The organism is Streptomyces sp. NPDC005070 (genome assembly GCF_053600395.1).
The window spans coordinates 1-49,872 of sequence record NZ_JBSFZS010000060.1 but is presented as its reverse complement, the minus strand read 5'-3'; the positions used below and the strand labels follow the sequence as shown (position 1 = coordinate 49,872).

Annotated in this window: 43 protein-coding genes; 27 read left to right on the top strand and 16 right to left on the bottom strand. The window is 71.6% G+C overall.

All coding sequences use genetic code 11. The features are described from left to right. Positions 1-110: 110 nt before the first annotated feature. Positions 111-1,220, bottom strand: coding sequence for a DUF5937 family protein (locus ACWEBX_RS21380; protein ID WP_451886412.1), 1,110 nt, complete (start codon positions 1,218-1,220; stop codon positions 111-113). 178 nt (positions 1,221-1,398) lie between these two features. Between ACWEBX_RS21380 and ACWEBX_RS21375 the strand changes: the two genes are divergently transcribed. Beyond that, on the top strand, positions 1,399-1,617 hold the full coding sequence (locus ACWEBX_RS21375) for a hypothetical protein (RefSeq protein ID WP_451886411.1): 219 nt from the start codon (positions 1,399-1,401) through the stop codon (positions 1,615-1,617). 108 nt (positions 1,618-1,725) lie between these two features. Here the strand turns inward: ACWEBX_RS21375 and ACWEBX_RS21370 are convergent, their stop codons facing one another. Next, a complete protein-coding gene (locus ACWEBX_RS21370; RefSeq protein ID WP_451886410.1) occupies positions 1,726-2,961 on the bottom strand; it encodes a threonine aldolase family protein in 1,236 nt (411 codons plus the stop codon). Positions 2,962-3,180: 219 nt separating this feature from the next. Between ACWEBX_RS21370 and ACWEBX_RS21365 the strand changes: the two genes are divergently transcribed. The 10 genes from ACWEBX_RS21365 (at position 3,181) to ACWEBX_RS21320 (ending at position 11,783) form a co-directional block, all read left to right on the top strand. After that, positions 3,181-4,119 (top strand): Rossmann-like and DUF2520 domain-containing protein, encoded by a 939-nt coding sequence (locus ACWEBX_RS21365; RefSeq protein WP_451886409.1) that lies wholly within the window; start codon positions 3,181-3,183, stop codon positions 4,117-4,119. Next, positions 4,116-5,108 (top strand): pantoate--beta-alanine ligase, encoded by a 993-nt coding sequence (gene panC, locus ACWEBX_RS21360; protein WP_451886408.1) that lies wholly within the window; start codon positions 4,116-4,118, stop codon positions 5,106-5,108. Before ACWEBX_RS21365 ends, panC begins: the two co-directional genes overlap by 4 nt. Next, complete coding sequence (locus ACWEBX_RS21355) at positions 5,105-6,874, top strand: L-aspartate oxidase (protein ID WP_451886407.1); 1,770 nt, start codon at positions 5,105-5,107, stop codon at positions 6,872-6,874. Before panC ends, ACWEBX_RS21355 begins: the two co-directional genes overlap by 4 nt. 5 nt (positions 6,875-6,879) lie before the next feature. Next, complete coding sequence (nadC, locus tag ACWEBX_RS21350; protein ID WP_451886406.1) at positions 6,880-7,857, top strand: carboxylating nicotinate-nucleotide diphosphorylase; 978 nt, start codon at positions 6,880-6,882, stop codon at positions 7,855-7,857. Between the two features lie 8 nt (positions 7,858-7,865). Further along, a complete protein-coding gene (locus tag ACWEBX_RS21345) occupies positions 7,866-8,663 on the top strand; it encodes a type III pantothenate kinase (protein WP_451886405.1) in 798 nt (265 codons plus the stop codon). A 278-nt stretch (positions 8,664-8,941) separates the two neighbouring features. Next, positions 8,942-9,538 carry a hypothetical protein gene (locus tag ACWEBX_RS21340; protein WP_451886415.1) on the top strand — a complete coding sequence of 199 codons (597 nt, stop codon included), beginning with the start codon at positions 8,942-8,944 and terminating at the stop codon, positions 9,536-9,538. Positions 9,539-9,838: 300 nt separating this feature from the next. Further along, positions 9,839-10,024 (top strand): hypothetical protein, encoded by a 186-nt coding sequence (locus ACWEBX_RS21335; protein WP_328554209.1) that lies wholly within the window; start codon positions 9,839-9,841, stop codon positions 10,022-10,024. Between the two features lie 160 nt (positions 10,025-10,184). After that, the gene (locus ACWEBX_RS21330; protein ID WP_451886404.1) at positions 10,185-10,637 is read left to right on the top strand and encodes a BlaI/MecI/CopY family transcriptional regulator; all 453 of its coding nucleotides are present in this window, start codon (positions 10,185-10,187) and stop codon (positions 10,635-10,637) included. A gap of 9 nt (positions 10,638-10,646) precedes the next feature. Beyond that, the gene (locus ACWEBX_RS21325; protein ID WP_451886403.1) at positions 10,647-11,216 is read left to right on the top strand and encodes an amino-acid N-acetyltransferase; all 570 of its coding nucleotides are present in this window, start codon (positions 10,647-10,649) and stop codon (positions 11,214-11,216) included. A gap of 228 nt (positions 11,217-11,444) precedes the next feature. Beyond that, the gene (locus tag ACWEBX_RS21320; protein WP_451886402.1) at positions 11,445-11,783 is read left to right on the top strand and encodes a histone-like nucleoid-structuring protein Lsr2; all 339 of its coding nucleotides are present in this window, start codon (positions 11,445-11,447) and stop codon (positions 11,781-11,783) included. Here the strand turns inward: ACWEBX_RS21320 and ACWEBX_RS21315 are convergent. Further along, positions 11,762-12,355 (bottom strand): SCO3374 family protein, encoded by a 594-nt coding sequence (locus ACWEBX_RS21315; RefSeq protein ID WP_451886401.1) that lies wholly within the window; start codon positions 12,353-12,355, stop codon positions 11,762-11,764. The two genes, ACWEBX_RS21320 and ACWEBX_RS21315, sit on opposite strands and share 22 nt — an antisense overlap. Positions 12,356-12,785: 430 nt before the next feature. Between ACWEBX_RS21315 and ACWEBX_RS21310 the strand changes: the two genes are divergently transcribed. Then, the gene (locus ACWEBX_RS21310; RefSeq protein ID WP_451886400.1) at positions 12,786-15,314 is read left to right on the top strand and encodes an ATP-dependent Clp protease ATP-binding subunit; all 2,529 of its coding nucleotides are present in this window, start codon (positions 12,786-12,788) and stop codon (positions 15,312-15,314) included. Between the two features lie 99 nt (positions 15,315-15,413). Here the strand turns inward: ACWEBX_RS21310 and ACWEBX_RS21305 are convergent, their stop codons facing one another. Continuing rightward, positions 15,414-18,545, bottom strand: a complete 3,132-nt coding sequence (locus tag ACWEBX_RS21305) for an NACHT domain-containing protein (RefSeq protein WP_451886399.1) — start codon at positions 18,543-18,545, stop codon at positions 15,414-15,416. 558 nt (positions 18,546-19,103) lie between these two features. Here ACWEBX_RS21305 and ACWEBX_RS21300 point away from each other — a divergent pair. After that, positions 19,104-19,790, top strand: a complete 687-nt coding sequence (locus ACWEBX_RS21300; RefSeq protein ID WP_451886398.1) for a M23 family metallopeptidase — start codon at positions 19,104-19,106, stop codon at positions 19,788-19,790. A 28-nt stretch (positions 19,791-19,818) separates the two neighbouring features. On the opposite strand, the gene ACWEBX_RS21295 is transcribed toward ACWEBX_RS21300, so the two are convergent. Further along, the gene (locus ACWEBX_RS21295) at positions 19,819-20,412 is read right to left on the bottom strand and encodes a TetR/AcrR family transcriptional regulator (RefSeq protein WP_451886397.1); all 594 of its coding nucleotides are present in this window, start codon (positions 20,410-20,412) and stop codon (positions 19,819-19,821) included. A gap of 172 nt (positions 20,413-20,584) precedes the next feature. Here ACWEBX_RS21295 and ACWEBX_RS21290 point away from each other — a divergent pair, with 172 nt between their 5' ends. Further along, positions 20,585-22,198, top strand: a complete 1,614-nt coding sequence (locus ACWEBX_RS21290; RefSeq protein WP_451886396.1) for an MDR family MFS transporter — start codon at positions 20,585-20,587, stop codon at positions 22,196-22,198. Between the two features lie 138 nt (positions 22,199-22,336). On the opposite strand, the gene cseC is transcribed toward ACWEBX_RS21290, so the two are convergent. The 5 genes from cseC to ACWEBX_RS21265 all read right to left on the bottom strand — a co-directional run bounded on the left by cseC (position 22,337) and on the right by ACWEBX_RS21265 (position 26,938). After that, on the bottom strand, positions 22,337-23,863 hold the full coding sequence (gene cseC, locus ACWEBX_RS21285; protein WP_451886395.1) for a two-component system sensor histidine kinase CseC: 1,527 nt from the start codon (positions 23,861-23,863) through the stop codon (positions 22,337-22,339). A 7-nt stretch (positions 23,864-23,870) separates the two neighbouring features. Beyond that, the gene (gene cseB, locus ACWEBX_RS21280) at positions 23,871-24,578 is read right to left on the bottom strand and encodes a two-component system response regulator CseB (RefSeq protein WP_361684732.1); all 708 of its coding nucleotides are present in this window, start codon (positions 24,576-24,578) and stop codon (positions 23,871-23,873) included. A 17-nt stretch (positions 24,579-24,595) separates the two neighbouring features. Then, the gene (locus ACWEBX_RS21275) at positions 24,596-25,246 is read right to left on the bottom strand and encodes a hypothetical protein (RefSeq protein ID WP_451886394.1); all 651 of its coding nucleotides are present in this window, start codon (positions 25,244-25,246) and stop codon (positions 24,596-24,598) included. Continuing rightward, positions 25,234-25,773, bottom strand: coding sequence for a SigE family RNA polymerase sigma factor (locus tag ACWEBX_RS21270; protein ID WP_355766061.1), 540 nt, complete (start codon positions 25,771-25,773; stop codon positions 25,234-25,236). Before ACWEBX_RS21270 ends, ACWEBX_RS21275 begins: the two co-directional genes overlap by 13 nt. A 247-nt stretch (positions 25,774-26,020) precedes the next feature. Then, positions 26,021-26,938, bottom strand: a complete 918-nt coding sequence (locus ACWEBX_RS21265) for an A/G-specific adenine glycosylase (protein WP_451886393.1) — start codon at positions 26,936-26,938, stop codon at positions 26,021-26,023. A gap of 192 nt (positions 26,939-27,130) precedes the next feature. Between ACWEBX_RS21265 and ACWEBX_RS21260 the strand changes: the two genes are divergently transcribed. Next, positions 27,131-27,967, top strand: coding sequence for a hypothetical protein (locus ACWEBX_RS21260; RefSeq protein ID WP_451886392.1), 837 nt, complete (start codon positions 27,131-27,133; stop codon positions 27,965-27,967). Between the two features lie 177 nt (positions 27,968-28,144). Here ACWEBX_RS21260 and disA read toward each other — a convergent pair whose 3' ends face one another. Both disA and radA read right to left on the bottom strand, forming a co-directional pair. Further along, positions 28,145-29,269, bottom strand: coding sequence for a DNA integrity scanning diadenylate cyclase DisA (disA, locus tag ACWEBX_RS21255; RefSeq protein WP_355766069.1), 1,125 nt, complete (start codon positions 29,267-29,269; stop codon positions 28,145-28,147). Between the two features lie 68 nt (positions 29,270-29,337). Next, the gene (gene radA / locus ACWEBX_RS21250) at positions 29,338-30,747 is read right to left on the bottom strand and encodes a DNA repair protein RadA (RefSeq protein WP_451886391.1); all 1,410 of its coding nucleotides are present in this window, start codon (positions 30,745-30,747) and stop codon (positions 29,338-29,340) included. A 386-nt stretch (positions 30,748-31,133) separates the two neighbouring features. Between radA and ACWEBX_RS21245 the strand changes: the two genes are divergently transcribed. Further along, on the top strand, positions 31,134-32,933 hold the full coding sequence (locus ACWEBX_RS21245) for a BACON domain-containing protein (RefSeq protein WP_451886390.1): 1,800 nt from the start codon (positions 31,134-31,136) through the stop codon (positions 32,931-32,933). A 33-nt stretch (positions 32,934-32,966) separates the two neighbouring features. Here ACWEBX_RS21245 and ACWEBX_RS21240 read toward each other — a convergent pair whose 3' ends face one another. Further along, positions 32,967-33,806 (bottom strand): hypothetical protein, encoded by an 840-nt coding sequence (locus ACWEBX_RS21240; protein WP_451886389.1) that lies wholly within the window; start codon positions 33,804-33,806, stop codon positions 32,967-32,969. Between the two features lie 125 nt (positions 33,807-33,931). Between ACWEBX_RS21240 and ACWEBX_RS21235 the strand changes: the two genes are divergently transcribed. The 4 genes from ACWEBX_RS21235 (at position 33,932) to ilvD (ending at position 38,972) form a co-directional block, all read left to right on the top strand. Next, positions 33,932-34,864, top strand: a complete 933-nt coding sequence (locus ACWEBX_RS21235; protein ID WP_451886388.1) for a Ppx/GppA phosphatase family protein — start codon at positions 33,932-33,934, stop codon at positions 34,862-34,864. Positions 34,865-35,499: 635 nt separating this feature from the next. Continuing rightward, the gene (locus ACWEBX_RS21230) at positions 35,500-36,324 is read left to right on the top strand and encodes a sugar phosphate isomerase/epimerase family protein (protein ID WP_451886387.1); all 825 of its coding nucleotides are present in this window, start codon (positions 35,500-35,502) and stop codon (positions 36,322-36,324) included. Next, positions 36,321-36,938 (top strand): TetR/AcrR family transcriptional regulator, encoded by a 618-nt coding sequence (locus ACWEBX_RS21225; protein WP_451886386.1) that lies wholly within the window; start codon positions 36,321-36,323, stop codon positions 36,936-36,938. The genes ACWEBX_RS21230 and ACWEBX_RS21225 overlap by 4 nt, the downstream gene beginning before the upstream one ends. A 180-nt stretch (positions 36,939-37,118) precedes the next feature. Then, complete coding sequence (gene ilvD, locus ACWEBX_RS21220) at positions 37,119-38,972, top strand: dihydroxy-acid dehydratase (RefSeq protein WP_451886385.1); 1,854 nt, start codon at positions 37,119-37,121, stop codon at positions 38,970-38,972. A 69-nt stretch (positions 38,973-39,041) separates the two neighbouring features. On the opposite strand, the gene ACWEBX_RS21215 is transcribed toward ilvD, so the two are convergent. Continuing rightward, complete coding sequence (locus ACWEBX_RS21215; RefSeq protein ID WP_451886384.1) at positions 39,042-41,207, bottom strand: protein kinase domain-containing protein; 2,166 nt, start codon at positions 41,205-41,207, stop codon at positions 39,042-39,044. 135 nt (positions 41,208-41,342) lie between these two features. Between ACWEBX_RS21215 and ACWEBX_RS21210 the strand changes: the two genes are divergently transcribed. From ACWEBX_RS21210 to ACWEBX_RS21195, 4 genes are all read left to right on the top strand, one after another. Then, entirely contained in the window at positions 41,343-41,669 is a 327-nt protein-coding gene (locus ACWEBX_RS21210; RefSeq protein WP_451886383.1) for a peptidase, read from the top strand. A 30-nt stretch (positions 41,670-41,699) separates the two neighbouring features. Next, positions 41,700-42,035 (top strand): SH3 domain-containing protein, encoded by a 336-nt coding sequence (locus ACWEBX_RS21205; RefSeq protein WP_451886382.1) that lies wholly within the window; start codon positions 41,700-41,702, stop codon positions 42,033-42,035. An 87-nt stretch (positions 42,036-42,122) separates the two neighbouring features. Beyond that, entirely contained in the window at positions 42,123-42,647 is a 525-nt protein-coding gene (locus ACWEBX_RS21200; RefSeq protein ID WP_451886414.1) for an EamA/RhaT family transporter, read from the top strand. 321 nt (positions 42,648-42,968) lie between these two features. Then, positions 42,969-43,793 carry a class I SAM-dependent methyltransferase gene (locus ACWEBX_RS21195; RefSeq protein ID WP_451886381.1) on the top strand — a complete coding sequence of 275 codons (825 nt, stop codon included), beginning with the start codon at positions 42,969-42,971 and terminating at the stop codon, positions 43,791-43,793. On the opposite strand, the gene ACWEBX_RS21190 is transcribed toward ACWEBX_RS21195, so the two are convergent. Next, positions 43,757-45,178 carry a SulP family inorganic anion transporter gene (locus ACWEBX_RS21190; RefSeq protein WP_451886413.1) on the bottom strand — a complete coding sequence of 474 codons (1,422 nt, stop codon included), beginning with the start codon at positions 45,176-45,178 and terminating at the stop codon, positions 43,757-43,759. The two genes, ACWEBX_RS21195 and ACWEBX_RS21190, sit on opposite strands and share 37 nt — an antisense overlap. 375 nt (positions 45,179-45,553) lie before the next feature. Here ACWEBX_RS21190 and ACWEBX_RS21185 point away from each other — a divergent pair, with 375 nt between their 5' ends. The 3 genes from ACWEBX_RS21185 (at position 45,554) to proC (ending at position 48,214) form a co-directional block, all read left to right on the top strand. Next, positions 45,554-46,405: an ABC transporter ATP-binding protein gene (locus ACWEBX_RS21185; RefSeq protein ID WP_451886380.1), complete on the top strand. Its 852-nt coding sequence runs from the start codon at positions 45,554-45,556 to the stop codon at positions 46,403-46,405. Next, positions 46,402-47,235, top strand: a complete 834-nt coding sequence (locus ACWEBX_RS21180) for an ABC transporter permease (RefSeq protein ID WP_451886379.1) — start codon at positions 46,402-46,404, stop codon at positions 47,233-47,235. Before ACWEBX_RS21185 ends, ACWEBX_RS21180 begins: the two co-directional genes overlap by 4 nt. Positions 47,236-47,404: 169 nt before the next feature. Continuing rightward, complete coding sequence (proC, locus tag ACWEBX_RS21175) at positions 47,405-48,214, top strand: pyrroline-5-carboxylate reductase (RefSeq protein WP_355766105.1); 810 nt, start codon at positions 47,405-47,407, stop codon at positions 48,212-48,214. A 27-nt stretch (positions 48,215-48,241) separates the two neighbouring features. On the opposite strand, the gene trpS is transcribed toward proC, so the two are convergent. Beyond that, positions 48,242-49,246, bottom strand: coding sequence for a tryptophan--tRNA ligase (trpS, locus tag ACWEBX_RS21170; protein ID WP_451886378.1), 1,005 nt, complete (start codon positions 49,244-49,246; stop codon positions 48,242-48,244). Positions 49,247-49,872: the final 626 nt, after the last annotated feature.

The following is a 49,872-nucleotide window of genomic DNA, read 5'->3' as shown; positions in this document are numbered from 1 at the left end:
CGTGCCGGTACATCGATGCCCGTCGCCACCGACGCTCACCTCTCCGTCCAACGGCGACGGGCTGATGCACCGGCACGGCCCCGACCCACCACCGGACCGGAACCGGGCCCTCAGCGCAGGATCCCCTCCAGGAAATCGCTGCCCAGCCGGGCCACCACGCCGACGTCGAGCTGGTGCAGCACATAGCGTCCGCGCCGCCGCGTGGTGATCAGCCCCGCCTTCTTGAGCACGCTCAGGTGCCGGGATATCTCCGGCGCGGTCATGCCGTGCACCTGGGCGAGCTCGCCGGTGGTGTACGCGCTGCGGGCCAGATGGCGGCAGATACGCATCCGGACCGGGTGCGACAGGGCGGCCATCCGCAGGGTGAGCTGCTCGACGGAGGGCGGGGCGGCGAGCTCGGGGGAGCTGACCGGGTAGTGCAGCACCGGCTGCCACTGATAGCGGTGCAGCACCATCAGGTGCGGGCGGCCGAGGCTGGTGGGCACGAGCAGCAGACCGCCGTCCGCCGTGACCGTCGTGTTCCCCTCGGTCAGCTTGTCGACGGTGATCATCCGCGCCGCCTCGTCCAGGGACAGGGCGGAGGCGACGGAGGCCAGTGCCTCGGACAGTCCCTTGTGCCGCAGCAGATCCGTCTTGTGACGGGCCTCCGCGGCCAGCGGGTGGCGCAGCCGGGCCCAGGTCTCCGCGAAGAAGGCCTCGTCGCAGTCCTCCAGGAACTGCCGCAGCCAGGCCCGCACGCCCGGCGGGTCCACCAGCAGCCGCTCGGTGAACCGGGTCTGCTGCGGCCCCCGCGAGGCGGCCAGATCCACGGCGCGGCGCCGCACCTCGGGGTCGGAGAGGGCGTGCGGCCCCTCGGTGCCGTACGCCAGCGCGCAGGTGAACTCCAGGGCCGCGTCCACGAACTGCTCGTCGGTGAGCTTGTCCAGCAGGTCGAGGTCCTCGGCCAGCGTCCCGCCCGGCACCGAGGCCCCGCCCGGGATGCCCGCGCACGGCAGGAACAGGTCCGAGAACGTCGTACGCCACAGGAAGTCCGCCTCGCACATCCGGTCCGCGAGATGGGCGTCGAGTCCGGCGGTCACTCCCGTCGTCCAGCCCTGCAGCCCGGGGTGGTGCCCCGGTTCCGCCAGCGCGTGCAGCGCCATCCCCAGCTCGGCCAGCGGCGACGGCACGACGGCGACCCGCTCCGGCCGCAGGCCGCCGATGTCGATGTGCACGCTCATGCCCCCATGGTGCACCCCGCCACCGACAGCGGCCGTCGTCACTCGACAGCGGCCGCCGTCGATTGACGACGGCCGTCAATCGGAGCGACAGCCGCTGTGATCAGGCGCAGCCTGGGACGACCGGGGCGGTTCTCGCGGGTCCTTCGGATCCCATCCCTCTCCCGAGAGGCGGTCGGCCATGAGCATCACCCAGCAGTACATCCTGGACAGCTACCGGTCCTCGCAGCACGGGGAGGCCGCTCCTCCGGCACCCGGCAGCCACGACTGGGAGACCGCGCGGGAGGTGCGCGACTACCGGCGGTTCCGGGCCGTCATGGCCGGACATCCGGCCCGTGGCCGCCTGCGCGGAGCCCTGGGCCGGTGGCTGCACGGCGGGCACGGCCGGCCGCTCCGCTGAGACCCGCCCCGCCCGGCCACCCCGGAGCCGCGCCGTGACCGCTGGCGCTTCCGTCCTACGAGGGGCCGCGCGGGCCCCGTCCCACGAGGGGGCGTGCACGCCCCCGGACTATGTGGCGTCCCGGTCCGGCAGTCTCTCCACGAACGTACGGACCGCCGCCTTCACATCGTCCGCCGTCCACTCCAGAGCCGGTTCGGCCACGGTGACCTCGGTGTACGCGAGTCCCGGGCCGCCCCGGTTCCAGCCCTGGGCGAACAGGCCCGTGCTCGTCTCCTCGACCTGCCGCAGCGCCGCGTCCCCGAGGACGTCGGGGTCGTACGGCAGCCAGACCTGGAACTGGTGGGTGTGCGGCTCCTCCGGGTGGACACGGACCCAGGGGACCCCCGCCTCCGTGAAGCCCTCGCGCAGGGCGCCGGCCACCACGCGCGCGTGGGCGACGTACTCCGGCAGCCTGGGCAGCTCCCGCTCCAGGCCGATCAGCGCCGACAGGACGGTCGGGAACTGATGGATGATCATGCCGCCGTACCGGTGCCGCCAGGTCTTCGCCTCGTCCACGAGGGTCTTCGGCCCCGCGACGGCGGCACCGCCGAACCCGCCGAGCGACTTGTAGAAGGAGACGTACACGCTGTCCGCGAGGCCGGCGATCTCCTCCAGGGGGCGGCCGAAGTGCGGGGCGCACTCCCACAGCCGAGCCCCGTCGATGTGCACCACCGCGTCCCGCTCCCGGGCCGCCTCGACGACCTCGGTGAGCTCCTCCCAGGTGGGCAGGACGAAACCGGCGTCCCGGAGCGGCAGCTCCAGCAGCAGCGCGCCGAACGGCTCGGGGAAGTCCCGCACCTCCTCGGCGGTCGGCAGCCGGGGCTCGTTCGTCAGACGCACCGGACGCAGGCCGCTGACCTGGCTGAACGCCTGCCGTTCATGGACTTCGGGGTGACTGAGCCCGTGCAGGGCCACGGTCGCGTCGCCGGTCCGGCCCGCCCAGCAGCGCAGGACGACCTGCTGGGCCATGGTCCCGGTCGGGAAGAAGACCGCCGCCTCCGTGCCCAGCAGTTCGGCGACCCGCTCCTCCAGGGTCTCGACGAGGCCGCCGCCGTACATGTCGACCCGTTCGTCGAGGTCGCACACGTCACCGGCGCCCTCGTTCAGCCAGGCCAGGCGCTCGCGGAGCGACGACTGGTAGCCGGGCTGCCACAGCACCCGCCCGGCCGCCTTCCAGGCCACCCTGCGCCGCTCGAACCGCTCCTCGGGAGACAGCCCCGCCGTCCCCTCCCCGCCCTGTCCCGCGGGCTCCGCCTCGCCCCGCTCCGCGGGGTCCGTACCGCTTCGTGCCGCCGTATCGCTCATCCCAGGATCATGTCCCGGGCGGGCCCGGCCGGTCACCTCGAATTCCGCACGCCGGTGACCTGTGGAAATCCCGTTCACCCGGCCATGGGCCCCACCGGCGTCGCGGCGTGCGGAAACCCACAGCCTGTGGACGGCCGGACTCCCCCCGGACCAATCGCGTTAACATGACGAGAAATCGTCCGGTACCCCGAGCGGACTGGAACGGAAGGCCGCCGTCGCGTGAGTACGTATCCCCAGCCAGAGCCCAAGGACCGCCCCGCGCGGCTGACCGTCGGTGTCGTCGGCGCCGGCCGTGTCGGACCCGCGCTCGCCGCCGCGCTCCAGCTCGCCGGACACCGCCCGGTGGCCGTCTCCGGCGTCTCCGACGCCTCCAGGCGGCGTGCCGCGCAGCTCCTGCCCGACGTCCCGCTGGTGTCCCCGGCCGAGGTCCTGGAGCGCGCCGACCTCGTCCTGCTGACCGTTCCCGACGACGCGCTCCCCGGGCTCGTCGAAGGACTCGCCGACACGGGCGCCGTCCGCCCGGGACAGCTCCTGGTGCACACCTCCGGACGGTACGGCGCGCGCGTGCTCGACCCGGCTCTCAGGGCGGGCGCCCTGCCGCTCGCCCTGCATCCCGCGATGACGTTCACGGGCACCGCGGTGGACGTCCAGCGGCTCGCCGGATGCTCCTTCGGCGTCACCGCCCCCGACCAGCTCCGGCTGGCCGCCGAAGCCCTCGTGATCGAGATGGGCGGCGAGCCCGAGTGGATCGCCGAGGAGTCCCGGCCGCTCTACCACGCGGCCCTCGCGCTCGGCGCCAACCACCTGGTGACCCTCGTCGCCGAGTCGATGGAACTGCTGCGCACCGCCGGTGTCGAGGCCCCGGACCGCATGCTCGGCCCCCTCCTCGGCGCCGCCCTGGACAACGCGCTCAGGTCGGGCGACGCGGCCCTGACCGGACCCGTCGCGCGCGGGGACGCGGGCACGGTCGCGGCGCACGTCGCCGAACTGCGCCGGCACGCCCCCGGGACCGTGGCCGGCTATCTCGCGATGGCCCGCGCGACCGCCGATCGCGCGCTCGCCCACGGACTGCTCAAGCCGGAACTCGCCGAGGACCTCCTGGGAGTACTCGCCGCCGGGACGGACGCGACCCAGGGGACCGAGGGAGACACCCGATGACCACCGCCCTGCTGCGCACCGCCGGCGAACTGTCCGCGCGGACCCGGACCGGCCGCAGAGCCGTCGTGATGACCATGGGCGCCCTCCACGAGGGCCACGCCACCCTGATCCGCGCCGCCCGCGAGATCGCCGGAGAGGCGGGCGAGGTGGTCGTCACCGTGTTCGTGAACCCCCTCCAGTTCGGCCGGGGCGAGGACCTCGACCGCTACCCGCGCACCCTCGACGCCGACCTGAAGATCGCCGAACAGGCGGGCGCGGACGTCGTGTTCGCCCCTTCCGCCGACGAGGTCTACCCCGGCGGCGAACCCCAGGTCCGGATCTCCGCGGGACCGATGGGCGAACGCCTGGAGGGCTCCGTGCGGCCCGGCCACTTCGACGGCATGCTCACCGTCGTCGCCAAACTGCTGCACCTGACCCGGCCGGACGTGGCCCTGTTCGGCCAGAAGGACGCCCAGCAGCTCGCCCTGATCCGGCGCATGGCACGCGACCTGAACTTCGGTGTGGAGATCACCGCCGTCCCCACTGTGCGCGAGGAGGACGGGCTCGCCCTCTCCAGCCGCAACCGCTACCTCTCGGCCGAGGAGCGGCGCACCGCGCTCGCCCTCTCGCAGGCCCTGTTCGCCGGCCGTGACCGGCACGCCGCCCAGGAGGCGCTGCGCGCGCGGGCCCTGGAGGTGCCCGCCACGCGCGAGCGCGCCGAGGCCCTCAGCGCCCTGGGCGAGTCCCGGGCCGCGGCCGACGCGCACGCCGTCGCCAAGGCCGTCCCCGGCTGGCCCGGCGGCGTCCGCTCGGCCGCCCGGCTGGTCCTCGACGAGGCGGCCCGCCTGCGGCCGCCGCTGGTCCTGGACTATCTCGCTCTCGTCGACCCGGACGACTTCACGGAGATCCCGGACGACTTCACCGGCGAGGCGGTCCTCGCCGTCGCCGCCCGGGTCGGGACGACCCGACTGATCGACAACATTCCCCTCACCTTCGGAGCCGCCTCGTGACCGGCAAAGGCACAGGTTCAGAGACCGCCACTGGCACCGGCATACGCCTGCACGCGCCCGCCCCGGGCTGGGCCCTGACCGCGGACGTCGTGGTCGTCGGCTCCGGCGTGGCCGGGCTCACCGCCGCGCTGCGCTGCGAGGCCGCGGGGCTGCGGACCGTCGTGGTCACCAAGGCCCGCCTGGACGACGGCTCCACCCGCTGGGCGCAGGGCGGCATCGCCGCCGCTCTCGGCGAGGGCGACACCCCCGAGCAGCACCTCGACGACACCCTGGTCGCGGGCGCGGGCCTGTGCGACGAGGAGGCCGTGCGCATCCTCGTCACCGAGGGCCCGGACGCCGTCCGACGGCTCATCGCGACGGGCGCCCACTTCGACGAGTCCTCCGAGGGCCGCCTCGAACTCACCCGCGAGGGCGGCCACCACCGCCGCCGCATCGCGCACGCGGGCGGTGACGCGACCGGCGCCGAGATCTCCCGGGCCCTCGTCGAGGCGGTCCGCGCGCGCGGTCTGCGCACGGTCGAGAACGCGCTCGTCCTCGACCTCCTGACGGACGCCGAGGGCCGCACCGCGGGTGTGACCCTGCACGTCATGGGAGAGGGCCAGCACGACGGCGTGGGAGCCGTCCACGCCCCCACCGTGGTCCTCGCGACCGGCGGCATGGGCCAGGTGTACTCCGCGACCACCAACCCGTCCGTCTCCACGGGCGACGGCGTGGCCCTCGCCCTGCGCGCGGGCGCCGAGGTCTCCGACCTCGAATTCGTCCAGTTCCACCCGACCGTGCTCTTCCTCGGAGCCGACGCGGAGGGCCAGCAGCCGCTGGTCTCCGAGGCGGTACGCGGCGAGGGCGCCCACCTCGTCGACGCCGACGGCGTGCGCTTCATGGTGGGACAGCACGAGCTGGCCGAACTGGCGCCCCGGGACATCGTCGCCAAGGGCATCACGCGCCGCATGCAGGAGCAGGACGCCGAGCACATGTACCTCGACGCCCGGCACTTCGGCGCCGCCATGTGGGAGAACCGCTTCCCCACGATCCTCGCCGCCTGCCGCGCCAACGGCATCGACCCGGTGACCGAGCCCGTCCCGGTCGCCCCGGCCGCCCACTACGCCTCGGGCGGCGTCCGCACCGACGCCCGGGGCCGCACCACGGTCCCCGGCCTGTACGCGTGCGGGGAGGTCGCCTGCACGGGCGTCCACGGCGCCAACCGGCTCGCCTCCAACTCCCTGCTGGAGGGCCTCGTCTACGCCGAGCGGATCGCCGCCGACATCGCGGCGAGCCACGCCGAGGACGGTCCGCACGCGCGCGTGGCCCAGCCGGTGCCGCACCCCGAGACGCCCGCGCACCCGCTGCTCGCCCCCGAGACCCGCTTCGCGATCCAGCGGATCATGACGGTCGGCGCCGGTGTGCTGCGCTCCGCCGAGTCCCTCGCGGACGCGGCCGCACAGCTCCAGCGGCTGCACACCGACGCGCGGGACGCCCTCGACGAGAACGGCAAGACCTCCGAGCCCGGCGTGGACACCTGGGAGGCCACCAACCTGCTGTGCGTGGCCCGCGTCCTGGTCGCCGCCGCCCTGCTGCGCGAGGAGACCCGCGGCTGCCATTGGCGGGAGGATCACGCCGACCGCGACGACGACCAGTGGCGCCGCCACATCGTCGTACGGCTGAATCCCGACCGGACCCTCGCCGTCCGCACCACCGATACCGCAGACTTCCCCCCGACATCCCGGCAGCCCCACCCGGCGCCCCCGTCCCGTCCCCAGGAGCAGTGACCGAAGTGAGCACCCACGACCTTCCCCTCGCCGAGAGCGGCGGCTGCGGCGACGGCTGCGGCTGCGGCGCAGACATGGACGAGGCGTACATGGAGTGCGGCCTCGATCCCGCTCTCGCCCAGCTCCTGGCCGACGCCGGACTCGACCCCCTGGAGGTCGAGGACATCGCGAACGTGGCGATCCAGGAGGACCTCGACCACGGCGTGGACGTGACGACGGTCGCGACCATCCCCGAGGACGCCGTCTCCACCGCCGACTTCACGGCCCGGGACGCGGGAGTCGTCGCGGGCCTGCGCGTCGCCGAGGCCGTCCTGTCGGTGGTCTGCACCGACGAGTTCGAGGTCGAGCGGCACGTCGACGACGGCGACGGCGTCGAGGCCGGCCAGAAGCTGCTGAGCGTCACCACGCGCACCCGCGACCTGCTGACGGCCGAACGCAGCGCCCTCAACCTCCTGTGCCGTCTCTCCGGCATCGCGACCGCCACGCGCGCGTGGGCGGACGCCCTGGAGGGCACCGAGACGCGGGTGCGCGACACCCGCAAGACCACGCCGGGCCTGCGCTCCCTGGAGAAGTTCGCGGTGCGCTGCGGGGGTGGCGTCAACCACCGCATGTCGCTGTCCGACGCGGCGCTGGTCAAGGACAACCACGTGGTCGCCGCCGGTGGTGTGGCCGAGGCCTTCAAGGCCGTACGGGAGATGTTCCCGGAGGTCCCCGTCGAGGTCGAGGTCGACACCCTGCACCAGTTGCGTGACGTCGTCGACGCGGGCGCCGACCTGATCCTGCTGGACAACTTCACGCCGGTCGAGTGCGAGGAGGCGGTCGCCCTCGTCGCCGGCCGTGCCCTGCTGGAGGCGTCCGGCCGGCTCACCCTCGCCAACGCCGCGGCCTACGCGAAGACGGGCGTCGACTTCCTGGCGGTGGGCGCGCTCACGCACTCCTCCCCGATCCTCGACATCGGCCTCGACCTGCGAGCGGCGGAGTAACCCCGGCCATGCTGCTGACCATCGACGTAGGCAACACCCACACGGTCCTCGGCCTCTTCGACGGGGAGGAGATCGTCGAGCACTGGCGCATCTCCACCGACGCGCGCCGCACCGCCGACGAACTCGCCGTGCTGCTGCAGGGCCTCATGGGCATGCACCCGCTGCTCGGCGAGGAGCTCGGCGACGGCATCGACGGCATCGCGATCTGCGCGACCGTGCCGTCCGTGCTGCACGAGCTGCGCGAGGTGACACGGCGCTACTACGGCGATGTCCCCGCCGTGCTCGTCGAACCCGGCGTCAAGACGGGCGTGCCGATCCTCACGGACAACCCCAAGGAGGTCGGCGCCGACCGGATCATCAACGCCGTGGCCGCCGTCGAGCTGTACGGGGGACCGGCGATCGTCGTCGACTTCGGTACGGCGACCACCTTCGACGCGGTCAGCGCGCGGGGCGAGTACATCGGCGGCGTCATCGCCCCCGGCATCGAGATCTCCGTCGAGGCGCTCGGCGTCAAGGGCGCGCAGCTCCGCAAGATCGAGGTGGCCCGGCCGCGCGCGGTGATCGGCAAGAACACCGTCGAGGCGATGCAGTCCGGCATCATCTACGGGTTCGCGGGCCAGGTCGACGGGGTCGTGAACCGGATGGCGCGCGAGCTCGCCGACGACCCCGAGGACGTCACCGTCATCGCGACCGGCGGACTGGCTCCGTTGGTCCTCGGCGAGTCCTCGGTGATCGACGAGCACGAGCCGTGGCTGACGCTGATCGGGCTGCGTCTGGTGTACGAGCGGAACGTCTCGCGCATGTGACCTCCGCCCGCCCGAGGCGGGCAGCCGGTACCGAAGGGGCTCCGCGTTCGCGGGGCCCCTTCGGGCCTTCAGGGCCCTGCGAACGGGGAGCTTCTTCGGCTTCCCTTGCGGCGGGCCACGGCGGCGCCCGGCGTGCTTCCGGATTCCCGGACGGCTCCCCGGCCGGCACCCTGCGTCCGGCGACAGCGGGACGCGCCACATTTCTTCCGCTATGCGGATTTTGTCTGATTAGCACGTATCGTCGCCCCATGCCCACGCCCTACGGATCCCACGGCGGCATGGCGTTCGGTGCGGAGGAGCTGCGTGTGCTCCGCCGTGCCCTCGCCCTCGCCCTGCACCCCTGCCCCGTCTCGGCCGAGGACGTCCAGGACTGCCTCCGCCTCGCCGAGTCCCTCGACGAGGCGGCCCACGAGGGGGCCAGGCTCCGGGCCTTCCTGCTGGCCGACCTCGCCCGCTACCGGGCTGCCCTGCCGGGCACCGCCGCCGGCTATCTGGCCCTCCTGGAGGAGGTCCTCGCCTCCGGATACCGGCCGAACCCCGACGACCTCGCCGCACTCCGCGCGCTGCGCGGCAACCCCGTCGCGGCGGTTCTCCTGGAGCGCTGCCGGGGCCTCGCCGAGCAGGACGTGCGGGCCCGGCTCGCGGGCCGCGCGGTCGCCTCGGTCCCCGCGTCCCGCGCCCGTCTGCTGGCCCTCCCCGGCGGCCGAGCCGCCGAGGAGCCCGACCGGAGGCCCGAGCCGAGACCGCAGCCCCAGCCGCCGGTCCGCTCCCCCCGCCCGGACCGGCCGATCCCCACCCCGGGCGAGGTCTTCCCGCCCCGGCGCAAGCCGGGCCCCCCTCCGGCCGAACCGCCGCAGCAACTCGCGGCGGGCTAGGGCCTGTCTGACAATTCGCGTCTGCCCGGCGACGCCATGCACGCTCCCCAAGCTCTTCGAGCAGGGGGGACCCCCACTCGCCGCACCGGCCCCAGACCCGAGTGCATCCAGTACGCAGGCCTGGGGCCGGCACGCCGAGAGCACGCTCCCCCGAGCTCTCGGCTCCGCTCGAGCAGGGGGGACCCCCATGACGCCGCCGGGCCGCCCTTCGGGCGACGACGCGAATTGTCAGACAGGCCCTAGGAGTCGTCGCAGACCCCGGCCGATCCGAGAACGGCGCCCCCTGGCTAGTCTGGGGGCATGGACTACGTCTCCGCGCTCGTGCCCCCGGTAGTGATGGCCGTGTTCTTCATCGGGCTCATCGTGACGATCGTGAAGAGTCAGGGCGGGGCCAACAAGGCCAAGGAGGACGGGGTCGTCGACGCCGCCCTCGCGCGCGTGGAGGCCGCCCAGCAGGCCTCGGCCCCCAAGGACGCCGGGGCCTGAGCCCCGGGCGGCCCGGCGCGCCTCCCGCCCGGACCCCCTCGGCGCGGGCCCGCCGCACACCGGGCCACCGTGCCGTCACCGGCGTACGACTCGGATGCTTCCCAGGTCCTTCGAGTCGTACGCCCTTTTTGTTGGCCATCTCCCACTATTGTTCTGAACTGTGCCTCGCCCATTGGGAGAACTCGAAGACACGGTCATGACGCGGGTGTGGAAGTGGAACCGCCCGGTGACCGTTCGGGAAGTCCTGGAAGACCTTCAACAGGAACGGTCCATCGCGTACACCACGGTGATGACCGTTTTGGACAATCTCCATCAGAAGGGCTGGGTGCGCCGCGAGGCGGAAGGCCGGGCCTATCGATATGAGGCGGTCTCCACACGGGCCGCCTACTCGGCGGCCCTGATGAACGACGCCTGGTCGCAGAGCGACAACCCGGCAGCCGCTCTCGTCGCCTTCTTCGGGATGATGAGCGAGGAACAGCGCGTGGCCCTCAGCGATGCCGTACGCATCGTGCAAGGGCCCGAACCGCGAGCCCCCGAAGCCGCCGAAAGGCCACCGGCGCCCGAGCCCTCCGGGGAGAACCCCGCCGCCGACGGGGACGCCTCCGGGCGATAGCGTCCGCTCATGTCAGCAGAGCATCCCGCGGAGGTTCCGGCAGAGCTTCCGGCGGAGCATCCCGAAGTCAGCGCAAAAGCCGTCACCGTCCGGCGGGCCAGGACCAGCGATGTCGCGGCCGTACGCAGACTCCTCGACGCGAACGTGCGCCGCCGTATCCTGCTCGACAAACCCACCGTCACCCTTTACGAGGACATCCAGGAGTTCTGGGTCGCGGAACGCGACGACAACGCCGAGGTGGTCGGCTGCGGCGCCCTCCACGTGATGTGGGAAGACCTCGCGGAAGTCCGCACTCTCGCGGTGAACCCCACGGTCAAGGGCCTGGGCGTCGGTCATCAGTTGCTGGAGAAGTTGCTCCAGACCGCCCGCTGGCTCGGTGTTCGACGGGTTTTCTGTCTGACCTTCGAAGTCGGCTTCTTCGCGAAGCACGGCTTCGTGGAGATCGGTGAGACACCCGTCGACACCGATGTCTACGCCGAGCTCCTGCGTTCCTATGACGAGGGCGTCGCGGAGTTCCTCGGTCTCGAACGAGTGAAACCGAACACCTTGGGCAACAGCCGGATGCTTCTGCATCTGTGATCGCGACCGGCTATTCCGGCGGAGTGCGTTGCCCACGTTCCCTATGTCCGAAACGCGCATGTTTCCGTGCGGGCGGAGTCCCATGAGTCTCTGCCGGGGGTTTGTGTTTTTCCAGCAAAAGCGGTTTGCTTTCCGACGTACTGCAGTACTGCATATAACAAGGGACGGCGAAACGGCGGACGCCGCGAGGCCCTCCTTGCCCTGAAGTTATCGATGAAAGGAAATCCGGTGGCACAGAAGGTTCAGGTCCTTCTTGTCGACGACCTCGACGGTGGCGAGGCGGACGAGACCGTGACGTTCGCGCTGGACGGCAAGACGTACGAAATCGATCTCACGACCGCCAATGCGGACAAGCTCCGTGGCCTTCTCGACGCCTACGTCAAGGGTGGCCGTCGTACCGGAGGCCGTGCTTCGGGCGGACGCGGAAAGGCCCGTGTCGCTGCCGGCGGCGGCAGCCAGGACACCGCGCAGATCCGCGCCTGGGCGAAGGAGAACGGCCTGGAGGTCAACGACCGCGGCCGTGTTCCCGCGTCCATTCGCGAGGCCTACGAGAAGGCCAACGGCTGAGCGCACGCTCGCCGCAGCCTTACGCGGTGGCAGTGTGTCGCCATCGTCTGCACGAGCCGTACGAGATCGGGGGCGCCCCCAACGCCCCCGCAGACGGCCCCGTCGCCCAGCGCCGACAGCGTAGGCAACGCCGGTTCCACCGCGCGGCCGGGCTCCGGGGGCCGCAGCCAGCGGGCGGCCCCTCGTGGGCCACTCCCCGTTTCCGGACCGGCCGTGGGCGGGGGAGCCTCGACGCTTCCGCCCGCGCCGACCGCCGTGAGGTCGAGCGCGAGAGCGCCCCACTCCAGCCAGTCGAGCAGCCCCGGCAGCTCCTCCGCGCTCCCCGCGGCCACCAGCAGCCGCATCCGCTCCCCGTGCAGAGCCACCGGGGACGCGGGACCCAGATGCCGCAGCGCCGGGAATCCCGCCTCCGCCGGCACCTCCAGGACATCGAAGCGCAGCCCCGTGACCAGCCGTACCGGCGTCCCGGGCACTGCCGCCCAGCCCAGTTCGTTCTCGTACCACTGGCACACCGGATCGACGGGAGCACCCGGATCGGACGGCCGACGGGGGACAGGGACGGTGGGAACCATGCAAGAAGCAACAGCCGGAAGACCCCCGGAGTTACGCTGGGCATTTCCGTGAACACGCAGAGTTCCTGAAAATGGGGCGTGCGGGAGCGTTCTGCCGGGCATTGATGTTCGCCCGTAGCGGAGGGAACCGGTGCGCGCGGCATGGACTGTCCGTGCGCACGGGTAAGACATGCCTAGTGGGAGAGGCGACACGCAGGGCTCGGGCATCTCACGTTCGCCATCGGCGTACAGCGGGAGAGGGTATCTGCCTGGCCTGCGGGAACATCGTCTCGCACCATCAGGTTGGAGCAGATGTCGGCGTTCGGGGTCAGGAGGCCAAGGACGGTGTCGGCAGTTGGAATGAGCGGTCCCCGCTTGCGGGACTAAGCTGCGGAAGGACAGGGAGGGGAGCGTCCCCTTACTGCCTGACCGCTCTGAGGAGCGATTAACGATGTTCGAGAGGTTCACCGACCGCGCGCGGCGGGTTGTCGTCCTGGCTCAGGAAGAAGCCCGGATGCTCAACCACAACTACATCGGCACCGAGCACATCCTCCTGGGCCTGATCCACGAGGGTGAGGGTGTCGCCGCTAAGGCCCTGGAGAGCCTCGGGATTTCGCTCGAGGCGGTCCGCCAGCAGGTGGAGGAGATCATCGGGCAGGGGCAGCAGGCCCCGTCCGGGCACATCCCCTTCACCCCCCGTGCCAAGAAGGTCCTGGAGCTCTCGCTCCGCGAGGCCCTTCAGCTGGGCCACAACTACATCGGCACGGAGCACATCCTGCTCGGCCTGATCCGTGAGGGCGAGGGTGTCGCCGCCCAGGTCCTGGTCAAGCTGGGCGCAGACCTCAACCGGGTGCGGCAGCAGGTGATCCAGCTCCTGTCCGGTTACCAGGGCAAGGAGACCGCCGGCGCCAGTGGCGGTCCTGCCGAGGGCACTCCCTCCACGTCCCTGGTCCTCGACCAGTTCGGCCGGAACCTCACCCAGGCCGCTCGTGAGTCCAAGCTCGACCCGGTCATCGGGCGCGAGAAGGAGATCGAGCGGGTCATGCAGGTGCTGTCCCGCCGTACGAAGAACAACCCGGTGCTCATCGGCGAGCCCGGCGTCGGCAAGACCGCCGTCGTCGAGGGCCTCGCCCAGGCCATCGTCAAGGGCGAGGTGCCCGAGACCCTCAAGGACAAGCACCTCTACACCCTCGACCTCGGCGCGCTGGTCGCCGGCTCCCGCTACCGCGGTGACTTCGAGGAGCGCCTGAAGAAGGTCCTCAAGGAGATCCGCACCCGCGGCGACATCATCCTGTTCATCGACGAGCTGCACACGCTGGTCGGTGCGGGTGCCGCCGAGGGCGCCATCGACGCCGCTTCGATCCTGAAGCCCATGCTGGCCCGCGGTGAGCTCCAGACCATCGGCGCGACCACGCTGGACGAGTACCGCAAGCACCTCGAGAAGGACGCGGCCCTCGAGCGCCGCTTCCAGCCGATCCAGGTGGCGGAGCCTTCCCTCCCCCACACGATCGAGATCCTCAAGGGTCTGCGCGACCGGTACGAGGCCCACCACCGTGTGTCCATCACCGACGAGGCCCTGGTGCAGGCGGCGACGCTCGCCGACCGGTACATCTCGGACCGCTTCCTGCCCGACAAGGCGATCGACCTGATCGACGAGGCGGGCTCCCGGATGCGTATCCGCCGGATGACCGCGCCGCCGGACCTCCGCGAGTTCGACGAGAAGATCGCGGGTGTGCGCCGCGACAAGGAGTCGGCCATCGACTCCCAGGACTTCGAGAAGGCGGCTTCCCTCCGCGACAAGGAGAAGCAGCTCCTGGCGGCGAAGGCCAAGCGCGAGAAGGAGTGGAAGGCCGGCGACATGGACGTCGTGGCCGAGGTCGACGGCGAGCTCATCGCCGAGGTCCTGGCCACCGCCACCGGCATCCCGGTCTTCAAGCTGACCGAGGAGGAGTCCTCGCGTCTGCTGCGCATGGAGGACGAGCTCCACAAGCGGGTCATCGGCCAGAAGGACGCCATCAAGGCGCTCTCGCAGGCGATCCGCCGTACGCGAGCGGGTCTGAAGGACCCGAAGCGTCCCGGTGGTTCCTTCATCTTCGCCGGCCCCTCGGGTGTCGGTAAGACGGAGCTGTCGAAGACCCTCGCGGAGTTCCTCTTCGGCGACGAGGACGCGCTGATCTCCCTCGACATGTCGGAGTTCAGCGAGAAGCACACGGTCTCGCGTCTCTTCGGTTCGCCCCCCGGCTACGTGGGCTACGAAGAGGGTGGCCAGCTCACCGAGAAGGTCCGCCGCAAGCCGTTCTCCGTCGTCCTCTTCGACGAGGTCGAGAAGGCCCACCCGGACATCTTCAACTCGCTGCTGCAGATCCTGGAGGACGGTCGTCTGACCGACTCCCAGGGCCGGGTCGTGGACTTCAAGAACACGGTCATCATCATGACGACCAACCTCGGCACCCGGGACATCTCCAAGGGCTTCAACCTCGGCTTCGCGGCCGTGGGCGACGTCAAGACGAACTACGACCGGATGAAGGCCAAGGTCAACGAGGAGCTGAAGCAGCACTTCCGCCCCGAGTTCCTGAACCGTGTCGACGACACGGTGGTCTTCCACCAGCTCACCGAGGAAGACATCATCCAGATCGTCGACCTCATGATCGCCAAGGTCGACGAGCGTCTGAAGGACCGGGACATGGGCATCGAGCTCAGCCCGACCGCCAAGTCGCTCCTCGCGAAGAAGGGCTACGACCCCGTCCTGGGCGCCCGGCCGCTGCGCCGGACCATCCAGCGCGAGATCGAGGACATCCTCTCGGAGAAGATCCTCTTCGGCGAGCTCCGTCCCGGCCACATCGTGGTCGTCGACACGGAGGGCGAGGGCGACACCAAGGCCTTCACCTTCCGGGGTGAGGAGAAGTCGGCGCTCCCCGACGTCCCGCCGATCGAGCAGGCCGCCGGCGGTGCCGGTCCCAACCTGAGCAAGGAGGCGTGACCTCCGGGTCCGCCTGAAAAGGGGCTGCCCCGGGACTTCGGTCCCGGGGCAGCCCCTTTTCCCCGTCCGGGAGGAGTCCCGGAACGCGGCGGGGAGGAGTCACAGAACGTTATGGGTGATGGTTGTCGTGTGTTCGCCCGGCAACTGATCCGCGAGCCGTTCCGGCACCGTGCCGGTGTCCGAATTGAGGACGAAATCGACCGTCCGCAGATTCGGCAGCAGGGCTCTCAGCACGGAGAGGTCCTCGTTCCCCGCCGGTTTCCGCAGCTCCAGGTGCTCGACCGAGGGGAGCGGCGGCGCCGATGCGAAGGATTCCAGGGCGGTCCGGTGGATCCGCAGCTCCCTGAGGCCCGGCAGCGCCGTGGCCTCGGACCAGTCGTCCGGGCCGAGCTCCCCGGGCACCCGGCTCAGCCACAGGGTGTGCAGCGACCGCCAGTGGCTCAGCCCCCGCAGCCCGGTCTCCCGCAGGACGTCCAGTCCGAAGGAGAGGACCTCCAGTGGCGCGTCGGGGGGCAGCGCTCCGCTCAGGGACGGGCCCGCCAGCCGGTGCCCCACGTTCAGCTCACGCAGGGACGTCAGCGCGGTCAGACCGTCGGGCGGCGGGGTCCGTGCCTGGTGGGACAGCATCGACAGTGTCCGCAGGGGCAGCTCCCCGAGAGGCGCGAAGCTGTCGACCTCCGTGCACTGGTCGAGGCTGAGCTGTTCCAGCCGCGGCTGGGCGGTCAGGAAGTCCAGCTCCCGCAGACGGCTGTTGTACCGCAGTGCCAGATGGGTCACCCGGTCGGGCGGAAGGCAGGAGCGCAGCTCCGCCGAGCCGATGTCCCCGACGATCTGCAGCCTGGGCCGGCCGCCCAGTTCGCGCAGCACACCGAGCTGGGCGGCCGAGTGCGCGGTGAAGTACAGGCCCGCCGGGTCCAGTGCGGCGATGACCTCGGACCCGTAACGCTCGGTGTCGAACCGGTGCCATGCCCAGGTGAGCTGGGCCCGCACGGCAAGGGCCGGGTGGGAACGGAAGCGCGCTAGTACGGGCAGGGCCGCGTCGGTGCCGATCAGGGAGGCGGTGATGACCACGCCCCGGGCCTCGGCGTCGGTCAGCCCCTCCGGTCCGGGCAGCAGTTCCAGGACGAGGGGGCCGGCCTCGGCCAGGGCGCGGGCCTCCGTCGACGTCCTCGGCGGGATGAGCGTGGCCGCGTCGCCCTCCACGGCGGCCCGCACCTCGGGCGCGAGCTGCGTGGCGTGCTCCAGCGAGGCGAGGGCGAGCAGCCGTACACGGGTCGCCGCCGCGCCGTCGAGCCGTGCCGCGGCGCCGGTCATGGAGCCGAGCAGTTCGGCCCGTTCGCGGGGCCGGGCGTGGGCGACGGCCATCCGGACCACGTCGGCCCACTGGGACTCCCCGGCGTTGCGCACCAGGAGTCCGAAGTCCCCGTCCTCCACGGCGGCCTTGGCGCCCAGGTAGTCCTGGAAGGTGCGATGGACGAACTCCACGGTTCCCGGGGCGGGTTCACGCAGGAGGCCGCTGCGCACGACGAGGTGGCGCAGGATCCGCGCGGCGTCGCCCTGCCCGGCGGCGGCCGGGAGCGAGGGCAGGACGTCGGCGACGATGCGTTCGGCGCGCTCCCGGTCCATCTCCGACCGGTTGTTGCGGATGAGCCAGTAGGCGAGCCGTTGCAGAAGCTGGATCTGCGGGAGTTCGGTGAGGTGGACGCCGTCGTGACCGCCTCCGGTGACGAACATGTCGCGCTCCTCGTCACGGCGCGAGAGCAGCATAGAGAGCGCGGCGTCGTACAACTCCTGTCTGCCGTGCGGCAGATAGCCCCGCCGGTCACGGTGCAGCGCGCAGATCAGGCCGCACATCAGGGGGTTGGTGGCCAGGCGGCCGAGGTCCGGTTTGGTGCGTACGGCGTCGAGGAGGGAACGCTCGTAGCCGTCGAGGCGGTCCGTGTCGGTGGCGTCCAGGCGTGCCGCGGCGTGCCAGCGGCGGATGAAGGCGGCCACGTCGTCGCCGGTCATGGGGGAGAGGACGAGTTCGGTGAACCCGTCGGGGGTGAGCCAGTCCTCGCGTACGGCCGAGGGGCGGGAGGTGACGAGCCACTGGTTGCCGGGGTAGGCGTCGAGGAGCTCGCGCAGCCAGCGGCGGGTGTGTTCGCGGTCACGCTCGGGAATCTCGTCGAGTCCGTCGACGAGCAGCAGGCCGCGGCCGTGGCGGAGCACTCTGTCGCTCCAGCCGTCCGGCTGGGTCGCGTGGAAGGGGATCCGGACCGCGGACAGGAACGCGTCGGGGGCGGGCAGGCCGTCGGGACGGCGGACGAGGGTGCGCAGCGGGAGGACGAAGGGGACGCGGTCGCCCCGCTCCCCGCGCGCCGCGGTCACCGCCAGCCACTGCACGAGCGTGGTCTTGCCGGAGCCAGCCACGCCGCGCAGGAGGACGAGGTCCTGTTCCGCGAGGGCCTGTTCGGCCGGCAGCGAGGCGCCGGGGGCGGCGATGCTCACGCCCTCCGGGGCCGCGGTCTCCTCGTCCCCCAGGGGGCGCAGGGCCTGGAGGCTGAGGTAGGCGGCGTCCAGCGGCCAGCGTTCCGGGGAGTTGACGAGGTCGATGCCGTAGATGGTGAGGTGGCCGTGCCGGGTGGCGACATGGGCGAGATAGCGCTGCTCGAAGGCCTGGTCGGTGCCGCCCGTCGTGGGGGTGCGGGCGATCAGCTCGTCCACCTTGGCGATGAGCTCGCGCTGTCTGCGGCTCTGCTCCACGAGGGTGCGGGGGACAAACGTCGAGCGCTGGGTGAAGAAGTGCAGGATGTGGAGGCAGGCGGTGTCGAGGAGCCCCTCGTAGAACAGGGTCGCGTCGAAGGACAGGTCCCGTCCGGGGTCTCCGGCGGCCGCGCGCAGCCGCACGGCGAGCGCCCGGTGGCCGAGCTCCACCGCCTGGACGTCCGTCATGGTGAGGTCGCCCAGGGCGTGCAGCGTCCGGCCGAGGGCATGGACGACGGCCTGTTCCTCGTCGGCGGGGAAAGGGCGCTCCCCGCCCTGCAGGGCCCGTCCGACCAGGGCGGCCGAGAGGCCGGCCAGTTCCCTCTCTCCCACGACCCGTTTCTCGCCCTTGAAGGAGACGAGCGCCGAGAGCCGTACGGGCTTGTCCACGAGCCCCGCTCCCGGCCCCTCGGCCACGAAGAGCTTCCTGACCAGCGGCGCGGCCACGCTCGAGGCCAGGCGCGTGCCGACGGTTACTGGGTCCATGACGTTCCCCCGGAGAGCGTTGGGCCGGAAGGACAACCGTATGTTCCGGCAGCCGATCGGCGCAGCACCGCCGCAGGGTGCCCGTGAAGGGTCCGGCGACGCCCCAAGGCCCTTGAAAACAGGGGCAGGCGGCGTAGCCCGCGTCACATTCCGGGGGGCCTGGAGGCGGGGCCCCGGTGACATGACGCACAGGCGGTTTGTCCGGTACTAGGGCGAATAGTGGATATGCGAAAACGGACAAAAAGGACCTTTGGCCCGGGGTGGGGAGGACTGTCGGCAGGCCGCCCCGACGGGTGGGCCATGGGCACGTTTGGCAAGGGATGTGCAGGCCTGAAGTGGGGTTAAACCCTGTTTTACGGGCCAAAGGGACAAGATCCCTCGCCGGATGTCCGAGGTGTCAAGGTTCGGGAAGTTTTGGGATGAAGTACTACTTCGCACCGTAGATGGGGGGTTTGAGTGCGGGTGGGGGCGCGGGTTACCAATGAATGGCCCACACGGCACCAGGCAGTCCGCCGGAGTGGTTGTTCAGTCCCTTGTCCCCGTCTCCACGAGGTTTTCATGTCGAAGCGCGTCACGTCCCGCAAGTCCCTTACGTCCATGGCTCGCACTCGGGCGGCCGTTCTGACCGTCGGTCTGGGCGCCTCGGCCGTGCTGGGCGCAGGGGTCGCGACCGCCGCCGAAACGGGCGTCAGCAGCAGCGCCACCGTCACCGCGGCCAACGCCGTTCACACCCAGGCCGCCGCTCAGGCCAAGGCCGCCGTCGCGAAGAAGGCCGCCGTCACCAAGGCGGCCGTCGCGAAGAAGGCCGCGGCGAAGAAGAAGGCCGCCTCCTGGGTCGACCCGGTCGCGAAGTACTCCCTGTCCGCCAGCTTCAACCAGGCCGGCGGCATGTGGGCCCACAAGCACTCCGGCCAGGACTTCGCCGTGCCGCAGGGCACCAACGTCATGGCCGCCCACGGCGGCACCGTCGTCAAGGCGGGCGGCAACGGCGCCGGTGACGGTCCGGCGTACGGCAACGCCATCGTGATCAAGCACGCCAACGGCACGTACTCGCAGTACGCCCACCTGTCGCGCATCGACGTGCACATCGGTCAGGTCGTCTCCACCGGTCAGCACATAGCCCTGTCCGGCAACACCGGTAACTCCAGCGGCCCGCACCTGCACTTCGAGATCCGTACGACCCCCAACTACGGTTCGGCCGTCAACCCCGTGACGTTCCTCCACAACATGGGCGTCAAGGTCTGACCCGCCTGACGGGCGCCGAGCTCCGGCGCTAAGCGGCCCCGCCCCCGTGGGCCTGTGTCACCAGATCGATCGCGACCTCCAGGACAGCCTTGCGCTTGTCCTCGGGGTCGCCTTCGACTTCCTTGAGCACGAACATTCCGGCGTGCATCGTGAAGAGCGCGCTGATGCAGCGGACCTGGTCGGTCAGCGGCGCCTCGGGCTCCTTGATGATCTCCAGCATGCTGATCATGCGGTCCTTGAAGGTCTCGCCGATGCTCAGCTCGCGTACCGTCGCCTGGTTCTCCTGCATGAAGCGGAAGAGCGGTGACGCGCCGCCCAGGGCCTCGCTGTAGCGGCGCAGCACCTCCTGCTTGGTCTCCAGGCTGTGCGGCTGCTGCCTGCCCCATTCGATCAGCTCGTCGAGCGGCCGCGTCAGATCCTGGAAGAGGCTGATCAGGATCTCTTCCTTGGTCTTGAAGTGGTAGTAGAGTGCCGCTTTCGTGACGTCCAGGTGCTCGGCGATCTCGCGCAGCGAGGTCTTCTCGTAGCCGTGCTCGGAGAAGAGTTCGAGGGCTACGTCCTGGATGCGCTGCCGAGTGTCGCCTCGGCGCTGCCGCTTGATGCCGTCCATGGTGCCGCCCATCCTCGTCTTCCTCGCGCTCCTTGGAAACTTACCTGTCGACCGGCAGGTAAAACTAGCCCTACTTACTTGACGCCCGGCTAGTTAGAGGGCTATTTTCCCGGATGTGATGAGCTTGCCGGTCGGCAAGTAAGTAGCCGGTCCGACGGCAGAGGTACATAGGGGAGTGGGAACGATGGCGGACACGACGAAGGCGGCCGAACCAGCCGCCGAGCAGACCGGGAAACCGGCCGAGGGCGAGAAGCGGCAGCGCAGCGTGCGCGTGGTCCTGCTCGCGCTGATGCTCACGATGATGCTGGCGATGCTCGACAACATGATCGTCGGCACGGCCATGCCGACCATCGTGGGTGAGCTCGGCGGACTCGAACACCTTTCCTGGGTGGTGACGGCGTACACCCTCGCCACCGCGGCCTCCACCCCGATCTGGGGCAAGCTCGGCGACATGTACGGCCGCAAGGGCTCCTTCATGTCGTCGATCGTGATCTTCCTGATCGGCTCCGCGCTGAGCGGCATGGCCCAGAACATGGGTGAGCTGATCGGATTCCGGGCCATTCAGGGTCTCGGCGCCGGCGGTCTCATGGTCGGTGTCATGGCGATCATCGGTGACCTGATCCCGCCCCGTGAGCGCGGCAAGTACCAGGGCATGATGGCCGGCATCATGGCGCTGGCGATGATCGGCGGTCCGCTGATCGGCGGCACCATCACCGACAACTGGGGCTGGCGCTGGTCCTTCTACATCAACCTGCCGCTCGGCGCGGTCGCGCTCGCCGCGATCAGCATCGTCCTGCACCTGCCGAAGAAGCGGTCCGAGACGCGCATCGACTACCTCGGTGCCGCGCTGCTGACCATCGGCATCACCTCCATCGTCCTCGTCACCACCTGGGGCGGCACGGAGTACGCCTGGTCGTCCGCGCGGATCATGGAGCTCATCGGCCTCGGCGTCGCCGCGCTGGTCGGGTTCGTCTTCTGGCAGACCAAGGCCGCCGAGCCGATCGTGCCGCTGCACATCTTCCGCAGCCGCAACTTCACCCTCATGTCGATCATCGGGTTCGTCACCGGCTTCGCCATGTTCGGCGCCACGCTGTTCCTGCCGCTCTACCAGCAGGCGGTACAGGGCGCGTCCGCGACCAACTCCGGTCTGCTCCTGCTGCCCATGCTCGGCGCGATGCTCGTGACGTCGATGGTCGCCGGCCGGGTCACCACCGCCACCGGCCGCTACAAGATCTTCCCCGTCATCGGCGGTGTGCTGATGGTGATCGGCCTCTACCTGCTGTCGACGATGGACACGGACACCACCCGTTTCATGTCCGGCGTCGACATGGCCGTCCTCGGTCTGGGCATGGGCTGCCTGATGCAGGTCACCATGCTGGTGGCGCAGAACAGCGTGGAGATGAAGGACATGGGCGTCGCGTCCTCCTCCACCACCCTGTTCCGTACGCTCGGCTCGTCGTTCGGTGTCGCCATCATGGGCGCGCTGTTCAACAACCGCGTCAAGGACGTCATGGCCGAGAAGGCCGGCGCACTGGGCTCGAAGATCACCGAGCAGTCCCCGCAGCTCGACGCGGCGAGCCTGGCGAAGCTGCCGGCGGCGGCGCGCGAGGCCTACCAGCACGCGGTGTCGGCCGGTACGCATTCGGCCTTCCTGCTGGGCGCGTCGGTGGCCGTGATCGTGATGATCTCGTCGGTGTTCGTCAAGGAGGTCGCCCTCAAGGGGGCGGGCGCGCCCAAGCCCGGCGAGGGTGGCACGCCGGACGACGCACCCCAGGTCCAGCTCCCCGAGCCGGTCTGACCTGATCGCGGGGCCTGCCCTCCCGGCCCCTGGACTCCTCACACAGAAGGCCCCCGGCGTTGTCCGCCCCGGGGGCCTTCTCCCGTGCACGGAGCCGGTCGTCCGCCGAGGCGGCGACAGGCCTCGTGACCGCGGTGTCTACTTCCCGGACATCGGCAGCACCGGGTAGCTCCCGGTGCTCGTCGGCGCGTGCTCCGGCAGCCACAGCACCGCGACAGCGCCCTCGGCGGGCACGCCTTCCGGAGCCCCGGCGGGCCGGACGTTGCGGAAGGTCAGCCGTGCGCCGAGCACCCGGGCCTGACCCGCGGCGATGGTGAGGCCGAGCCCGTGGCCGTCGCCCGCGCGGTCGGTGCTGCCGGTCCGGAACCGGCTCGGCCCCTCGGCGAGAAGCTTCTCGGGGAAACCCGGGCCGTGGTCGCGGACGCGGATGACCCGGCCCTCGACCGTGACCTCGATCGGCGGCCTGCCGTGCCGGGCCGCGTTCGCCAGCAGGTTGAGCAGGACACGCTCCAGCCGGCGCGGATCCGTCGTGACCTCCGACTCGTGCACCACCCGCACCTCGACGTCCGCCCCCCTGGCGGCGATCCGCCGGGCCACGAACTCGCCGAGCATGATGTCCTGCAGCTCGGCCCGTTCGGAGGCCCCGTCGAGCCGGGCGACCTCCAGGACGTCCTCGACGAGCGTGCGCATGGCCTGCGCACGGTCCCGTACGAGCTCGGTGGGCCGCCCGGGCGGCAGGAGTTCGGCCGCCGTGAGCAGCCCGGTCACCGGAGTACGCAGTTCATGGGCGATGTCGGCGGTCACCCGGCGCTCGGCCTCGAGACGCTGCTGGAGCGCGTCGGCCATGGCGTCCACGGCCCGCGCCAGATCATCGGTCTCGTCGAGCACGACACCGCCGATCGCATCCCGCACCCGGACGTCCGGCTCGCCCTTGGCGACCCGGTTCGCCGCGGCCGCCGCCTTGCGCAGCCGCCGCGAGAGCTGCCCGCCGATCAGCACGCCGAGAGCGCTGCCGCCGAGGACGACCGCGATCGAGCCGATGATCAGCGCCTGGTCGAGATCCTTCATCACGTCCGCGTTGCGGTCCGTGAAGCGCTCGTGCCAGGACAGCACCTGGCCGTTCCTGAGCGGGACGGCGGCCCAGATGTCCGGCACGCCGTTCGAGCTGTCGGAGACGTAGGTCGCCCGCCGCCCCTCCGAGACCTTCGCGATCAGGTCCGCCGGAATGGAGGGGTCGTCTATCTTGGCGCCGAACGGCGGCGGCCGGCCCGGCCCGTACATGCGCTCGGCGAGCTGGATGCGCTCGTCGGCGAGGTCGCGCGAGTTGTCCAGCATCGAGACGCGGGCCGCGTTGTGCACGACCAGGCTCAGCGCGACGGCGACCAGCGCGCCGACCAGGGCGATCGCCGTGCTGAGCTTCCAGCGGATGCCCGTACGGATACTCGTACCCGAATCCGCGCACCGGTCGATCCCTATGCCGATGCCCCGGCCGCCGGCCCTGCCCGGTCTCCGGCCCCCGCCGAGAACATCGTCCCCGTCGGCATCCGCTCCGTCGCGCGCACCCGTGCCCACGCCACCCCCCGCTTCCGCCCGCCCGCCCGGAACCGGAACCCGCCCCACGGCCGAAGGCCTCCCCGGAGCGGAGCGCTGAAAAATCCCCCGCATGGCGTGCTCAGGCCTTCAACTTGTAGCCGAAGCCGCGGACCGTCTCGATACGGTCCTGGCCGATCTTCGTACGCAGCCGCTGCACATGGACGTCGACGACCCGGGTGTCCCCGCCCCAGCCGTAGTCCCACACCCGCTCCAGCAGTTTGTCGCGGCTCAGCACCGTCCCCGGCGCGGACGAGAACTCCAGCAGCAGCCGCATCTCGGTGGGCGTCAGCGCCACCGGCGTACCGCCCCGGGTCACCTCCATGCCCTCCGTGTCGACCTCCAGCTCACCGAAGACGAGCACCCCGCCCTCCACCGGCGCACCGCCGTCGGCCGCCGCGCCCGCGCCGCCGCTCGCGTGCCCGAACCGGCGCAGCACCGCGCGGATCCGGGCGACCAGCACGGCACCGTCGAACGGCTTGGTCACATAGTCGTCGGCGCCGGCCTCCAGACCGAGCACGACGTCGATCGAGTCGGCGCGCGCGGACAGCATGATGACCGGCACGGTCGACTCGTCGCGGATACGGCGGCACAGCGACACACCGTCGAGCCCGGGGACCATCACGTCCAGCAGGGCGATGTCGGGACGGTCGGCGCGGAACGCCTCCAGGCCCGAGAGTCCGTCGGGCATGGCCGTGACCGCGAAGCCGTCGCGCTCCAGGGCGAGTTGTGTGGCCTCGCGGATGACGTCGTCGTCCTCGACGAACAGGACGTGGGTCTGCTCTGCCATCCGGCTGCTCCGCGTTCTCAGTTCGCGTCCGGGGCGGGCGAGGAGGAGCCGCCCACCGCGTTGCTGTAGTCGTTGTGGATCCTGGACTGTTCGACGAAGCGCGCCGAGGTCCAGCGGTAGGTGATCACTTCTTCGCTCGACGGGTACGACACCGGGTCGCCCTTCTCGTAGAGCTGCTGGGTGACCACGAGATCACCCCGGTCGATCTCGGCGTAGACCGGAGGCTCCTCGGCCTTGAAGACGTTCTCGTACCGGCCGTTCTTCTCGCGATAGACGTAACTGCCGACACCCACGGCGTCCGCACAGGTCATCACGTTGATCACGATGTCGTTCGAGGCCCCGCCGGTCAGGTCGCCGTACGACGTGTCGACCGGGTACTCGTCGCCGACACACGGCTTCAGGTCGCGCTTGACCGCCGCGCTGACCTCCGGATCGGCCTTGACGAGCTTGACCGCGTCCACGCGCTTCGGGGCCTTGGACGGAGTGCCGGAGACGACGGGCTTGATGCTGCCCTTGGCCACCGCGTCGTTGCCCGCCGGCCCTTCGTCGCGGGCACCGGTGCCGCCGGTGGCGCACGCGGTGACGAAAAGGCCGAGGGCGGCGAGCCCGGCCGCCGCCGAACTCCCCGCCGTCAGGGCCGTTCTGGCCCGGGCTCCTACGCCGCGCAACGCTCCCGCTCCTCACGTTCGAGCGCGCGTGCGTCCAGGTCGCGGCTCTCCAGCTCCTCACGGAGCCGGGCCAGCGCCCGGTGCAGCGTGCTCTTGACCGTTCCGGCCGACATGCCGAGCGCGGCGGCCGTCTCCTCCGTGGACATCTGCTCCCAGTGTCGCAGCACCACGACACTGCGCTGCTTGGGTGCCAGCACCTTCATGATGTCCATCAGCAGCGCGCGGTCCGCGTGCTGCTCGGTGGCGTCCTCCACGGACGCGTCCGGCAGTTGCTCGGTGGGCACCTCTTCGAGTTTGCGGGCCCGCCACCACTCGGTCCGCGTATTGATCATCACCCGGCGCAGATAGGCGTCGGCGAGACGCTTGTCCGCGATGCCCTCCCAGCGGCCGTACGTCCGCACGAGCGCCGTCTGGAGCAGGTCCTGGGCGTCGACCGGATCGGGGACCAGGCGGCGGGCGCTGCGCAGCAGCGCGTCCTGCCGGGTTCGGACGTACTCCTCGAATTCGAGCACCTCGCCCTGCGCCATGATCAACCGCCTCCGTCCCCGTTTCCGGCCTGCCCGCTGCCGGTTGTCCGTTGCCTGCGTACCGCCGCCGCCTCTGGTGGGACGGCGCTTCCTCGGTACGGCACTGAAGCTACGGAGGGGTTGTCACGGGGTTGTCCGAGACAGCCTGCGGCCAGCACTCGGCTGTCCGTCGGTTGTGTAACGGCTGTAGGTACGGGGTAGGGGAAGGTGGCTCTATGTCATGGTTGAACCGGTTATGGCGTCTGTCTCAGGTGAGGGGCAGCCGATACAGACCGCCGGGGAGCGGTTCGACCAGTCCGTCGGCCACGAGCCCGTCGAGGGCGCGGCCCCGCTGCACCGGCTCGTCCCACACCCGGTCCAGCGCGGTCTGCGGGACCGGCACATGCGCCTCCCGCAGGACGGCCAGCAGCTTGCCGCGCACCTGGCGGTCCGTGCCCGCGTACGTCTGGCCCTTGCGCGGCGGCCCGTCGTGCTCGGGCTTGCCGGCCAGCCGCCAGGCACACTGCGCGGCGATCGGGCAGCGGTGACAGGTCTCGTTCTTCGCCGTGCAGACCAGCGCGCCGAGCTCCATCGAGGCGGCGGCCCAGCGCGCCGCCGTGCTCTCGCTCTCGGGCAGCAGGGCGCGGGCGAGCCTGCGCTCGGCGGCCGTGGTGGCGTTCGGCGGGTACTGCACGCCGGTGACGGCCCGGGCGAAGACCCTGCGGACGTTCGTGTCCAGGACGGGATGGCGCTGGCCGTACGCGAACGACGCGACCGCCGCCGCCGTGTACTCCCCGATGCCGGGCAGTGCCAGCAACTGCGCGTGATCCGTCGGTACGTCGCCGCCGTGCCGTTCCGTTATGGCCACCGCGGCGCCGTGCAGCCGCAGGGCGCGGCGCGGATAGCCGAGCCGCCCCCAGGCCCGGACCGCCTCCCCGGGCGCGTCCTTCGCCAGATCGGCGGGGCGCGGCCAGCGCGCCAGCCACTGCTCGTACACGGGCAGGACGCGGTTGACGGGGGTCTGCTGGAGCATGAACTCGCTGACCATCACCGCCCAGGGGCCGGCATCGGGATGCCGCCAGGGCAGATCGCGGGCGTGCTCGTCGAACCAGGCGATGACGGGGGTGTGGAGGTCCTCGCCGGGGGCGTGCCGGGTGGGCCCGGTGGGCTTGGTGGGTGCAGTCATGGCAAGGTCGATCCTGCCATGCGGCAGTGACGATGCGGGGACGACGCCGGGGGCGGGCGGTGGTGAAAGACCGCACCCGGTGACCGCCACGGCGCCGGAACGGATGTCCGCCGGGATGATGATCCGGAAAAGTTGGTACGGGGGCGGCGGGTGGGGCCTGCGGCGCCCCCGATCTCTCGTACAGTTTGCGCCGTGGGATCTCTGCGCAATCCGGTCGGGCCGCTACCCTCCACCATCTACTGGCGTCGGAGGGCCGTTCTGCTGTCCGTACTAGGGCTGTTGGCGATCCTCACCGTCTGGGTGGTCGGCACCGGAGGCGGCGGAAACAACGGCGCCGGTGGTTCGAACGGCAAGAACCCCGTGTCCTCGATCACGCCGGGCCCCTCCGGTTCGGGCCCCGCGATCAGCCAACACCCGGGCGGCCGCGACGAGTCGAGCGGCGGCGGTGACGGCGGCGGGAGCGGAAGCGACAGCGGCGGGGCGTCGGGCGGTGGTTCCGGTGACGGCTCGGGTGACGGTTCGGGCGACGGCTCCACGGGATCCGGCGACAGCGCCGGCGGCGGTTCCGACGACGGGTCCAAGAACGGCGGCGAGGCGGCCGACCGGCTCCCGGCCGGTTCCACCGTCCCCAACTGCACCCCGGCGAACGTCAAGTTGACGCTCAAGAGCCTGCGCAACACCTACGCTCCCGGCGAGCAGCCCGAGATCGAGATCGTCGCCAGGAACAGTTCGGGCAGCGCCTGCAAGGTCGATGTCGGCCCGAAGAACGCGGTTCTGACGATCACTCAGGCGGGCGCCGACGAGGACATCTGGGCCTCGGACGACTGCCCCAAGGACGCCGCGGGCTTCTTCCTGCGTGTTCCGGCCGGCGGCCAGGCCGTCCACACGGTGAAGTGGGACCGCAAGCCCGGCGCCCCCGCGTGCGCCACGCCCCCTCCGGGGTCCGCCCCCGCGGGTACCTACCTGGTCGAGGCGAAGGCCCCCGGGCTGGCGAAGGCGCAGGCGTCGTTCGTCCTGTCCAAGGACTGAGCTGCACCCTCGGCCGACGGGAGCGGGCCCCGGTGAACCCGAGGCCCGGACCGACCGCCCGTGGCCGGGCCGCGGACGCCGTACCGGTCCGCGACGAGGATTCCTGAAGAACTCCCGGACACGGCGCTCCAGGATCTGGACATGACGCTCCAGGATCTGGACGTAACGCCGCAGGACCTAGACGTAACGCTCCAGGATCGAGGACTCCGCGAGACGGGACAGGCCCTCGCGGACGCTGCGGGCCCGCGCCTCGCCCACGCCGTCGACCGTCTGGAGATCGTCCACGCTCGCGGCGAGCAGCTTCTGGAGCCCGCCGAAGTGCTCCACGAGCCGGTCGATGATCGCTCCGGGCAGGCGGGGCACCTTGGCGAGGAGGCGGAAGCCGCGCGGGGAGACCGCGGAGTCGAGTGCCTCGGGCGAGCCCGTGTACCCCAACGCCTTGGCCACCGTGGAGAGTTCGAGCAGCTCGCCGTGGGCGAGCGCGTCCAGCTCGAACAACGCCTCGTCGACCGTGCGGGAACGCTTGGCGGTCGGCTCGGGCACGTAGTCCCGGACGACCAGCTCGCGGTCGGGCTCGACGCCGGCGATCAGCTCGTCGAGCTGGAGGGTCAGCAGCCGTCCGTCCGTGCCCAGTTCCACGACGTACTCGGCGATCTCGGTGGCGATGCGGCGCACCATCTCCAGACGCTGGGCGACCGCGGAGACGTCCCGGACCGTGACGAGGTCCTCGATCTCCAGCGCCGACAGCGTCCCCGCGACCTCGTCGAGACGGAGCTTGTACCGCTCCAGGGTGGCCAGGGCCTGGTTGGCGCGGGAGAGGATCGCGGCGGAGTCCTCCAGCACACGGCGGTGACCGTCCACGTACAGGGCGATCAGCCGCATCGACTGGGAGACCGAGACGACGGGGAAGCCGACCTGCTTGCTCACCCGGTCCGCGGTGCGGTGCCGGGTGCCCGTCTCCTCCGTCGGGATCGTCGGGTCGGGCACGAGCTGCACACCCGCCCGGAGGATTTTGGTGATGTCCTTGTCGAGCACGATGCCGCCGTCGAGCTTGCACAGCTCGCGCAGCCGGGTCGCGGTGAACTCGACATCCAGGACGAATCCACCCGTGCACATCGCTTCGACGGTCTTGTCGGAGCCGAGCACGATGAGTCCGCCCGTGTTGCCCCGGAGGATCCGCTCCAGCCCGTCGCGCAGTGCCGTGCCGGGTGCCACGGCGCTCAGTGAGGCGCGCATCAGGCCATCGGCACCGGAGCTCCCGCCGGACTTTCCGGGAGCTGCTGCCCGGTCGTTGGCTGCCACTGCACTCCTCCGGTCGCAGGTTTTCGGTCGCCCTCGTTTCGTACGGACGGGCGAGACCAGGGCAAAGTCTACCGGCGCTGCTCCTCGTCCCGTGGGGCCTCTCTGCGACGCGAGCGCGGAAGGACACTCAGAGCCGCGCCGATGTCGGCCACTTCCAGGACCTTCATGCCGGCGGGGACCTTGCCCGGATCGGTCGGTACGAGGGCGTGGGTGAAGCCCAGACGATGGGCTTCGGCCAGCCGGCGCTGGACGCCCGTGACCCGCCTGACCTCGCCCGCGAGCCCCACCTCGCCGATCGCGACGAGGTTCTTCGGCAGCGGGACGTCACTGGCGGCGGAGGCCAGCGCCAGGGCGACGGCGAGGTCCGCGGCGGGCTCGGTGAGCTTCACACCGCCGACCGTCGCCGAGTAGATGTCCCGCTTGCCGAGAGCGCTGATCCGGCCGCGCTGCTCCAGGACGGCGAGCATCATCGAGACGCGGGAGGTCTCCAGACCGGAGGTCGTACGGCGCGGGGAGGGGATCTGGGAGTCCACCGTGAGCGCCTGGACCTCGGCGACCAGCGGACGGCGGCCTTCGAGGGTGACGGTCAGACAGGTGCCCGGGACGGGCTCGGCGCGGCGCGTCAGGAAGAGCCCCGACGGGTCGGTGAGCCCCGTGATGCCTTCGTCGTGCAGCTCGAAGCAGCCGACCTCGTCCGTCGTGCCGTAGCGGTTCTTGACCCCTCGGACGAGTCTCAGGCGCGCGTGCCGGTCGCCCTCGAAGGACAGGACGACGTCCACGAGGTGTTCGAGCAGCCGGGGTCCGGCGATCGCGCCGTCCTTGGTGACGTGGCCCACGAGCAGGGTGGACATGCCGCGCTCCTTGGATGCGCGGATGAGCGCGCCCGCCACCTCACGGACCTGGGCCATGCCGCCGGGCGCGCCGTCGATCTCCGGGGAGGCGATGGTCTGGACGGAGTCCAGGATGAGCAGCGACGGCTTCACCGCGTCCAGATGGCCGAGGACGGCCGACAGGTCGGTCTCCGCGGCGAGGTAGAGGTGGTCGTCGATCGCCTTGATGCGGTCCGCGCGCAGCCGCACCTGGCTCGCCGACTCCTCGCCCGTCACATACAGGGTGCGGTGTTCGTCACTCGCCGACTTGGCCGCCACGTCCAGCAGCAGCGTGGACTTGCCGACGCCGGGCTCGCCCGCGACGAGGACGACGGCTCCGGGCACGAGACCGCCGCCGAGGACGCGGTCCAGCTCGGGCACGCCGGTGCTGCGGGCGGTGGCCTGACGGCCGTCGACCTGCCCGATGGGCACCGCGGACGTGGTGACCCGGCCCGGTGCCGTCGTGCGGACGGCGGGCGCGCCGTACTCCTCGACCGTCCCCCATGCCTGGCATTCGGCGCAGCGGCCGAGCCATTTGGCCGTCTGCCAGCCGCACTCGGTGCAGCGGTAGGACGGCCGGTCCTTCGCGGTTTTCGTACGGGCAGCCATGACCGAACCGTAGCCGTAGCCACTGACAACCCGGCACGCGACGGTACGAACCCACCCGCTCCCCGGCTCAGGGCCCGGCACCGGCCCCGGTTCGGCCCTTGCCCTGCCCTGCCCAGTCCCTGCTCCCGCTCCCGCCCCGCTCCCGCCCCCGCTCCTGCTGAACCGTGCCGCGAGCCCCCGTGCCCCGTTCCCACCCCCGCGCGACCGGCCCTCGTGCGGGCCCGGCATCGTCCCATCTGCCATGGACTGCCATTGCCGCCGGTGACGGCCCAGGCCAGGGGTCGAGGGTTCCTGTCCCCTTATGAGGGATCGTTTCACCCGTACGGATTAAATGTGCTCAAGGTGCAGGAAGGGCCTGGCCCCGGGCACCTACGGTCGCACGGGTGATGAGCAGCAGTCCGGAGACCTCCACACACACCACCGGCGCACACCGGGCGCACGGAGCCGCGCGCAAGCGGACGGCCGTGCCCCGTGGCGCGACCCCCCGCGCCCTGGTCCAGCGTCCCCCCGCGCGGTACGAGCCCTATCTGGACGGCCTGTTCACCTACTGCCTGTCCGTGCTGTGCGACCACGACGCGGCCACCGCCGCCCTGGGGGACGCCCTCGCGCTCGCCGAGCGGCGCGGCCCGCGCGGCCCCGAGGCGGCGGGCGACCGCAGGGCCTGGCTCTACGCGCTCGCCCGCTGGTCCTGTCTGCGCAAGCTCACGGAAGCCCGGCGCAGGCGCCAGGCTGCGCACGCCTCCGGGCGGCACACACCCCGGAAGAGCACCCCACCAGGAACCGCGGGCGGAGCCCGTGAAGGGGCCGCTCCGGACGCGGCGCGCAAGGCAGCCGCCGACCGGCGCGCGGCCGAGGTGCTGAGCGCCGCTCCCGTGCCCGAGGAGGTCCAGGACCACCGCCGTCGCGAACTCTCCCTGCTGGCCTGGCCGGAGGCCGCCGGGACCACCCCGGAACAGCGCGAGGCGCTCGAACTCGCGGTGCGCCACCAGCTCGCCGCCCACGAGGTCGCCGCCGTCCTCGGCATCGACCTCGCCGTGGCGCGCGAACTGCTCGCCTCCGCCGCCTGCGAGGTCGAACGCACCCGGGCGGCCCTCGCCGTCGTGGAGACCGGCGCCTGCCCCAGCGTCGCCCGGCTCACCGGCGACAGCCGGCTCGTGCTGAGCACCACCCTGCGCGGCGAGCTGGTCCGGCACGTCGACGACTGCCCGCGCTGCCGCCGCACCGCCGAACGCGCGGTCCCCGGCGCCTGGCCCGGCACCAGCGTCACGCCCGCGGCGCTTCCCGTGCTCCGGGCCCCGCAAGCGGCCCTGTGCACCGCGATGGCGCACGCCCCCCGCGCGCGGAGCAGCGCCCCGCGCTTCGACCGGCGCGGCTTTCCGATGGACCCCAAGGACCACGCCGCCCGAAGAGACCGCCTGCGCGCGCGGGCCGTCACGACGACGATCGTCGCCACCGTGGTCGCCGCGCCCGTTCTCGCCCTCTGGGCCGCCTACCGCGGCGCGCCCCTGACCGGCGAGAGCGTGGACGGCCGCCCGGCCAGCACGAGCGAGGCCCAGGACTCCGAGGGTCTGGACGGCGGGCAGGCCGGCGGCTACGAGAACGCCGGAAACGCCAGCACGGGACCCGGCGCCCGCTCCGCCGCGGGTGCCGGGTCCTCGGACGTGTCCGTCGAGGTCGTCAGCGCCCGCGGAGCGACCCCGGGACATCTGGCGGTGGCGGCCGGGACCAGCGGCGACACGACCCTGGTCAAGCTGACCGCGTCCGGCAGTTCCCCGGTCCGCTGGTCCGCGCGCACCGGCGCGGCCTGGCTCTACCTCAGCCAGTCCTCGGGAACCCTCGATCCGGGCGAGTCGCTGACGGTGAAGGTGTACGTCGATCACCTGCGCGAGCCGGCGGGTCACTGGACCGCGCGGGTGGCGATCGCCCCGGCGGGCGCGGTGGTCACGATCACCGGGTACGGCAAGGCGGGCGCGACCCACCCCGGCGGGAAGCCGGACCCCGCGGCGAGCACTCCGACCCCCTCGGGACCGGGATCCACACCGGCCGCCACCCCCAGCCAGGACCCGTCACCGACGCCGACCGACCCGTCACCGACGGACACCGCCACCGACACGTCCTCCCCGGACCCGGGAGACTCTTCGGCGCCGCCGGGCGAGGGCGGCGACCCGGGAACGGGCGCGCCGTAGCGCCCGGACCCGCCGCTCGCGTCCGCGGGTTGCTCAGTCCACCGGATCCGCGGGGTGCGGGGCCAGCAGCGGGAGCTGCGAAGCCAGCCGCTCCTCGCAGAGCCGGGCCAGGCGGTCGTATCCCGCCTCGCCCATCAGCTCGATCAGCTCCGGACGGTACGAGACGTACACCGGGTCGCCGGCGCCGTGCGCCGAGGTCGCCGACGTGCACCACCAGTGCAGGTCGTGGCCGCCCGGTCCCCAGCCACGGCGGTCGTACTCGCCGATGGAGACCTGGAGCACCCGGGTGTCGTCGGGCCGGTCGATCCACTCGTACGTGCGCCGTACCGGGAGTTGCCAGCAGACGTCCGGCTTGGTCTCCAGCGGCTCGCGTCCCTCCTTGACGGCCAGGATGTGCAACGAGCAGCCCGCGCCACCGGCGAAGCCGGGACGGTTCTGGAAGATGCAGGAGCCCTCGTACGGGCGGGTCTGGCGGTCGCCGTCCTCGTCCTTGGACACCCAGCCCGTCTCCGTGCCCACGTCATGGTGCTGCCAGATCTCCGGCGTGAGCCGGGCCACGTGCCCGGCCACCCGCTTCTCGTCGTCCTCGTCGGAGAAGTGCGCCCCCAGCGTGCAGCAGCCGTCGTCGGCACGGCCCGCCTGGATGCCCTGGCAGCCGCTCCCGAAGATGCAGTTCCACCGGGAGGTCAGCCAGGTCAGATCGCACCGGAAGACCTGCTCGTCGTCGGCGGGATCGGGGAACTCCACCCACGCGCGAGCGAAGTCGAGCCCCTTCTCGTCGCTCTTCTTCTCGGGCTTCCTGGACTTGGCGGCCTTCGCCTGCGCGGAGCCTTCGGCCGATTTGTCGGACTTCGCCTTTTTCGTCTTTGGCACGCGTCCAGGGTAAGTCGCTTCGGACCGCTCCGGGGACGCTCTCGTGGTCGCCCGCGGGTCACCGTTCGACGTGGGCTTTCGCCCCGCCCCACGTGAACGGCGCTGCTGGCAGTAGCGTTCCGTACATGAGACTCGGTGTCCTCGACGTGGGTTCGAACACGGTGCATCTGCTGGTGGTGGACGCCCACCCCGGCGCCCGACCGCTGCCCGCGCATTCGCACAAGGCCGATCTGCGGCTTGCCCAACTGCTCGACGAGAACGGCGCGATCGGCCCCGAAGGCGTCGACAAGCTGATCGAGACCGTCCAGGACGCCCTGGAGGCCGCCGAGGACAAGGGTGTCGAGGCCCTGCTCCCGTTCGCCACGTCCGCCGTGCGCGAGGCCGGCAACGCCGACGAGGTTCTCGCCCGGGTGAAGGACGAGACCGACGTCGAGCTCCAGGTCCTCACCGGCGCCGAGGAGGCGCGGCTCACCTTCCTGGCGGCCCGCCGCTGGTTCGGCTGGTCCGCGGGCAAGCTGCTCGTCCTCGACATCGGCGGCGGTTCCCTGGAGATCGCGTACGGCATGGACGAGGAGCCGGACGCCGCGGTGTCGCTGCCGCTCGGTGCCGGCCGGCTCACCGCGGGCTGGCTGCCCGCCGACCCGGCGGACCCGGCGGCCGTGCGGGTGCTGCGCCGGCATGTGCGGGCCCAGATCGCGCGGACGGTCGGGGAGTTCAGCCGCTTCGGCGCCCCGGACCACGTGGTCGCCACCTCGAAGACGTTCAAGCAGCTCGCCCGGATCGCCGGCGCCGCCCGCTCCACCGACGGCCTCTACGTCCAGCGCGAGCTCAAGCGCCGCTCGCTGGAGGACTGGGTCCCCCGCCTCGCGTCCATGACCGTCGACGAACGCGCCGAGCTGCCGGGCGTCTCCCCGGGCCGCTCAGGCCAGCTCCTCGCCGGCGCGCTCGTCGCCGAGGCCGCCATGGACCTCTTCGGCGTGGAAACCCTGGAAATCTGCCCCTGGGCCCTGAGAGAGGGCGTCATCCTCCGACGCCTGGACCAGATGGCGTCGGAGTAAGAGGAGAGGGGACCCGGCCCGGGCCCCCAAGGGCCGCAGGAACCGGCGCCCCGAGCCCCCCTGCGAGGGAAGCCCGCCCCCGCCCCCGCGGCGATGGCCGCCTCCGCGCCGGGTCGATAGAAGCGCCCTGAGGGCAGACCCCCCTGAAGGGGCGCGAGGAACTGCGCGCCCAGCCCCCTGCGAGGGAAGCCCGCCAAGGCCCCCGCCCCCCCACGGCGATGGGTCGCCGACCCGCCGGCCCCATGGGAACGCCCCAAGGGCGGACCCCCTTGCAGGGGCGCGAGGAACGGCGCGCCCAGCCCCCCGCGAGGGATGCCCGCCGACGCCCCTGGCCCCCACGGCGATGGCCGCCCCCGCGTCGGGTCGATAGAAACGCCCCGAGGGCAGCCCCCCCCCCAGAACGCCCGGCAGGGCCGTGGCATCGATCACAAGCGCGCCCCGCCCCAAGCCCCCCGCCCCCACCCGCCGGGAGCCGAACCCCACCCCCGGCCGGAGGCCGGAGCGTCCCAGGCCGGCAGGCCCGTACACCCCCGGGCGGCAGGCCCGGGAAACCCCCACCGAGGCCGAACAGGAGCCTCTCGGCCAGGCCCGCCACCCCCGCCCAACCGCCGGAGGCACCCCGTACGCTGTCCCTCGTGGCAGAACCAGTCGTGCGGATCCCGGATGCGAAGGTCGCGCTGTCCACGGCCTCCGTGTACCCGGAGTCGACCGCGACGGCCTTCGAGATCGCCGCGCGCCTCGGATACGACGGCGTCGAGGTCATGGTGTGGACCGACCCCGTCAGCCAGGACATCGACGCGCTGCGCCGCCTCAGCGACTACCACCGGATGCCGATCCTCGCCGTCCACGCCCCCTGCCTGCTGATCACCCAGCGTGTCTGGTCCACCGACCCCTGGACCAAGCTCCAGCGCGCGAAGGCCGCCGCCGAGAAGCTCGGCGCGAGCACCGTCGTGGTCCACCCCCCGTTCCGCTGGCAGCGCCAGTACTCCCGTGACTTCGTCACCGGCATCTGGCGCATGGCCGACGAGACGGACGTGCGATTCGCCGTCGAGAACATGTACCCGTGGCGCTACCGCGACCGCGAGATGCTCGCGTACGCCCCCGACTGGGACGTGACGAAGGACGACTACCGCCACTTCACGATCGACCTCAGCCACACCGCGACCGCCCGCACCGACGCCCTGCAGATGATCGACCGCATGGGCGACCGCCTCGGACACGTCCACCTCGCCGACGGCAACGGATCCAGCAAGGACGAGCACCTGGTCCCCGGCCGCGGCACCCAGCCCTGCGCGGAACTCCTGGACCGCCTCGCGCTCTCCGGCTTCGACGGCCATGTCGTCATCGAGGTCAACACCCGCCGGGCGATGTCCAGCGCGGAGCGCGAGGCCGACCTCGCCGAGGCCCTCGCCTTCACCCGGCTCCACCTCGCCTCGGCCGTGAAGGTGCCCCGCGGATGACGGACGCCGCCCCCCGCCGCGGCCGGGGACGCCCCACCCGTACCCAGACCGAGGCCGGCCCCGCCACCCGTGACCGCATCCTGGAGGCGGCCCGCGAGGAGTTCTCCGAGCGCGGCTACGAGAAGACGTCGATCCGCGGCATCGCCAAGTCCGCCGGCGTGGACCCGGCCCTCGTGCACCACTACTTCGGCACCAAGGAACAGGTCTTCGAGGCGGCCATCGAGGTCGCCGTCGCCCCCGCGCTCGACGCACCCGAGAAGATCGTCGACGGTCCCCTCGACGGCGTCGGCGAACGCCTGACCCGCTTCGTCCTCGGCATCTGGGAGAACCCCACGAGCCGTACCCCGCTGCTCGCGATCGTCCGCTCCGCGGTGAACAACGACACCGCGGCCGCCGTCTTCCGCCGTCTCGTCGCCGCCCAGCTCCTGCGCCGCATCGCGGGCGGGCTCGACGTCCCGGACGCGGAGCTGCGCGCGGAACTCGCGGCGGCCCAGCTCGTCGGGGTCGCGATGCTGCGCTACGTCATCAAGGTCGAGCCGCTGGCCTCGGCGGACCTGGAGCGCATCGTGGACAGAGTGGCGCCCGTGGTGCAGGGACACCTGACGAACCCATGAGCGAGTGAGGCGTCCGTCGGGGCGACCCCACCTCGGCGGACGCCGCCGACCTGCGCGGACCCCCTCCCGGGACAGCCGCTGGGCGAGACGCGCGTCCCGGGATGCGGACGGCCTGTCCGGATCCTGGAGCACCGGCGTACGCTCGACTCCAGTCTTAACTCTCCGAAGGAGCGAGCGACGATGCCCGAGCTGAGGTCCCGCACAGTCACCCACGGCCGCAACATGGCGGGCGCACGCGCCCTTATGCGTGCCTCCGGTGTACCGGGTGCGGACATCGGACGGAAGCCGATCATCGCGGTCGCCAACTCCTTCACGGAGTTCGTGCCCGGGCACACCCACCTCCAGCCCGTCGGCCGGATCGTCAGCGCGGCCATCACGGCCGCCGGTGGCATCGCCCGCGAGTTCAACACGATCGCGGTCGACGACGGCATCGCGATGGGCCACGGCGGCATGCTGTACTCCCTGCCCTCCCGCGACCTGATCGCGGACTCCGTGGAGTACATGGTCGAGGCGCACTGCGCCGACGCCCTGATCTGCATCTCGAACTGCGACAAGATCACGCCCGGCATGCTCATGGCCGCCCTGCGCCTGAACATCCCGGCGGTCTTCGTCTCCGGCGGCCCCATGGAGTCCGGCCGCGCCACCCTGGTCGACGGCACGGTCCGCACGCTCGACCTGGTCGACGCGATCTCCGACGCCGTGAACGACACGATCTCGGACGAGGACATCCTCCGTATCGAGGAGAACGCCTGTCCGACCTGCGGCTCCTGTTCCGGCATGTTCACCGCCAACTCGATGAACTGCCTGACCGAGGCCATCGGCCTGAGCCTGCCCGGCAACGGCTCGGTCCTCGCCACCCACACCGCCCGCAAGGGCCTGTACGAGGACGCGGCCCGCACGGTCGTCGACATCACGCGCCGCTACTACGACCAGGACGACGAGTCGGTCCTGCCGCGCAACATCGCCACCCACGCGGCCTTCGAGAACGCCATGGCCCTCGACATCGCCATGGGCGGCTCCACCAACACGATCCTGCACCTGCTGGCCGCCGCCCAGGAGGCGGGCGTGCCCTTCGGCCTGGACGAGATCAACGCGGTCTCGCGCCGGGTGCCGTGCCTCGCCAAGGTCGCCCCGAACGTCGCCAAGGACCGCACGTACTACATGGAGGACGTGCACCGCGCCGGCGGCATCCCCGCCCTCCTCGGCGAACTGCACCGCGCCGGCCTGCTCAACGAGGACGTCCACTCCGTCCACAGCCCGTCCCTGTCCGACTGGCTCAAGACGTGGGACGTGCGCGCCGGTTCCCCGTCCCCCGAGGCGATCGAGCTGTGGCACGCGGCCCCCGGCGGTGTCCGCTCCTCCGAGGCCTTCTCCCAGTCCGAGCGCTGGCTGGCACTGGACGAGGACGCCGAGGGCGGCTGCATCCGCTCCGCCGAGCACGCCTACTCCAAGGACGGCGGTCTCGCGGTCCTCAAGGGCAACCTCGCCGTTGACGGCTGTGTCGTGAAGACGGCCGGTGTCGACGAGTCCATCTGGACCTTCGAGGGCCCGGCGGTCGTCTGCGAGTCGCAGGACGAGGCCGTCGACAAGATCCTCAAGAAGGAGATCACGCACGGCGACGTCGTGGTCATCCGCTACGAGGGTCCCAAGGGCGGCCCGGGTATGCAGGAGATGCTCTACCCGACCTCGTTCCTCAAGGGCCGCGGCCTCGGCAAGACCTGCGCCCTGATCACCGACGGCCGCTTCTCCGGCGGGACTTCGGGCCTGTCGATCGGCCACGCGTCCCCGGAGGCCGCGTCCGGCGGCACCATCGCCCTCGTCCGGGACGGCGACCGCATCCGCATCGACATCCCGAACCGCTCGATCGAACTGCTCGTGTCCGACGAGGAGTTGGCCACCCGCCGCGAGTCCCTGAACGGCGTCTACGCCCCCGCGAACCGCGAGCGCAAGGTGACCGCCGCCCTGCGCGCCTACGCCGCGATGGCGACGAGCGCGGACAAGGGCGCGGTGCGCGACGTCTCGAAGCTGGGCTAGCCGTACGGGCCGCACAGGCCCGCGAAGCCACGAAGGGGCCGCTCCTGCCGGGGCGGCCCCTTCCGCGTCTCACCAGCCGGCGGGATCCCGCCCGTCGACCGCGAAGAGGGTGCCGTCGGGGGCGGTGGCGTAGACGTGGGTTCCGGCGGTCAGTGGGGCCGGGAGGGCGCTCACGAGTGAACCCCGGTCGCCGCCCGGTCGCGGCCTTGTCTGGCCGAGCAACGCGCCCCGGTCGGTGTCGACGGCGACGAGACGCCCGTCCACCGCCGTGAGATAGAGGCGACGCCCCACCGCGGTGGGGGCCGACGCCTTGCTGACGGATGTCTCCACCCGCCACATCTGCTTCGACGTTTTCGTGTTCACGGCGACCAGCGAACCGTCGTGTCCCAGCAGATAAGCGAGATCCCCCCGTACGGCCGCCTGCGTCTGGGCCTGCGGGATGCGCAGCGCGGTGCGGTGAATCCTGCGGTTCGTCACGTCGTAGCGCAGGACGGCATCCGTGTACTGGTCGATGGTGACCGATGTGAACCAGACGGTCCCGTCGTGGGCGGCCACCATGCCGAGCTCCCCGTTCAGGGTCCGCCGCCAGATCGTGGCACCGGTCTTCGGGTCCACGGCGGTCACCCGGGTCTCGGTCGCCGTGGGGGTCGAGACCGCGTAGGCGACGCCGTCCTCGAACGAGTGGAACTGGGGAAGGCGCACCCCCGGGATGGCGTGACGCCATTTCTCCTCGCCGGTGGCGGCGCTCAGGGCGATGACCTCGGAGTCGGGGCCGGTGAGCAGGACCATGCCGGCGACGTGGGTGATACGGCCGTCGTAGCGCGTGACGTCCCGGCTCCAGCGTGTCGCGCCCGTGCCGGGGTCCAGCGCGGTCAGCCGGTTCCCGTTCCCGCTGCCGACCAGCAGGACCCCGCCGGACAGGACAGGGGCCGGGGTGGCGTAGGTGCTCGTGGTTCCCGTGTCGCTCCGGGACCACAGCACCTTGCCGTCGTCCGGGTCGATCGCCGCGGCGAGGACGCCGGGCCGGACGCACAGCAAGGCCCGAAGCGTGTAAGTGCACCGAGGCTGCCCCTCGGCCCTGGAGCCGGAGGCCTTCAGGTCGAGATTCCAGGGCCGGAAGGCGCTCCCGGACGGCGCGGAGGTGCGCTCTTGCGCCGCCGGGCTCTGCGGTCCGCCGAAGAGACCGAAGACACCGACGCCGGCACCGACGACGGCGAGCCCGGCGGCCGTGACGAGCGCGGGCAGGCGCCGACGTCTCCCACCCCTCTTCCGGATAGCCGGATGGGTCCGGTCCTCGGCACCCTCCGGCCGCGCGGGCCTCGGCCGCGGACGCGACACCCGTGGCTGCGGGACCGACTCCCCACTGCCGGTGCGCTGTTCGGGAATGAAGGCCCGGGTGTCGTACGAGGCCGAGACCGAGCGCAGCGCGGTCATCAGTTCGTCCGGGGTGGGCCGGTCCTCGGGCTCCTTGGCGAGACAGCGCGATACCAGGTCGTGCAGTTCCTCCGGCACGCCGGTCAAGTCCGGCTCGTCGTGCACGACTTGGTAGGCGACGAGATAGGGGCTGTCCGAATCGAAGGGCCCGCTCCCGGTGGCCGCGTGCACGATCACCGACCCGAGCGCGAATACGTCCGCGGCCGGCCCGACATGCCGCGGCCTGCTGAACTGCTCCGGCGCCATGAACGGCGGCGTGCCGATCAACTTGCCGGTCTCTGTCCGGAGTTCACTGTCGGCGGGACGCGAGATGCCGAAGTCGATGACTTTCGGCCCGTCCTCCGCCAGCAGGACGTTGCTGGGCTTGAGGTCGCGGTGGACGACACCGGCCCGGTGGATGTCCCGCAGCGCCTCGGCGAGCCCGGCCATCAGATGGCGCAGCCGGTCGACGGACAGCGCGCCGTTCCGCTTGACGTGCTCGGCGAGTGTCGGCCCTGGGATGAACAGGGTTGCCATCCACGGGTGTTCGGCGTCGGGATCGGCGTCCACCACGGGCGCGGTGAAGGCGCCGCTGACCCGGCGCGCGGCCGCTACCTCCTGACGGAACCGCCCCCGGAACTCGGGGTCTTGGGAGAACTCGGCGTGCACGACCTTGACGGCCAGCCGCAACCCGGAGGCGGACCGCGCCAGATGCACGACTCCCATGCCACCGGAGCCCAGTCTCTCCTTCAGCAGATACTGGCCGGCGTAACGCGGTTGTTCCGCTTCCGATTCCGTACCAGTGCTGCGCTGTGGCGGCATCACTCACCCCCGTGGGTTCGACCGCATGCGCGACGCGCAGAGCCTAGTCGATCCTTCGTACGAAACCCCGGCGGCTTGCTAGCCTCTGCGCGCGCCACAAGTTTGGCGCGAACCAATCCAACGGGGGAGATCGACATGGCTGTGGAAGACATCGCTGTCACAGGCGCGACGGGGGCGGCGGAGGCGCAAGAGCTGTCCGCCGAGCCGCTGGCGCTGCGCACCTACCCGCTCGCAGCGGGCCACAACGTCAACGTCCGCAGCGGTCCGGGCACCCACTTCAGCATCGTCCGGACCCTGCCGGCGGGCTCGCGTGTCCCGATCTACTGCCAGTGCCCGGGAGAGTCCGTGGCCGGCCCGTACGGCACGAGCAACATCTGGGACAACATCTCGAACGGGCAGTTCGTCTCGGACGCCTACGTCCAGACGGGCAGCGACGGCTATGTCGCACCGAAATGCTCCTGACGACGAATGAGGGGAACGATAGTGAAGACGATGTCCGGTAGACGGGCCACGCTGGTCGGTGGGTTCGCCGCCGCGCTTCTGACGGTGGTGGGGGCCGCGTCCCAGGCGTCGGCGGACGTCCGGACGTATCCGCTGGCACCCGGCGTCAGCGTCAATGTCCGCAGCGGACCCGGCACGCACTACCCCATCGTCCGCACGATTCCGGCGGGTTCGAGTGTGCCTATCCGCTGCCAGACCGAGGGAGAGTCGGTCAGCGGCTACTACGGGACCTCGACGGTCTGGGACAACATCGCCAATGCGCAGTTCGTGTCGGACGCGTACGTACACACCGGCAGCGACGGCTACGTCGCCGCGAAGTGCTCCTGAGCGACGCCTCCGCCCGAGCACACCCGCGGTGGCCGGCGGATCCCGCGCCGGAGCGATAATCGTCGGGTGAGCGACGAGACCAGCACCATCACGGGCAAGGCCACCGGAACCGGCACGGGACCCGGCGCCCGAAACGGCACCGGCACCCCCGCGGGCCCCCAGCCCGAGCCCCTGCGCTTCTTCGGGACGACCTGGGTGGAGCACGACGGCGGCTACACCGGCCGGCGGATCGGTGTGGCCGTCGGCTCCCTCGCCGCCGCGGTGGCCGCCTGCTTCGTGCTCCGCTTCGCCTACCAGGGTCTGGCCATCGCGGACGTGGGACCGCTCGTGACCGTGCTGGTCGTGGTGATGTTCGCGGTGTGCAGCGCGCTGGCGTTCCGCCACACGTCGGTCGCCTTCTCCGAGCGCCCCGACCCTGACCGCCAGGCGTCCCTGCGCGGCCTCCTCACCATCGGCTTCGTGGGCTCCCTCCTCGCCTACTTCTTCCGCTCCCTCTCCGAGGCCCCGGGCGAGAAGCTCCACCGCGAGGAGTACGAGACGGCGAAGGCGCAGTACACCCGCCGCACCACCCGCCGTGCCGGCCACCCCGCGAAGAAGCGCCACCGCGCCTGACCGGCCCGGCCCAAGCCGCCCCGCAGCCGGGATCCGGCGGCCGGGGCCGCCACGACGCACCCGCAGTCGGCGACGCACGGGAGGGGACGTGCCGGTACATCACATGCCCGCAGGCCGGACGGATCGTCACCGAGCTCACCTCGAAACCCCGGCGGGATCCGTTCGGATGCGGGCGGATGTACCGGCGCGGCCCCGCACCACCCACCGACAGGCTCCGCCCCCCCGGCCAGCCCCGCCCCGTCCACCGGCCGGCCCCGCAACCCCAAGGCGCGGCAGGAAACCCCCTACCCCGGCCCCGCACGCACCCGCGATCATGACCCCATGACGCCCTCCTCGTCGCCCTCCCCCGCCACTCCTCCCGGAGCGGCCCGACACGCCGCGCGCGCCCACTCCTTCAACGCCGCCGCGGCGCAGTACGCCGCCAACCGCCCCTCGTACCCGCCCGCCCTCTTCGACGCCGTCGAGGCACTCGCGGGCCGGTCCCTGAGCGGTGCCAAGGTCGCCGACGTGGGAGCGGGCACCGGCATCTCGACCGGACTCCTGCACAGCCGCGGCGCGGACGTCCTCGCCGTGGAGCCGGGCCCCGGCATGGCCGCGGAGTTCCGGCGCGTCCACCCCGGCATCCCGATCGTGCGGGGCAGCGGCGACGCCCTGCCCCTCGCCGCCGCCTCCCTGGACCTCCTCACCTACGCCCAGTCCTGGCACTGGACCGAGCCGAGCCGCTCGGTGCCGGAGGCGTTGCGCGTGCTGCGGCCCGGCGGCGCGCTGGCCCTGTGGTGGAACACCGAGGCGCTCGACGTCCCGTGGATCGAGGCGGCGGCCCGCCGCGCAGAGCGCTTCCTCGGCCTGGACGAGAAGGACCGGAAGGCCGAGCGGAGCCCCGGCTCCGACCGTCCCGCCCGCTCCCTCGCCGCCGACCCCAGCGGCAGCCTCTCCTTCGACCACCGCCGGGTCCGCTGGAGCCGGCGCGTCCCGGTCGACACCCGGCTCGCCAACATCGGCAGCCACTCGCAGTTCCTGGTCCTCGGCGAGGAGACCACCGGCGCGTTCTTCACCGAGGAACGGAACCACCTTCTCCAGGCCTTCCCGGAGGGGTTCGTGGAGGAGACCTACGTCGTGGAGCTGCTGGTGGCGATCCGTTCGTGACCCCGTCCGGCGGCCCACGCGTCGAGGGCCGCCGCACACGCGTGATCCACGTGCCGCAGTCCGCCCAGCTCCAGCCGTACGACACGGTCGTGCGGCAACGCCTCCAAGGCGTCGAGCAGCTTCGGCAGCCGCAGGAACGTGGCGTTGCCGATGACCCGTACGACCATTCCCGCGGCCCCCCGGTCCTCGGTCTCCACGTGCACATGACTGATGTCCCAGGCGGTCTTGGCCACGGCGAGCGCGAGCCCGACCAGCACTCCCTCGAACAGGTTCCCGACCACGATCGCCACCGCGGTCACCGCGAGGACGACCACCTCACCGCGATGCCCGCGCCACAGCGTCCGCAGCTCCCGCACCGGCACGAGCTTGCATCCCGCGTGCACCAGCAGCGCCGCCAGCGCCGCCACCGGAATCAGCCCGAGCACCGCGGGGACCACGGCCGTGAAGAGCAGCAGCCACACCCCGTGCAGCACCCGCGACGCCTTGGTCTGCGCCCCCGCGTGCACGTTGGCCGCGCTCCGCACGATCACGGCGGTCATGGGCAGCGCCCCGAGCATCCCGCACACGGTGTTCCCGGCGCCCTGCGCGATGAGCTCGCGGTCGTAGTCGGTGCGCGGCCCCCGATGCAGCCGGTCCACCGCCGCCGCGCTGAACAGCGACTCCGCCGAGGCGATCAGCGCGAACGCCAGCACGGTCCCGATCACGCCGACGTCCGCGAGCCGGCCCAGGTCCGCGACCGACGGCGTCCGCACGGCATCGAACAGCCCCTGGACCTCGACCCGTCGCACCGCGAGATCGAAGACCCCGGTCACGGCCGAGGCGAGCCCCACCGCCAGCAGCGGCGCCGGTACCAGCCGGGCCCCTCGCCGCCACCGCGGCCACAGCAGGAGTACGGCCACGGTGGCGCCGCCGATCGCCAGCGCCACGGGATCGGCGGCACCCGCCAGCGAGACGAACCCGGCGATCTTCCCGAGCCCGCCGGAGGGCGCGGCAGCGTCGCCCATGGCGTACACCTGACCCGCGATCAGCACGAGTCCGATCCCGGCGAGCATCCCGTGCACGACGGCCACGGACACGGCCCGGAACCACCGGCCGAGCCGCAGAACCCCGAGCCCGAGCTGCACGAGACCGGCCCCGAGCACCAGCACGCCCAGCGCTTGGACCCCGTACGACTGCACGGCCTCGTACACCAGCACGGTCAGCCCGGCCGCGGGCCCGCTCACCTGCAGACTGCTTCCGGGCAGCGTCCCGGCGACCAGGCCACCGACGATTCCGGTCACCAGTCCCAGCTCGGCGGGCACACCGGACGCCATGGCGACCCCGACACACAGGGGTAGAGCCACCAGAAAGACGACGAGGGACGCGAACAGATCGGCTTTGCGCAACACGACAGCACCTCCGGTCGACAGCGGGAGATGCGTGGGTGCCGTGCCGGGGGAGGGCACGACGGACCCGGCGACCCGGCACGGAGCCGTTTCGCACAGTGAAATCCATTGTCAGGTAAGCCCGTTGATCGCACAGCCCCTCCGGGCCGCTGTCACGCGAACGCGGGAGCGCATGGTTCGCCGACGCCGCGGACGATCCCCTTCCGTTCGCGCCGACGCGCGCCGACATGCGCCGACGCGCGCCCGCGCCGCCCGGCGCTCCGGCCGGGCGGCGGGGACCGCACGGCCCTTGACCGGCGCACCTCACGAGAGGAATATTCATCGCGCGATGATTATTCGTCCGGCGTCCGCCCCATCCCACCCACAGGAACCCCCGTGCCTCTTTCCCCGCCCGCCGTCCGCGCCGAAGGCCTCACGGTCGTCCGCGGCACCCGCACCGTCCTGCACGGACTCGACTTCACCGTCCCGCGTGGCCAGATCACCGGCCTCCTCGGCCCCTCCGGCTGCGGCAAATCCACCCTGATGCGCGCGACGGTCGGCACCCAGGCCAAGGTCGGCGGAACCCTCGACGTCCTCGGCCGCCCCGCCGGCGACGCCACGCTCCGCTCCCGCATCGGCTACGTCACCCAGGCGCCCTCCGTCTACGACGACCTGAGCGTCCGCCAGAACCTCGCCTACTTCGCCGCGATCCTCGACCCGGGCCGGGCGGCCGCGGAACGCCGCCACGCGGACGTCACCCGCGTCATCGACGACGTCGACCTCGCCTCCCACGCCGATTCCCTCGCCGGCAACCTCTCGGGCGGCCAGCGCAGCCGCGTCTCGCTCGCCGTCGCCCTCCTCGGCGCCCCGGAACTCCTCGTCCTCGACGAACCGACCGTCGGCCTCGACCCCGTCCTGCGCCGCGACCTGTGGAACCTCTTCCACTCCATCGCCGAGCAGCGCGGGACCACCCTCCTGATCTCCTCCCACGTCATGGACGAGGCGGAACGCTGCCACCGGCTCCTCCTGATGCGTGAGGGCGGACTACTCGCCGACGACACCCCCGACGCCCTCCGCGAGCGGACCGGCTCGGACACCGTCGAAGCCGCCTTCCTCCACCTCGTCGACGAGGCGGTCGCCGCCGCGCGCGAGCCCGCGCGCGAACCGGCGACGACCACGACCGAGAAGTCCCCGGCCGCACAGTCCCCGGCCACCGGCCCCGACTCCCGCGAGGAGACCGCCCGATGAGTTCCACCGCGGCCACGAGCCCCACCCCGCCCACCGCGCCCACGCACCCCGGCACCCCGGAGGCGCCCGCACCGGCGTCCCGTCCGAGCGCGCTCAACCTCTCCCGCACGACGGCCACGGCGGCCCGTGCCCTGCGCCAACTGCGGCACGACCCGCGCACCATCGCGCTGATGATCCTCGTGCCCTGCGTGATGCTGGTCCTGCTCCGCTACGTCTTCGACGGCAGCCCGGACACCTTCGACTCCATCGGGGCGTCCCTCCTCGGGATCTTCCCGATGATCACGATGTTCCTGGTCACCTCGATCGCGACCCTGCGCGAGCGCACCTCCGGCACCCTCGAACGCCTCCTCGCCATGCCCCTGGGCAAGGGCGACCTGATCGCCGGATACGCCCTCGCCTTCGGCGCGATCGCCATCGTCCAGTCCGCCCTGGCCACCGGACTCGCGGTCTGGCTCCTCGGCCTGGACGTCACGGGCTCCCCCTGGCTGCTCCTGCTGGTCGCCCTCCTCGACGCCCTGCTCGGAACGGCCCTCGGCCTCTTCGTCTCGGCGTTCGCCGCCTCAGAGTTCCAGGCCGTCCAGTTCATGCCGGCGGTGATCTTCCCGCAGCTCCTCCTGTGCGGCCTGTTCACCCCGCGCTCGAACATGCACCCCGTCCTGGAGGCCATCTCCGACGTCCTCCCGATGTCGTACGCCGTCGACGCCATGAACGAGGTCCTCCACCACACCGACATGACCGCGACCTTCGTGCGCGACGCGCTGATCGTCGCCGGGAGCGCGCTGCTGGTGCTGGGACTTGGCGCGGCGACCCTGCGACGCAGGACGCCGTAGAACCCGTAGCCGTCGTACGAGCCCTGCGAAGCCGTACGCCATGCGGGACCCCGCGATCGGACGAGCGGACGGACCGGGAGCCGTCCGCCCACCGGACATCCCACCCGCCCCCATGAACCCGGTGGGAGGATGAACGCGGACGACTCAACCCCGGAGGGCACCCGCAACCATGCCTCAGAAAGTCGCAGTCCTCGGCACCGGCAAGATCGGCGAAGCCCTGCTCAGCGGAATGATCCGAGCCGGCTGGGCCCCCACCGATCTCCTGGTCACCGCCCGCCGCCCGGAGCGGGCCCGGGAACTCCGGGAACGCCACGGCGTCACCCCGGTCAGCAACGCGGAGGCGGCGAAGACCGCCGACACCCTGATCCTCACGGTCAAGCCGCAGGACATGGGCGCCCTCCTCGACGAGCTCGCCCCGCACATCCCCGCCGACCGGCTGATCATCAGCGGCGCGGCGGGTATCCCGACCTCGTTCTTCGAGGAGCGCCTGGCCCCCGGCACCCCCGTCGTCCGCGTCATGACGAACACCCCCGCTCTCGTCGACGAGGCCATGTCCGTCATCTCCGCCGGCAGCCACGCCACCGCCGAGCACGTGGCGTACGCCGAGGAGGTCTTCGGCGCCGTCGGGAAGACCCTCCTCGTCCCCGAGTCACAGCAGGACGCCTGCACCGCCCTCTCCGGTTCGGGACCGGCGTACTTCTTCTATCTGGTCGAGGCCATGACGGACGCGGGCATCCTCCTCGGCCTGCCCCGCGACAAGGCGCACGACCTGATCGTCCAGTCCGCGATCGGCGCGGCCGTGATGCTCCGCGACAGCGGCGAGCACCCAGTGAAGCTCCGCGAGAACGTCACGTCTCCCGCGGGCACCACGATCAACGCCATCCGCGAACTCGAGAACCACGGCGTACGCGCCGCACTCATCGCGGCACTGGAAGCGGCCCGCGACCGCAGCCGCGAACTCGCTTCCGGCAACAGCTGAGTCCGCCCCGCTCGAACCGGCCCTCGGTCACCCGGCCGAGGGCGGCAGCAACCCGATGGCCTCGTACGCCGAGTCCACCGTCGGCCGCGCCATTTCCCTGGCCCGCCGCGCACCCTCCCGCAACACCCCCTCCACATGGGCGGGATCCGCGCACAGCTCCTTGTGCCTCTCCTGTACGGGCCTGAGGAGCTCGACCACGGCGTCGGCGGTGTCCTTCTTCAAAGCCCCGTACGACGTGTATCCGCCGCTCAGCATTTCGGGGTCGCCGCCCTCGCACGCCGCGAGGATCTCCAGCAGATTCGAGACCCCGGGCCGCGCCTCCGGGTCGTACGCGACGTCCTGACCGCTGTCCGTCACCGCGCGCATGATCTTCTTCCGCACGGCTTCCGGTTCGTCGAGCAGATAGACGACACCCGGTCCGACATCGTCGCTCTTCCCCATCTTCGACGTCGGCTCCTGAAGGTTCATGACACGCGCCGCGACCTCCGGCCGGGTGGCCCGAGGCACCACGAACGTGTGCCCGTAGCGCTGGTTGAACCGCACCGCCAGATCCCGGGTCAGCTCGACATGCTGCGTCTGGTCGTCCCCGACCGGCACCTCGTCGCTCCGGTACGCCAGGATGTCGGCCGCCATCAGCACGGGATAGGTCAGCAGTGACAGCCGCACGCTCCCACCGCGTTTCCGCTCCAGGGCGGACTTCTCCTTGTACTGGATCATCCGCCGCATCTCGCCGTCGGTCGCGACGCACTCCAGCAGATACGACAGCCGCGCGTGCTCGTCCACATGACTCTGTACGAACACGGTGCACAGCTCGGGATCGAGTCCCGAGGCCAGCAACAAGGTCGCCGCCTGCCTGCTGAGCCTGCGGACGCGCCCCGGATCGTGGTCCACGGTCAGCGCATGCAGATCGACGATGCAGAACAAGGCCTCGGCCCGGTGCTGGTCGACCTCGGCCCAGCGGCGTACGGCACCCAGATAGTTCCCCAGCGTCAGATGCCCGGTCGGCTTGACCCCACTGAAGATCCGCGTCATCTCTCAACCTCCTGGTCGAGGCCGCCGCGTTCGCCGGCCGGCTCCCCGGGAGGGGCAACAAAAAACGGCCGCCGAGGCGGCGGCCGTTGGGTACATACGTGTGTACGGCCGCCGTCAGGCGGCCCACCACTGCTGGGTGCACGTATGCGTAGTCATGTACGTCAGCGTACGCCTCGGCGGGCCGTCCGGACCGAAGTTGACACGACTCGGGCCCATCCGTAGTGTTCTCCGAGTTGTCCGACGTGAGCGTCGACTCCGGTCGGTCCCCGGACAGCCATTTCGCACCACCATTCAACGATCGACGACTCGTCGTCGGCTCGTTTTCATGCGTGTTTGCGAAATGAGGATTCCGCGTTCGAAAGAGCGCCACCCCGATTAGCTCGGGAGCCGCGAATCCGCTAATGTCTCACTCGTCGGAACGGCCCAACGGCCGCGAAGGCAAATCCCGCTGACTGGGAGTCAGGCCCGAAAGGATCTGATAGAGTCGGACTCGCCGGAAAGGGAAACGCGAAAGCGAAAACCTGGAAAGCGCCGAGGAAATCGGATACGGAAACGGTCTGATAGAGTCGGAAACGCAAGACCGAAGGGAAGCGCCCGGAGGAAAGCCCGAGAGGGTGAGTACAAAG

Excerpts from the sequence above, each read along its gene's own strand:
- ACWEBX_RS21345 (WP_451886405.1), top strand. The coding sequence starts at position 7,866 with ATGCTGCTGACCATCGACGTAGGCAACACCCACACGGTCCTCGGCCTC.
- ACWEBX_RS21335 (WP_328554209.1), top strand. The coding sequence starts at position 9,839 with ATGGACTACGTCTCCGCGCTCGTGCCCCCGGTAGTGATGGCCGTGTTC.
- ACWEBX_RS21205 (WP_451886382.1), top strand. The coding sequence starts at position 41,700 with ATGTCCGGTAGACGGGCCACGCTGGTCGGTGGGTTCGCCGCCGCGCTT.
- ACWEBX_RS21195 (WP_451886381.1), top strand. The coding sequence starts at position 42,969 with ATGACGCCCTCCTCGTCGCCCTCCCCCGCCACTCCTCCCGGAGCGGCC.
- ACWEBX_RS21265 (WP_451886393.1), bottom strand. The coding sequence starts at position 26,938 with ATGACTGCACCCACCAAGCCCACCGGGCCCACCCGGCACGCCCCCGGC.
- ACWEBX_RS21300 (WP_451886398.1), top strand. The coding sequence starts at position 19,104 with ATGTCGAAGCGCGTCACGTCCCGCAAGTCCCTTACGTCCATGGCTCGC.
- cseC (WP_451886395.1), bottom strand. The coding sequence starts at position 23,863 with ATGCGGGGGATTTTTCAGCGCTCCGCTCCGGGGAGGCCTTCGGCCGTG.
- ACWEBX_RS21310 (WP_451886400.1), top strand. The coding sequence starts at position 12,786 with ATGTTCGAGAGGTTCACCGACCGCGCGCGGCGGGTTGTCGTCCTGGCT.
- ACWEBX_RS21315 (WP_451886401.1), bottom strand. The coding sequence starts at position 12,355 with ATGGTTCCCACCGTCCCTGTCCCCCGTCGGCCGTCCGATCCGGGTGCT.
- ACWEBX_RS21340 (WP_451886415.1), top strand. The coding sequence starts at position 8,942 with ATGGCGTTCGGTGCGGAGGAGCTGCGTGTGCTCCGCCGTGCCCTCGCC.
- ACWEBX_RS21370 (WP_451886410.1), bottom strand. The coding sequence starts at position 2,961 with ATGAGCGATACGGCGGCACGAAGCGGTACGGACCCCGCGGAGCGGGGC.
- cseB (WP_361684732.1), bottom strand. The coding sequence starts at position 24,578 with ATGGCAGAGCAGACCCACGTCCTGTTCGTCGAGGACGACGACGTCATC.
- ACWEBX_RS21270 (WP_355766061.1), bottom strand. The coding sequence starts at position 25,773 with ATGGCGCAGGGCGAGGTGCTCGAATTCGAGGAGTACGTCCGAACCCGG.
- ACWEBX_RS21235 (WP_451886388.1), top strand. The coding sequence starts at position 33,932 with ATGAGACTCGGTGTCCTCGACGTGGGTTCGAACACGGTGCATCTGCTG.
- ACWEBX_RS21380 (WP_451886412.1), bottom strand. The coding sequence starts at position 1,220 with ATGAGCGTGCACATCGACATCGGCGGCCTGCGGCCGGAGCGGGTCGCC.
- panC (WP_451886408.1), top strand. The coding sequence starts at position 4,116 with ATGACCACCGCCCTGCTGCGCACCGCCGGCGAACTGTCCGCGCGGACC.
- ACWEBX_RS21295 (WP_451886397.1), bottom strand. The coding sequence starts at position 20,412 with ATGGGCGGCACCATGGACGGCATCAAGCGGCAGCGCCGAGGCGACACT.
- ACWEBX_RS21325 (WP_451886403.1), top strand. The coding sequence starts at position 10,647 with ATGTCAGCAGAGCATCCCGCGGAGGTTCCGGCAGAGCTTCCGGCGGAG.
- ACWEBX_RS21375 (WP_451886411.1), top strand. The coding sequence starts at position 1,399 with ATGAGCATCACCCAGCAGTACATCCTGGACAGCTACCGGTCCTCGCAG.
- ACWEBX_RS21180 (WP_451886379.1), top strand. The coding sequence starts at position 46,402 with ATGAGTTCCACCGCGGCCACGAGCCCCACCCCGCCCACCGCGCCCACG.
- proC (WP_355766105.1), top strand. The coding sequence starts at position 47,405 with ATGCCTCAGAAAGTCGCAGTCCTCGGCACCGGCAAGATCGGCGAAGCC.
- radA (WP_451886391.1), bottom strand. The coding sequence starts at position 30,747 with ATGGCTGCCCGTACGAAAACCGCGAAGGACCGGCCGTCCTACCGCTGC.
- ACWEBX_RS21290 (WP_451886396.1), top strand. The coding sequence starts at position 20,585 with ATGGCGGACACGACGAAGGCGGCCGAACCAGCCGCCGAGCAGACCGGG.
- ACWEBX_RS21225 (WP_451886386.1), top strand. The coding sequence starts at position 36,321 with ATGACGGACGCCGCCCCCCGCCGCGGCCGGGGACGCCCCACCCGTACC.
- ACWEBX_RS21210 (WP_451886383.1), top strand. The coding sequence starts at position 41,343 with ATGGCTGTGGAAGACATCGCTGTCACAGGCGCGACGGGGGCGGCGGAG.
- ilvD (WP_451886385.1), top strand. The coding sequence starts at position 37,119 with ATGCCCGAGCTGAGGTCCCGCACAGTCACCCACGGCCGCAACATGGCG.
- ACWEBX_RS21305 (WP_451886399.1), bottom strand. The coding sequence starts at position 18,545 with ATGGACCCAGTAACCGTCGGCACGCGCCTGGCCTCGAGCGTGGCCGCG.
- trpS (WP_451886378.1), bottom strand. The coding sequence starts at position 49,246 with ATGACGCGGATCTTCAGTGGGGTCAAGCCGACCGGGCATCTGACGCTG.
- ACWEBX_RS21245 (WP_451886390.1), top strand. The coding sequence starts at position 31,134 with ATGAGCAGCAGTCCGGAGACCTCCACACACACCACCGGCGCACACCGG.
- ACWEBX_RS21215 (WP_451886384.1), bottom strand. The coding sequence starts at position 41,207 with ATGCCGCCACAGCGCAGCACTGGTACGGAATCGGAAGCGGAACAACCG.